The organism is Solibacillus sp. FSL W7-1436 (assembly GCF_038007305.1).
GTDB lineage: Bacteria > Bacillota > Bacilli > Bacillales_A > Planococcaceae > Solibacillus.
Genome location: NZ_JBBOWV010000001.1, coordinates 230685 through 288355, shown reverse-complemented (window position 1 = coordinate 288355; position 57671 = coordinate 230685). Strand labels below are relative to the sequence as shown.

The 57671-nt window shown below is 39.0% G+C and carries 49 protein-coding genes (2 of these 49 cut by a window edge); 38 read left to right on the top strand and 11 right to left on the bottom strand.

Annotation, left to right across the window (positions count from 1 at the left end; genetic code table 11):
- Positions 1–1650, top strand: the 3' portion of a protein-coding gene (locus tag MKX73_RS01365; RefSeq protein WP_340715993.1) for a diguanylate cyclase domain-containing protein. It extends 213 nt beyond the left edge of the window; the window shows 1650 of its 1863 coding nt (coding positions 214–1863); its start codon lies off the left edge, out of view; its stop codon occupies positions 1648–1650.
- Positions 1651–1695: 45 nt separating this feature from the next.
- Here MKX73_RS01365 and MKX73_RS01360 read toward each other — a convergent pair whose 3' ends face one another.
- Together MKX73_RS01360 and hisJ are read right to left on the bottom strand one after the other, a co-directional pair.
- Positions 1696–2175, bottom strand: coding sequence for a GAF domain-containing protein (locus MKX73_RS01360; protein WP_340715992.1), 480 nt, complete (start codon positions 2173–2175; stop codon positions 1696–1698).
- 12 nt (positions 2176–2187) lie between these two features.
- Entirely contained in the window at positions 2188–2991 is an 804-nt protein-coding gene (hisJ, locus tag MKX73_RS01355; protein ID WP_340715991.1) for a histidinol-phosphatase HisJ, read from the bottom strand.
- A gap of 141 nt (positions 2992–3132) precedes the next feature.
- Between hisJ and ezrA the strand changes: the two genes are divergently transcribed.
- The 9 genes from ezrA (at position 3133) to MKX73_RS01310 (ending at position 12960) form a co-directional block, all read left to right on the top strand.
- Positions 3133–4836, top strand: coding sequence for a septation ring formation regulator EzrA (ezrA, locus tag MKX73_RS01350; RefSeq protein WP_340715990.1), 1704 nt, complete (start codon positions 3133–3135; stop codon positions 4834–4836).
- Positions 4837–5022: 186 nt separating this feature from the next.
- On the top strand, positions 5023–6171 hold the full coding sequence (locus MKX73_RS01345; protein ID WP_340715989.1) for a cysteine desulfurase family protein: 1149 nt from the start codon (positions 5023–5025) through the stop codon (positions 6169–6171).
- Complete coding sequence (thiI, locus tag MKX73_RS01340; protein ID WP_340715988.1) at positions 6168–7379, top strand: tRNA uracil 4-sulfurtransferase ThiI; 1212 nt, start codon at positions 6168–6170, stop codon at positions 7377–7379. The genes MKX73_RS01345 and thiI overlap by 4 nt, the downstream gene beginning before the upstream one ends.
- A gap of 110 nt (positions 7380–7489) precedes the next feature.
- A complete protein-coding gene (locus MKX73_RS01335; protein WP_008407794.1) occupies positions 7490–7696 on the top strand; it encodes an alpha/beta-type small acid-soluble spore protein in 207 nt (68 codons plus the stop codon).
- A 168-nt stretch (positions 7697–7864) separates the two neighbouring features.
- Complete coding sequence (gene mbcS / locus MKX73_RS01330) at positions 7865–9427, top strand: acyl-CoA synthetase MbcS (RefSeq protein ID WP_340715987.1); 1563 nt, start codon at positions 7865–7867, stop codon at positions 9425–9427.
- Between the two features lie 245 nt (positions 9428–9672).
- Complete coding sequence (gene sppA, locus MKX73_RS01325) at positions 9673–10683, top strand: signal peptide peptidase SppA (protein WP_340715986.1); 1011 nt, start codon at positions 9673–9675, stop codon at positions 10681–10683.
- Between the two features lie 14 nt (positions 10684–10697).
- Positions 10698–11189 carry an RDD family protein gene (locus MKX73_RS01320; RefSeq protein WP_340715985.1) on the top strand — a complete coding sequence of 164 codons (492 nt, stop codon included), beginning with the start codon at positions 10698–10700 and terminating at the stop codon, positions 11187–11189.
- 180 nt (positions 11190–11369) lie between these two features.
- A complete protein-coding gene (gene tpx / locus MKX73_RS01315) occupies positions 11370–11876 on the top strand; it encodes a thiol peroxidase (RefSeq protein ID WP_340715984.1) in 507 nt (168 codons plus the stop codon).
- A 142-nt stretch (positions 11877–12018) separates the two neighbouring features.
- The gene (locus MKX73_RS01310; protein ID WP_340715983.1) at positions 12019–12960 is read left to right on the top strand and encodes a class I SAM-dependent methyltransferase; all 942 of its coding nucleotides are present in this window, start codon (positions 12019–12021) and stop codon (positions 12958–12960) included.
- 100 nt (positions 12961–13060) lie between these two features.
- Here the strand turns inward: MKX73_RS01310 and MKX73_RS01305 are convergent, their stop codons facing one another.
- On the bottom strand, positions 13061–13507 hold the full coding sequence (locus MKX73_RS01305) for a universal stress protein (protein WP_079528458.1): 447 nt from the start codon (positions 13505–13507) through the stop codon (positions 13061–13063).
- Positions 13508–13839: 332 nt separating this feature from the next.
- Between MKX73_RS01305 and ald the strand changes: the two genes are divergently transcribed.
- Positions 13840–14973 carry an alanine dehydrogenase gene (ald, locus tag MKX73_RS01300; RefSeq protein WP_340715982.1) on the top strand — a complete coding sequence of 378 codons (1134 nt, stop codon included), beginning with the start codon at positions 13840–13842 and terminating at the stop codon, positions 14971–14973.
- Positions 14974–15045: 72 nt separating this feature from the next.
- Here the strand turns inward: ald and MKX73_RS01295 are convergent, their stop codons facing one another.
- Positions 15046–15681 carry a 5,10-methylene tetrahydromethanopterin reductase gene (locus MKX73_RS01295; RefSeq protein ID WP_340715981.1) on the bottom strand — a complete coding sequence of 212 codons (636 nt, stop codon included), beginning with the start codon at positions 15679–15681 and terminating at the stop codon, positions 15046–15048.
- Positions 15682–15887: 206 nt separating this feature from the next.
- On the bottom strand, positions 15888–16976 hold the full coding sequence (locus tag MKX73_RS01290; RefSeq protein ID WP_340715980.1) for a M24 family metallopeptidase: 1089 nt from the start codon (positions 16974–16976) through the stop codon (positions 15888–15890).
- 117 nt (positions 16977–17093) lie between these two features.
- Between MKX73_RS01290 and MKX73_RS01285 the strand changes: the two genes are divergently transcribed.
- Entirely contained in the window at positions 17094–17774 is a 681-nt protein-coding gene (locus MKX73_RS01285) for a metal-dependent hydrolase (RefSeq protein WP_340715979.1), read from the top strand.
- 426 nt (positions 17775–18200) lie between these two features.
- Positions 18201–19508 carry a DRTGG domain-containing protein gene (locus tag MKX73_RS01280; RefSeq protein ID WP_340715978.1) on the top strand — a complete coding sequence of 436 codons (1308 nt, stop codon included), beginning with the start codon at positions 18201–18203 and terminating at the stop codon, positions 19506–19508.
- A gap of 48 nt (positions 19509–19556) precedes the next feature.
- Here the strand turns inward: MKX73_RS01280 and MKX73_RS01275 are convergent, their stop codons facing one another.
- Positions 19557–19868: a YtpI family protein gene (locus MKX73_RS01275; protein ID WP_340715977.1), complete on the bottom strand. Its 312-nt coding sequence runs from the start codon at positions 19866–19868 to the stop codon at positions 19557–19559.
- A gap of 92 nt (positions 19869–19960) precedes the next feature.
- Here MKX73_RS01275 and MKX73_RS01270 point away from each other — a divergent pair, with 92 nt between their 5' ends.
- From MKX73_RS01270 to MKX73_RS01235, 8 genes are all read left to right on the top strand, one after another.
- Positions 19961–20905 carry a DHH family phosphoesterase gene (locus MKX73_RS01270; protein WP_340715976.1) on the top strand — a complete coding sequence of 315 codons (945 nt, stop codon included), beginning with the start codon at positions 19961–19963 and terminating at the stop codon, positions 20903–20905.
- 19 nt (positions 20906–20924) lie between these two features.
- The gene (gene dnaE, locus MKX73_RS01265; RefSeq protein ID WP_340715975.1) at positions 20925–23999 is read left to right on the top strand and encodes a DNA polymerase III subunit alpha; all 3075 of its coding nucleotides are present in this window, start codon (positions 20925–20927) and stop codon (positions 23997–23999) included.
- A gap of 239 nt (positions 24000–24238) precedes the next feature.
- Positions 24239–24874: a FadR/GntR family transcriptional regulator gene (locus tag MKX73_RS01260; protein WP_340715974.1), complete on the top strand. Its 636-nt coding sequence runs from the start codon at positions 24239–24241 to the stop codon at positions 24872–24874.
- A gap of 26 nt (positions 24875–24900) precedes the next feature.
- A complete protein-coding gene (gene accD / locus MKX73_RS01255) occupies positions 24901–25773 on the top strand; it encodes an acetyl-CoA carboxylase, carboxyltransferase subunit beta (protein ID WP_340715973.1) in 873 nt (290 codons plus the stop codon).
- Positions 25766–26722, top strand: a complete 957-nt coding sequence (gene accA / locus MKX73_RS01250) for an acetyl-CoA carboxylase carboxyl transferase subunit alpha (protein WP_340715972.1) — start codon at positions 25766–25768, stop codon at positions 26720–26722. Before accD ends, accA begins: the two co-directional genes overlap by 8 nt.
- A 155-nt stretch (positions 26723–26877) precedes the next feature.
- On the top strand, positions 26878–27837 hold the full coding sequence (gene pfkA / locus MKX73_RS01245; protein ID WP_340715971.1) for a 6-phosphofructokinase: 960 nt from the start codon (positions 26878–26880) through the stop codon (positions 27835–27837).
- A 28-nt stretch (positions 27838–27865) separates the two neighbouring features.
- Positions 27866–29626 (top strand): pyruvate kinase, encoded by a 1761-nt coding sequence (gene pyk, locus MKX73_RS01240; RefSeq protein WP_340715970.1) that lies wholly within the window; start codon positions 27866–27868, stop codon positions 29624–29626.
- Between the two features lie 142 nt (positions 29627–29768).
- Positions 29769–30158 (top strand): FxsA family protein, encoded by a 390-nt coding sequence (locus MKX73_RS01235; RefSeq protein WP_340715969.1) that lies wholly within the window; start codon positions 29769–29771, stop codon positions 30156–30158.
- On the opposite strand, the gene MKX73_RS01230 is transcribed toward MKX73_RS01235, so the two are convergent.
- Positions 30142–31110 (bottom strand): AI-2E family transporter, encoded by a 969-nt coding sequence (locus MKX73_RS01230; protein WP_340715968.1) that lies wholly within the window; start codon positions 31108–31110, stop codon positions 30142–30144. The two genes, MKX73_RS01235 and MKX73_RS01230, sit on opposite strands and share 17 nt — an antisense overlap.
- Before the next feature lie 261 nt (positions 31111–31371).
- Here MKX73_RS01230 and citZ point away from each other — a divergent pair, with 261 nt between their 5' ends.
- The 3 genes from citZ to mdh all read left to right on the top strand — a co-directional run bounded on the left by citZ (position 31372) and on the right by mdh (position 34984).
- Entirely contained in the window at positions 31372–32487 is a 1116-nt protein-coding gene (citZ, locus tag MKX73_RS01225; RefSeq protein WP_340715967.1) for a citrate synthase, read from the top strand.
- 79 nt (positions 32488–32566) lie between these two features.
- Positions 32567–33829, top strand: coding sequence for an NADP-dependent isocitrate dehydrogenase (gene icd, locus MKX73_RS01220; RefSeq protein WP_079528412.1), 1263 nt, complete (start codon positions 32567–32569; stop codon positions 33827–33829).
- Positions 33830–34045: 216 nt separating this feature from the next.
- Positions 34046–34984, top strand: coding sequence for a malate dehydrogenase (gene mdh, locus MKX73_RS01215; protein ID WP_340715966.1), 939 nt, complete (start codon positions 34046–34048; stop codon positions 34982–34984).
- Between the two features lie 47 nt (positions 34985–35031).
- Here mdh and MKX73_RS01210 read toward each other — a convergent pair whose 3' ends face one another.
- From MKX73_RS01210 to MKX73_RS01200, 3 genes are read right to left on the bottom strand one after another with little or no spacing between them, the layout of a single operon-like run.
- Positions 35032–35799 carry an ABC transporter permease subunit gene (locus tag MKX73_RS01210; protein ID WP_340715965.1) on the bottom strand — a complete coding sequence of 256 codons (768 nt, stop codon included), beginning with the start codon at positions 35797–35799 and terminating at the stop codon, positions 35032–35034.
- An 11-nt stretch (positions 35800–35810) separates the two neighbouring features.
- The gene (locus MKX73_RS01205; protein ID WP_340715964.1) at positions 35811–36749 is read right to left on the bottom strand and encodes a sulfonate ABC transporter substrate-binding protein; all 939 of its coding nucleotides are present in this window, start codon (positions 36747–36749) and stop codon (positions 35811–35813) included.
- A gap of 13 nt (positions 36750–36762) precedes the next feature.
- Entirely contained in the window at positions 36763–37536 is a 774-nt protein-coding gene (locus MKX73_RS01200; protein ID WP_340715963.1) for an ATP-binding cassette domain-containing protein, read from the bottom strand.
- A 364-nt stretch (positions 37537–37900) separates the two neighbouring features.
- On the opposite strand from MKX73_RS01200, the gene MKX73_RS01195 reads away from it, so the two are divergent.
- The 5 genes from MKX73_RS01195 to MKX73_RS01175 all read left to right on the top strand — a co-directional run bounded on the left by MKX73_RS01195 (position 37901) and on the right by MKX73_RS01175 (position 44128).
- Entirely contained in the window at positions 37901–38611 is a 711-nt protein-coding gene (locus MKX73_RS01195; protein ID WP_340715962.1) for a response regulator transcription factor, read from the top strand.
- Positions 38611–40149, top strand: coding sequence for a two-component system histidine kinase PnpS (gene pnpS / locus MKX73_RS01190; RefSeq protein ID WP_340715961.1), 1539 nt, complete (start codon positions 38611–38613; stop codon positions 40147–40149). The genes MKX73_RS01195 and pnpS overlap by 1 nt, the downstream gene beginning before the upstream one ends.
- 267 nt (positions 40150–40416) lie before the next feature.
- Positions 40417–41388 (top strand): FtsH protease activity modulator HflK, encoded by a 972-nt coding sequence (hflK, locus tag MKX73_RS01185; RefSeq protein WP_340718825.1) that lies wholly within the window; start codon positions 40417–40419, stop codon positions 41386–41388.
- A complete protein-coding gene (gene hflC / locus MKX73_RS01180) occupies positions 41385–42458 on the top strand; it encodes a protease modulator HflC (protein ID WP_340715960.1) in 1074 nt (357 codons plus the stop codon). Before hflK ends, hflC begins: the two co-directional genes overlap by 4 nt.
- Positions 42459–42904: 446 nt before the next feature.
- Complete coding sequence (locus MKX73_RS01175) at positions 42905–44128, top strand: IS110 family transposase (protein ID WP_340715959.1); 1224 nt, start codon at positions 42905–42907, stop codon at positions 44126–44128.
- Positions 44129–44396: 268 nt separating this feature from the next.
- Here the strand turns inward: MKX73_RS01175 and MKX73_RS01170 are convergent, their stop codons facing one another.
- Positions 44397–45965 carry an IS1182 family transposase gene (locus MKX73_RS01170; RefSeq protein ID WP_340715958.1) on the bottom strand — a complete coding sequence of 523 codons (1569 nt, stop codon included), beginning with the start codon at positions 45963–45965 and terminating at the stop codon, positions 44397–44399.
- A gap of 465 nt (positions 45966–46430) precedes the next feature.
- On the opposite strand from MKX73_RS01170, the gene MKX73_RS01165 reads away from it, so the two are divergent.
- The 9 genes from MKX73_RS01165 to thrS all read left to right on the top strand — a co-directional run.
- On the top strand, positions 46431–46868 hold the full coding sequence (locus MKX73_RS01165; RefSeq protein ID WP_340715957.1) for a DNA polymerase I: 438 nt from the start codon (positions 46431–46433) through the stop codon (positions 46866–46868).
- 253 nt (positions 46869–47121) lie between these two features.
- Positions 47122–49752: a DNA polymerase I gene (polA, locus tag MKX73_RS01160; protein WP_340715956.1), complete on the top strand. Its 2631-nt coding sequence runs from the start codon at positions 47122–47124 to the stop codon at positions 49750–49752.
- Between the two features lie 12 nt (positions 49753–49764).
- Positions 49765–50637 (top strand): bifunctional DNA-formamidopyrimidine glycosylase/DNA-(apurinic or apyrimidinic site) lyase, encoded by an 873-nt coding sequence (gene mutM / locus MKX73_RS01155; RefSeq protein WP_340715955.1) that lies wholly within the window; start codon positions 49765–49767, stop codon positions 50635–50637.
- Positions 50638–50649: 12 nt separating this feature from the next.
- A complete protein-coding gene (gene coaE / locus MKX73_RS01150; protein WP_340715954.1) occupies positions 50650–51246 on the top strand; it encodes a dephospho-CoA kinase in 597 nt (198 codons plus the stop codon).
- Between the two features lie 183 nt (positions 51247–51429).
- Positions 51430–52449: a glyceraldehyde-3-phosphate dehydrogenase gene (locus tag MKX73_RS01145; RefSeq protein WP_340715953.1), complete on the top strand. Its 1020-nt coding sequence runs from the start codon at positions 51430–51432 to the stop codon at positions 52447–52449.
- Between the two features lie 248 nt (positions 52450–52697).
- Entirely contained in the window at positions 52698–53165 is a 468-nt protein-coding gene (gene nrdR / locus MKX73_RS01140; RefSeq protein WP_340715952.1) for a transcriptional regulator NrdR, read from the top strand.
- 22 nt (positions 53166–53187) lie between these two features.
- Positions 53188–55929: a DnaD domain protein gene (locus MKX73_RS01135; RefSeq protein WP_340715951.1), complete on the top strand. Its 2742-nt coding sequence runs from the start codon at positions 53188–53190 to the stop codon at positions 55927–55929.
- Positions 55922–56881 (top strand): primosomal protein DnaI, encoded by a 960-nt coding sequence (gene dnaI, locus MKX73_RS01130; RefSeq protein WP_340715950.1) that lies wholly within the window; start codon positions 55922–55924, stop codon positions 56879–56881. The genes MKX73_RS01135 and dnaI overlap by 8 nt, the downstream gene beginning before the upstream one ends.
- Before the next feature lie 535 nt (positions 56882–57416).
- Positions 57417–57671, top strand: partial view of a threonine--tRNA ligase gene (thrS, locus tag MKX73_RS01125; protein WP_340715949.1) — the 5' end (the start) only. It continues 1677 nt past the right edge of the window; 255 of the gene's 1932 nt are visible here — the first part of the coding sequence; the start codon lies at positions 57417–57419; the stop codon falls past the right edge of the window.

The following is a 57671-nucleotide window of genomic DNA, read 5'->3' as shown; positions in this document are numbered from 1 at the left end:
GTAACATTAGATTTAATAAAACCCTATTTTAATGGTAACAAAGTTGTGAAGTTACCCGGATTTTTAAGAGAGCAACCGGATTTTGCAAACTATACGGATGTTATGCCTCTAATTATAAATGATAAAATAGTTGCTGTTATTGTATTTAAGTATAATCCAGCAAATGCACCTATCGAAACAGTGCTGACAGAAGAAATTATAGGGACGATATCCGCTGCCTATTCATTTTTAATTTCTAAGTATGAAGTTTATTCGAATGAGCAAAAGTACCGTAAATTATACGGAATGACAGACCTTTTCCATTCGACGATGGATATAGATGTAATTTTGGAAAATGTGCTTATTACAATAGAAGAAAATTTTCCGGGTCTGGAAGTTGAGCTGATTTTATCCAATGACCAGGACCGCCAAACAAGAGTGAAGATAAAGCCTTTCGACTATTTGTCGGAGCGGCCGGCAACAATCGAATCTTTTGTATCGGGAGAATTGAACGAAGATATAGCCTTTGAACAAAACCGTCGATTATTAAATGTTCCTATAAAAGGGAGACAGGCAATATACGGGATTTTACAGGTGAAAGCACCTATCAATTACCCTTTTGCCAGTTCCGAAAAAGAATTTATCCGCATGCTTGCCCGAGCTTCAGGCAATGCTCTGGAAAACGCAAAACTTTATCATCAATCTCATCGACTCATCACGGATCTACAGTTGATCAATGAAACCTCCCATCGTTTAAATATGAAATTAACAATCGGTGAGATGCTTCTATTTTTACAAAAGCAAATGCTGAAATCTTTTCAGCCTATGGAAATCGGCTTCCTGTTTAAAGAAGATGAAAAGTATATCATGAATGAAGCGTGTACAGAGCTTTTCAATCAAACGGCATGTAACGTATATATCCAGCATGTGGAAAAACATTTTCAGACGACACAAGACCCTTTGTTTATTGCTGATTTCAGCCGAATTATTTCGGGGAAAATTGAGTATAAGTCGATAATGGCCATTCCAATGATTGTGGAAGAAGATATTATCGGGTTTAGCATTGTATTGCATAAAGAGCCGTATTTCTTCTCTTTTGACAGCTTCAAATTAATGCAATCACTTATTCACCATTCCTCATTAGCAATTTCCAATTCGGTATTGCGGGAACAGCTTCAGGAAATGGTGGATCGGGACCATTTGACAAAGCTCTACGCAAGAAGTTATTCCGATACATACGTGGAAGAGGCAATTCAAAAGGACGATTCAGGGATGTTCCTGTTAATTGATATTGATAACTTTAAAAAGGTTAATGACACATACGGACATCAAGTCGGAGATGAAGTAATCGTACAAATTGCCAAGCGACTCCAAAGTGAAATAGGGAAAAGGGGAATTTGCTCGCGCTGGGGCGGTGAAGAACTTGCCATTTATATTCCGAATATTTCGGACAGAGAAGCAATAGAAATTTCAGATGCGATTGTACAAATGGTGCCAAATGTAACAAATCCTTCAGTTACGGTTTCTGCGGGAATGATTACATGGCATAAGAGCAGCCGTCCGGATTTTAAGGATATGTTTCTGCAGGCTGATATTGCACTTTACCATGCAAAGCGAAACGGAAAAAACCGTCTTTGTGTATACGAAAAACCTATGGAACTACAATATTAAGAGGGAGTGCCCGAAATCATGTTTCGGGCACTCCCTTTTTAGCGGTTAAATATGTTTTAACAGTACATCTACAAATTTTTCCAAACCATCTTTGTCTTCAGAAGTAAAGCGTGCTTCAATCGGGCTATCGATATCTAAAACACCTAAAACAGCACCATTTTTGATTAAAGGAATCACGATTTCCGATTTTGATGCAGCGTCACAAGCGATATGGCCGGGGAACGCGTGAACATCGTCTACAACCATTGTCTGCTCTTTTGAAACAGTTGTGCCGCAAACACCGCGGCCGACAGGAATTCGTACGCAAGCAGGCAAGCCTTGGAATGGTCCAAGCACCAATTCGCCTTCATCCATTAGATAAAATCCGACCCAGTTAATTTCGTTTAAGAAAGTATTTAGCAAAGCTGAAGCGTTACTTAAGTTAGCGATTAAGTTATTTTCCCCTTCAAGCAGTGCATCGAGCTGTTTTGACAGCTGTTCGTACTGTTCTGTTAAATTTCCGTTATAAGTGATATTTCCAAACATAAAATCCTCCGATTAAAAAGTTATTTTGTTCTGTAATAATTCATAATGCTGATGTAAATCAGCTGCCGTATGGGCATCCGAGCCGAATATAACCGGAATTTGCAAATCAATTGCCTGTTTCACAAATGGATAGGGCGGGTATGGCTCCTTACAATACGGTTTACTTAGGCCGGCACTATTAAAATCCAGCTCATAATGACCGGTCTGCATCATCTTCAATAATTCATTGATGTAGTCCGCATCATCGATCTGTTCGCAGTGGGCATGCTGAAATTTATGAATTAAAGTAGGATGTCCTATACGCTTAGGTTTATATAAGCCTAAATCCGATATGATGGACTTTTTCACAGTTTCATAGTATAGCTTATACATAGGAAGGATACCGCCAACCTTATTGGCAAATTGTAAATATACTTCCTGTGAAAAGTCAATACATACATACTCGTCTTGGAATTTCAAAAAGTGTACGGATAATATTGCGTCATCCATTAATGGGCCGACTTCATTCAGAAATTGTTTCGTCTCCTGTTCAAAGCCGACAATATAATCGACCTCTAAGCCGATATTGATTTTAATTTCAGATTGATACTGTTCTTTTGCGCGTTGCAGCTGTTTAAAGTAATCCATCAAATAAGCGGGGTTCATTCCGCTATCCTTGTCAGGTGTCGGGTCGACAAAATTTTCAGGCAACGGGGCATGTTCCGTAAAGGTTATTTCTTTAAAACCGCTTGCTATCGCTTTTTCGACATATTCTTCTATCGTATCTGTAGAACCATGTGGACAAAAAGGTGTATGTATATGACCGTCTCGTTTCAATTGAATGACCTTCCTTCAAAAATATGGAATTTAAAAGTAAAAAAAGCTGGAAATAGTTAAACAAATATAAAAAAACATGTTATTATTAATAATACGTATATAGCTAAAATATTGATTTTATTTGGGATTAGGGGGCTTACAATGATAAAGTATATCATCATTGTTGTCGTCGTACTATTAGCATTATTAATGGCAGGCTTAGTAGTAAGACGCAAGCATAATGCAGAAATAGGACGATTAGATAAGGAAAAACTACAAATACAACATTACCCGATTTTTGAGGAGCTCGCAAAAGTAAAAGCCCTTAATATGAACGGTCAGACAGAAGAACTGTTTGAAAACTGGCGTAATCGCTGGTTGGATGTTGTCGATAAGCAAATTCCGAAAATTGACGAATTGTTGTTTGATGCGGAAGAATTTGTCGACCGATTTAAATTTAACAAAGCAACACATACAGAACGTGATATCGAGCAGGAGCTTGCAAAATGTGAGCAAGTTCGTGTGCAGATTATTACTGAGCTGGATGAATTGATTGGCAGTGAAGAGAAAAACCGCATTGAAATCGAGCAGCTGAAAGAATATTACCGTTCTGCACGCAAAACGATTCTGGCACACCAGCATTCATTTGGTCCCGCTTTGGAAGCGTTGGAAAAGAAACTGGAGCAATTCACGCCAAAGTTTGAAGAGTTCGACGAGTTAACGAAAGACGGCAACTATTTGCAGGCACGTGAAATTGTCCTACAGCTGAACAGTGAAGCACAAGAGATTTTCAGTTTATTAAACGATGTGCCGACACTGCTGACTGAAATTCAAACTAAAATCCCAACTGCAATTCATGAACTTCGTAATGGACAACGTGAAATGGAAGAACAAAAGTATTATTTACGCCATTTAGAACTGACGGAATATTTGAATGAGCTTGAGAATGAACTTGAAATGTTAAAAGCGGCAATTGCTGAACTGAACTTACCGGCTGTTTCACCGCGCATTCAAACAATTAATGATGAAATCGATCATTTCTATAATCTGCTTGAAAAAGAGGTTATGGCCAGAAAGTATGTTGAACGAAACTGTTCTGGTATGTACAGCGTGATCAATGATGTAATGCGTCTTACAAAGGACATTAATGATGAAGTCGCCTATGTACAGCATAGCTATCGATTGCAGGATAAAGAAGCGGAAATTCCGAAAGCGGGCTTAAAGCATTTGGAAGTTTTACAAAGACGATATGAATTGTTATCAACACGCGTTCAGGAAGAAAAGTCTGCTTACTCGAGTCTGCAGGAAGAGCTAAAAGAAATTACTGATGAGATCGAGCAAATTGCAGAAGAACAGGAAAAGTTCTCCAACAAACTGAAAAATCTCCGTATCGATGAAAATAAAGCAAGAGCTGAATTGGAAACTTTAAAGCGTTTATTGCAAGATACAGAGCGCCTGCTTGGACGTGCCAATATTCCGGGAATTCCGGAAGAAATGGATGCCAGATTGGAAGAAGCGGCCGAACAGATTTTTGTAGTTGTTCAAAGCTTACAGGAAGTACCGTTGAATATTATCCAAGTAAACCAGCATTTACTAAATGCAAAGCAATCGATTGAAGAAACACATGAAAAAGCACAGGAAATGATTGAAAATGTGCTAATTATTGAGCGTCTTATTCAGTTTGGAAACCGCTACCGTGCTACAAATCGACAAGTACATGAAAATCTGCTTGAAGCTGAAGACGCATTCAAGAAATTCCGCTACATAAAAGCACTGGAAGATGCAGCAAAAGCGGTTGAAATTATCGATCCTAATGCAATCAAACGTATTGAGGAGCTCGTACAGGAGCAGCTGCTTACAAAATAATAAGCATAACGGTTACATGTTGATCCATTTAGCGTTATAATAAATAAGCACATTTATGAGGTTGTGTTAATCGTCAATTTGACGATTAACACAACCTCTCTCTTTGGTAAGTGATGATAAAAGCAGCATACTGTAATGGCAATATGATGACGGGAAATTAGTTTTAAAAAAGAAGGTTGAGTATAAATGATATATTTAGATAATAGTGCGACAACAAAACCGCACAAAGATGTGTTGGCGACATTTATGTTAGTGAATGAACAATATTATGCCAATCCTGCATCGATTCACCGTGCAGGTGTCGAGTCAAATGCCTTACTGACAAAAGCTCGGGAGCAATTGGCGAACATTCTTCATACAGAGGAAAAGAATATTTTATTTACTTCGGGAGGTACTGAATCCAATAATGCGGCGCTTTTTGGTCTTGCAAAATCCAGTAATTTTAGAGGGAAGCATATTATTACGACAGAAATAGAACATCCTTCGATTTTGGAAGCGGTCAAGCGTCTGGAAGAAGAAGGATATGAAATTGACTATCTGAAAGTAAATAAATATGGGGTCATTTCTTTAGAGGAGTTACAGCAAAAGCTTCGCAAAGATACTGTTATTGTGAGTATTATGCATGTTAACAACGAAATCGGAGCTGTGCAGCCAATTAAGGAAGCGGCACAAATCATTCACCGAACATGCCAGGCGATGTTCCATGTTGATGCGATTCAAAGTTTCGGTAAGCTGCCGGTTATTTTTGACGGAGACAATGGTCCTGATGTCATTTCCATTTCCGGTCATAAAATTCAAGGCTTAAAAGGGAGCGGCTTGTTGGCATTCCGTAAAAAACCACAACTGAAGGCATTTATCGTTGGTGGCGGACAAGAGTTTGGATTAAGAAGTGGTACGGTTGCAGTGCCGCAAGCTGTTTCATTGGCAAAAGCGGCACGGTTAGCTGTTGAGGGCATGCCGGGGAATGTTGAGAACTATAAAAAATGGTCTGCAGATCTCCATCATTTTTTTGAGCAATTTGGTCAGGAAGTATACGTCCTTTCACCAAAAGACGGTGCACCGCATATTTTATCGTTTAGTGTTAGAGGACTAAAAGGTGAAATATTAATAAATGCATTACAAAAACGTGATATTATCGTTTCAACATCAAGCGCCTGTTCGTCAAAACAGACGAAAACAAGCCATGTTGTAGAAGCATTGAATATCGATAGCCGCTATAAAAACGGTGTTCTCCGTCTAAGCTTAGGCGCGAACAATACAGACGAAGATATTGCTTCATTCAAAAAGCAATTCACAATCGTAATGAAAGAATTAAAAGGAGATATTACGCAATGATTTTTAAAGAGATTTTAGTTCGCTATGGTGAATTATCAACAAAAGGTCGAAACAAAAAAGATTTTATCAGCCGTTTACGCGATAATGTACGTTATTCATTTAACGATATTGCACCACTGAAGATTCGTGCAGAACGTGACCGTATGTTTATTGAAGTTGAAAATAAAGAAAAGTTTGATGTGCTAATGGATCGTTTACCACATGTTTTCGGTATTCAATCAATCAGTCCTGTAGCATCTTGTGAAAAAGATCTGGACGTGATGAAAGCTTTGGCTTTTGAAATTTTAGAAGACTATCGTGACAAAGGCGATTTAACGTTTAAAGTTGAAGTACATCGTACAGATAAAACATTCCCGTTGAACACTCATGAACTACAGCGTGAAATGGGAGCAACGATTTTACCGAATTTCCCGAACTTTAAAGTACAGGTTAAAAAGCCGGATTTCGCACTACGAATTGAAGTTCGTGAAGATGCGATCTATATGATGGCGCAAGTAATCCAAGGTGCTGGAGGTATGCCGATTGGATCAAACGGGCGTTCGCTGCTAATGCTTTCAGGCGGTATTGATAGCCCTGTTGCCGGTTACTTAATGATGAAACGCGGAGTTCGATTGGATGCGATTCATTTCTTCAGTCCTCCATATACAAGTGATAATGCATTACAAAAAGTGAAAGAGCTTGCAAATGAATTAACAAAATTTGGTGCAAATATTCGCCTGCATGTCATTCCGTTCACAGAACTGCAAGTAGCAGTAAAAGACGCAGTGCCAGATAATATGTCAATGACTTCAACACGTCGTATGATGATGAAAGTGGCAGATAAAGTGCGTGAAGATATTGGCGCGTTAGGCATTGTAACGGGTGAAAGCTTAGGGCAAGTAGCTTCACAAACATTGGAAAGCTTAACGGCAATTAATGATGTGACAAATACACCTATATTACGTCCGTTAATTTCAGCAGATAAAAACGATATCATCAAAATCGCAAAAGATATTGGCACATACGAAACATCAATCCAGCCTTTTGAGGATTGCTGTACAATATTTACACCATCTAGTCCGAAAACTAAACCGAAACTAGAAAAAGTTCAGCGTTTTGAAAGCTTTACGGAATTCGATGATTTAATTGATCGTGCCGTTAAAAACCGCGAAGTATATCAGTTCCCGCAGAAGGAAGTAAAAGAAGATAAATTCGCTGATTTACTATAATTTTTAGGAACTGATAATGATTTCCTAATCGAGCTATAATTTACCTGTGTTTTTTATGTATTAATCTCTCCTCCCGGCGCATTCTAATGTCACAAGGAGGTGAGAGACAGATGGCAAACAACAACAGCTCAAACAAATTACGTGTACCTGGTGCACAACAAGCTTTAGATCAAATGAAATATGAAATTGCACAAGAATTTGGCGTACAATTAGGTCCTGACGCATCATCTCGTGCAAACGGTTCTGTAGGTGGCGAAATTACGAAACGCCTAGTACAGATGGCTGAACAGCAATTACGCGGCAACCAAAACCAATAATACGTTTTAAAAAGAGCGCTACTTTTTAAAGTAGCGTTTCTTTTTATTTTGTAAATAAATAATTTTTGTTATGCAATAATAAGTGGCGGAATATTTTGATATTAACGGAAAGGATTATTATACTAAATATGTAAGGTTCATTTTTTCAAACAAAGGGGAGTATCACAAATGAATAAAAATCAATTAGTTGCACCGGAAATTTATAATATTGTAAATGAATTTGAAAAGCATGAAAATAAAAGTTCAAAAACGGCATTAGTATTTCAGGAAGAAAACGGACATCAGGAGCGTTATACATACGAAGAGTTACTACAAAGAGCAAACCAGGCTGCAAATGCTTTTTATGCACAAGGACTGAAAAAAGGTGATGTAATTTTAATTATGCTGCCGCGCTGTTTAGAAGCATATATTTCTTATATTGGCGCATTAAAAGCAGGATTGGTCATTATTCCAAGTTCTGAGCTGCTGCGAGCGAAAGACATTGATTATCGTCTAAACCATTCAGAGGCCAAGGCAATTATCGTGATGGAACAATTCGTAAATGAATTCGAACATGTGGAAAATTTAGCAAATGTAGAATGTTTTATCGTCGGGAATGAAAAAGAAGGATGGACTTCATTAATGGGACTTGCAGATCAGCAGTCAAAAGAGTTCGATTCTGTTGAGACAACTGCCAATGATCTGGCGTTTTTAGCCTATACTTCAGGTACGACAGGAAATCCAAAAGCCGTAATGCACTCACATGGCTGGGGATATGCACATTTACGCACAACAGCAGCTGAGTGGCTTGGTGTGCGTGATGGAGATACGGTATGGGCAACCGCAGCTCCAGGTTGGCAAAAATGGATCTGGAGTCCGTTTCTTGCTGTATTAGGTAGTGGTGCAACAGGATTTGTGTATAAAGGGAAGTTTGATCCAACACAGTTTTTAAATTTAATCGAACAGCAACAAATCAATGTACTATGCTGTACGCCGACAGAATATCGGATGATGGCAAAATTAGATCAGTTAAATTCATTTAATCTGTCTTCATTACGCAGCGCTGTTTCAGCTGGTGAGCCTTTAAATCGCGAAGTAATCGAAACATTTGAACGTGAGCACCGTTTAACTGTGCGTGATGGCTATGGTCAGACAGAAAATACATTGTTGATTGGATCATTATTGAACATGGAATTGCGTCCTGGTTCGATGGGGAAACCGACTCCGGGAAATATCGTTGATTTGATCAATGAGGATGGTGACCTTGTTCCGGCCGGTGAAGTCGGGGATATTGCCGTACACAAATCGACTCCTGCATTATTTAAAGGGTATTATAAGGATCCTGAACGTACGGCGATTCAATATCGAGGGGATTGGTATGTAACAGGCGACCGTGCGACAAAGGATGAAGACGGCTATTTCTGGTTTGAAGGTCGTAATGATGACATAATTATTTCATCAGGTTATACAATCGGGCCATTTGAAGTTGAAGATGCGTTGACGAAGCATCCAGCGGTACAGGAATGTGCTGTTGTTGCAAGTCCGGACGAAATTCGGGGAAATGTTGTAAAAGCTTTTGTTGTTCTTAAAGATGTCTCGTTAAAAGATAGCCCTACAATTGTAGGAGAACTGCAAAATCATGTGAAACAGCTGACTGCACCATACAAATACCCTCGAATTATCGAGTTTTTAGATGAATTACCTAAAACAATTTCAGGGAAAATCCGTCGAGTTGAACTGCGTGTAAAGTAGGGGAAATAACATTGCTCGACAATTATTTCCCGGGTAATTAAAAAAGGTGGCGAAATTTGCCGCCTTTTTTTAACTTCTTCCTGCACATATTTGAACAAAGACAAATTTATAGAAACTAGGCTTCCCCATTTGAAAATAGCTAAAGTTGATCGTTAAAACGGTGAAAGGTGAATACCGCTGCAGAAAGTATTTTCGATGAAACTTTTTGTGAAATAGTTTCGTACATATATTGAGGAGGCGTGAAAATGAATACAAAACGAGTTGTGGCACTCATTATTGCTGCCGTATTATTATTTTTCTCTATTGGGATCAATACGATTATTTCGATTTTTAAAACCGATTTCTTTACGAGTTTCGACAATCTGATGGGAACGGAATCCCTCACATATGAAAGTGTCGTGGAAACAGGTGACTTAACGAGTCGAATTGCACACTTAACGGTAGACGGGGTAATCCAGGATGTAGGGGAACCGAGTATTTGGGAAACGGTCGATTATAACCACCAGCTGTTTATGGAACAATTGGATGCTGTGCTGGAAGACGATACAGTTAAAGGTGTTGTTTTATCTGTAAACACTCCAGGTGGCGGTGTCATTGAATCAGAAGAAATTTACCAAAAATTATTGGAAATTAAAGAAGAAAAACAAATTCCGATCTATGTTTCAATGGGATCAATGGCTGCTTCCGGCGGTTATTATATTTCAGCACCGGCAGATAAGATTTTTGCTCAACGCGAGACAATTACCGGTTCGATCGGTGTTATTATGCAATCAATTAATTATGGTAAATTAGCCGAAAATTTCGGAATTGAGTTTGAAACAATCAAATCAGGTGAACATAAAGATATGTTTGGCGGTGTACGACCATCCACAAAAGAGGAGTTGGCGATGCTGCAGGAAATGATTGATGAATCATATGAGCATTTCGTTGATATTATCGAAGCTGGACGTAATATGTCCGAAGCGCAAGTGAAGAAAGTAGCGGATGGCCGTGTATTAGGCGGTACTCAGGCATTGCGTGCAGGGTTAGTTGATGAAATTGGAAATGAAGAAGCAACTATTAATGCATTACGCGCGGATTATGGATTGGAAGATGCAGCGCTGTTTGAATATACAATGGATACATCAAGCTGGGGTTCATTACTAGGTGTAAAGCTGGGATCTATGCTGCGACCATCTGCAGAGTCTGAAGTATTGTCCAAAATTATTTCAACGACAAATTCACCTCGTATGATGTATTTATATGGTGACTACTAATAGGAGGGATTACGATGACTGACATAATCGAAGTAGTGGATGAAGCATCTGTCGTAAAGCCGCCTTCTATTAAACAAAAAACAGCCGGCTTCTGGATGCGTTTCTGGGCTTTCCTGTTGGATTCAATTGTCATTAGTGCTATTATCGGTGTCTCCATCAGGCCGGTATTTGCATTGATGGATTGGAGTGTTGCCAGCGATGTGTGGTATGCGCCGATGACAATTCTTTCGGGCATTATTTTCTACGCTTATTTTGTACTCATGACAAAATTTTTCAAGCAGACATTAGGGAAAATGACGTTTGGACTAAAGGTTGAAAAAGATGACGGGGAAGCGCTGGATTGGATGACTGTGCTGTTTCGTGAAGGGGTAGGCCGATTCATTAACGGTACATTGTTATACTTGCCGTATTTAGTCGTAGCCTTTTCACCAAATAATAAAAGCATTGCCGATTATTTTGCGGATACGGTCGTTGTCCATGAAAATATTTATACAAAAGATGTTTAAAAAAGAATAGAAGGGGAAATAAATTACTATCGACACCTTCTAAGCAAGGAAAGAGCTGTTTTGTAAGATTTAATCTTATAAAAACAGCTCTTTTCTTTTTGTTGCTGAATATGAGCTCAGTTAGTTGCAATTGTTAAATCTTTTTTAGTAATATTAGGGAATATAAAGGAGGCGTTTAATATGGTACAAGTAACATTTAAAAACAGTCCAGTAACACTAATCGGTAATGAGGTAAAAGTTGGTGATCAAGCACCGGATTTTACAGTACTTGCTAATGATTTATCAGAAGTAACATTAAAAGATTCTGAAGGTAAAATTCGTTTATTCTCTGTTGTTCCTTCATTGGAAACAGGTGTTTGCGATAAGCAAACTCGTACATTTAACGAAGCAGCGGCAAACTTAGGTGACAATGTTGTAATTTACACAGTGTCAATGGATTTACCATTTGCTCAAAAACGTTGGTGTGGGGCTGCGGGTATCGATAATGTTGTAACAGTATCAGACCACCGCGACGCATCATTCGCTGAAGCATATGGCGTACATATGAAAGAATTACGCCTTTTAGCTCGTTCAATTTTCGTTGTTGATGAAGCAGGCAAAGTCGCATATGTGGAATATGTACCAGAAGGCACAGACCACCCGAACTATGATGCGGCAATCGAAGCTGTAAAAGCTCTTGCAAAATAATTTCGTTTTGAACGATTTTGTTGTAAAGTAATTACATGTATAATTAACACCCACTCAATGAACATTGAGTGGGTTGTTCATTTAGTGGATATGTCGCAATTTGGCGGGAAATCCAAATGAATGGAATGAGGGAGTTAGTTGAATGGAAAAGTTTGAACAAATTTTTAAATATATTAATGACAACGCTGAAAATATTGCAGCGCAGCAAGAGCAGGATTATTTGGAAGCGTTACTGCAAACATTGGAAGATACGCTGGACGGGAAATTTGAGTGGCAAGTAGAAGGTGCAACGAAGGAAGATATGCGTAAAGCAATCCAAATTGCAATTTTAAAAGGGATGCGTAAAAGCGCACAGCCGAACCACCAAATGACACCTGATACACTTGGGCTAATTGTAAGCCATTTTGTAGAGCAATGTTTTGACCAGGAATTAACGGAACGGTCAATCTCTATTGTGGACCCGGCACTCGGTACAGGGAATTTACTATTTACAGTCATGAATGCACTGGAAGGGAAAGTAGTTGCTTCAGGCGTGGAGGTTGATGATTTATTAATTCGACTGGCTGCAGCGACAGGAGACCTTATCGAACAACCTGTTACACTTTTCCGTCAGGATGCATTGGAAAAACTGTTGTTGGATCCGGTTGATGCGGTAGTTTGCGACTTGCCTGTAGGATATTACCCGAATGAAGAAGTAGCACTTGACTACGAATTATGTGCGGCAGAGGGAATGAGCTACTCACATCATTTGTTTATCGAACAATCTTTAAATTATACAAAAGAAGGCGGCTTTGGACTTTTCCTGATTCCGGCAAACCTATTCGAATCAGATCAGGCAAAACAGCTTCACCAGTATATTAAAGGACATGCATGGATTCAGGCGGTTATCCAATTGCCGGAAAACCTGTTCTCATCTAAAGCGCATGAGAAAAGTATTTTAATTTTGCAAAAGCAAAGCGAACAGTTAAAAGCACCGCGTGAGGTTTTATTGGCAAAAGTACCGAATATGTCAAACCGTGATGCTCTGGCAATGTTCTTCGAAAAAGTACGTATGTGGAAAGAAAGCAATAATCAGAAACGATAAAATTTAGTGGCGAGGGTTTTCGCTACTTTACTGCAGGATAAATAATAAATGCCATCGACTCAATTTGAGAAGATGGCATTTTGTATTTTATTTATTTAAATCACTCTGGTGTACGGATAACTAATACGTCACATGTAGCTGAACGTACGATTGCTTCTGATACAGAACCGATCAGGAATCGTTCAACAGCATTTAAACCAGTTGCACCACAAATTATTAAATCTGCTTCTACAACATTTGAAAGTTCTTTTGTAATAATATTTTTAGGAGAGCCATATTCAATAATCAGGTTAACGTTTTCAACGCCTTCTGCTTCAGCTTGCTGTTTGTAGCCGTTTAACAATTCCTCAGAATGTTGTTGAGCGCGTTCGGCAATTGAACGGTCATAAGCTTCTATAGCTGCGAAAGAACGTGTGTCGATAACGTTTACTAGGTTGATTGTTGCACCTTCATTGCGTTTTGCAACATCGATTGATTTACGGAATGCATATTCTGCTTCTTTCGAGCCGTCTACTGCTACTACAATGCTTTTATAATGGTTTGCCATTTTCCATACCTCCTAATTATCTATAACTATATTATACCAAATAATTTTCCAAAGGGCATAATACCTGCGCTGAAATATAGACGAAATACAATAAATTTCATGAAATAGTCACAAATTTATCGTGTTGGAAATAATAGTTTTTACTATTATAAAATATTTTTATCAGCAAAATAATAGCAGTTTCCCAACAATAGCAAGATATGATTGACGATTCACTTTTCAGAATAGAATTTACATTCAAAATCCTCTACTAATTTGCTGGTAAAATTGGTAAAATGGATTTGATTTATGTTAAACATATTTCTAAGTGATTGTTAAAGGGAGGAATTACGTTGAAAATAGGGGTACCGAAAGAAATAAAAAACAACGAAAATCGAGTTGCGATGACACCGGCAGGGGTATTGTCATTAATCGCAAATGGTCATGAAGTATATATTGAGACAGGTGCAGGATCAGGTTCTGCATTTACGGATCAGGACTATATTGAAGCTGGTGCCCATATTGTACAAACAGCAGCTGAAGCATGGGCTGGAGAAATGGTTTTAAAAGTAAAAGAACCTGTGCAAAGTGAATACAAGTATTTCCGTGAGGGATTGATATTATTTACGTATTTACATTTAGCACCAGAGCCTGAATTGACTAAAGCTTTACTTGAAAATCGAGTAATCGGTATCGCCTATGAAACAGTACAATTACCAAACGGTTCTTTACCATTATTAACACCGATGAGTGAAGTTGCAGGTAAAATGGCAACACAAATCGGTGCACATTATTTAGAAAAACTTCCGGGCGGTAAGGGGATCTTGCTTGGTGGGGTATCCGGTGTTCCTCGCAGTAAAGTAACGGTAATCGGCGGGGGTATTGCAGGTACAAATGCAGCCAAAGTAGCAGTCGGTATGGGAGCCGATGTTACGATCATCGATTTGAACCCTGAAAGATTACGTCAGCTAGATGATTTATTCGGCCGTGATGTTCAAACATTGATTTCAAATCCGTACAATATTGCGGATGCTGTTCGTTCTGCTGATTTAGTAATTGGCTCGGTACTTATTCCGGGAGCGAAGGCGCCAAAATTAGTGACTGAAGAGATGATCCAATCGATGTCACCTGGGTCTGTTGTTGTTGATATTGCGATTGACCAGGGCGGCTGTTTTGCCACATCTGAAAAAGTAACTACACATGACAATCCTACATTTGTTAAATATGGTGTTGTACACTATACGGTGGCAAATATGCCGGGTGCAGTTCCACGTACATCGACGATCGCCTTAACAAACAATACGGTTCCTTATGCATTACAAATTGCGAATAAAGGCTTTTTACGTGCATGCCTGGACAATCTTGCATTAAAGCGCGGGGTTAATACATTGGACGGTAAGGTTGTATACCGTGCAGTAGCAGACGCACAAGGGCTTGAATTTACAGAAGTAGAAGATGTATTGGGTGCACTGACAGGATTAAATTAATCAATATTTTAAAGTGAAAAATCCGCTGCGTTTGGCAAAGTCTAACGCAGCGGATTTTTTTATCGGGTTATTTTATTTAACCGAAATTAATTCAGTTGTAATAGTACCTTCATAATCGGTAATACGAATAATACCGTAATCTTTTGCAAGGTAGATTTTTGAACCGTTTGGATATTTCAATACAACTACATTACGGAATGTTCCTGCTTTCGTTTGAACTGTTGCACTTGTGCTTTCAACGTAAACGGGTGTTGTTTCCGTCGTGCCATCATATAAATAATCCGTATCGGTAATAGTTGTCTTTTCTTTCATCGGGTAGCCTAATGAGAAGAAAAATATATCTGAATAGGCAACACCTAATGCTAGCTGCTGCTCATCTTCAATATACGTATAGCCGATATAGTCATCTTCCAGCAATTCTACCGAGTTTTCGATTGATTTATTTTCATAAGCGGTATAAGTTTTTTTTTCGGCATCTTCGAATGATGGTTTATAAGTATAACTGCGATTTACTTTTGGCATAAAGCCTGTAGTCGACACAGAGGCTTTTTCCTTTACCGCTTTTTTCGGTGATGCACTATTTGAAATGACTTCGTTACTTACCTTGCTTGTTTGACTTGCTTCGGCTTCCGTATTCCATTCAATTTGACTCATTGGCAATAGTGTAAGCACAATTATAAGTAGCGTTGTAAATGACCATCTTTTCAAAATGCACCACTTCCTTTCGGTTATTTTCAAGTAATTAAATAGTCTATTCCACATTTTTGCTTTTAGAAAACAAGTTAAAAATTGTAAAGTAGCCAATTTGATAAAAAGTCTATAGAAAATGAAAAGCGAGCAATCCTCTTAAAAGGGACTGCCCGCTTAGTTTATGCAAATTTAATAGTTTCTATACAATCAAATGAACTAATATATTATAAAATTACAAGTTCTTTTGTGAATGATGTAAGTACTTCCACACCATCTTTTGTAACGACTACATCGTCCTCGATACGAACACCTGCTGCATCCGTTTTATAAATGCCGGGTTCGATTGTAAATACGGTTCCTTCATTCAGAACAAATTCGTTGGCACCGTTAATCGAAGGGAATTCGTGAACAGAAATACCAAGACCGTGCCCTAAACGGTGTGTAAAGTATTGGCCATAGCCTGCGTCTGTAATGACATCACGGGCAACTTTATCCAAGTCCATTGCGCGGACACCCGGTTTAACTGCTTCAATTGCAGCTTCGTTTGCGCGGCGAACAGCATTATAAATTTCAATTTGTTCGTCATTCGGCTGGCCGAATGCTACAGTTCGTGTAATATCCGAACAATAACCTTCGTAAATAACACCTAAGTCAAATAAAATCAGGTCACCTTTTTTAATTTTGCGGTTACCAGGTGTTCCATGAGGAGAAGCCGCTTTTTCCCCAGCCAATACCATCGTATCAAAACTCATCGCATAGCCTTTTGCCTTAATAGCTGATTCGATCGTATTCAAAATTTCCATTTCAGTTACGCCTTCTGCAATTGCATCACAGCCAACTTGAATTGCATAGTCCGCTAATTCGGCAGCTTTACGTAATTTTACAAGTTCCGCTTCGTCTTTTGAAATACGCAGCGCATTAATTTTGTCATCGATCCCTGCAAATTTCAATTCCTCATAACGTTCTTGGATCGCTTCCAAACGCTCAACTGTTAAATGTGATTTCTCAATAGCCAATGTGTCGAATGCAACGTTGCGAGCAGCTACATATTTTGCAACTACATCCCAGGCATTTTCAGTGTCTTCATGGCCGACAACCTCGAAAGCCCATCCTGCAGCTACTGCATCAGGCATTTCCATTTTAGGGCAAATCAAAAACGGTTCCGCATCCTTAAATACCATAACTCCAAGTAAGCGTTCATGCGGCTCACTTCTAAAACCGGAAAAGTAAAAAACATTGTCAGGTGTTGTAATAAAAGCAGCATCCCAACCATTTTCAAGTAAATGATTTTGTAATTGTTTTAATTTCGACATTGTATAAACTCCTTTGTTATTCAATTAATGAATTCGCGGTATAAGCATATCAAAAAAAGGAGAATTATGCATAAATATCGAATGATACAGGGAAGGTTATTTTAGGAGGTATGTTATATGCAAATTTCATTTCACGGACATTCCGTTGTAAAAATTGTGACAAATGGGACTACAATTTTAATTGACCCTTTCATTAATGGAAATGGACAAACAGATTTAAATGTTGAAAATGAAAAACCGGATGTCATTTTATTGACGCATGGACATAATGATCATGTCGGAGATACTGTGGAGCTTGCAAAAAAACATGATGCACTCGTTGTTGCACCAAATGAGCTTGCAGACTATTTAGGCTGGCAAGGATGCAAAGTCCACAATATGCATATTGGTGGTGCACACCAATTTGAATTTGGGAAAGTGAAATTTACTCAGGCGTTCCACGGCTCTTCATATGTAACGGAAAATAACGAAATAATCTATATGGGAATGCCGGCTGGAATTTTATTTACGGCAGAAGGCAAAACTATTTATCATGCTGGCGATACGGCATTATTTGGGGATATGGAGTTGATCGGAAAACGTCATCCGATTGACATTGCCTTTTTACCGATTGGCGATAATTTTACAATGGGACCAGAAGATGCCGCTTATGCGGTATCGTTATTGAAGCCGAAAATTGTTGTACCGGTCCACTACAACACATTCCCGCCGATTAAGCAAGATCCGGCTGACTTTGAGAAACTTGTCGAAGGCGCTGATGTACAAGTATTACAGCCAGGGGAATTTGTGAAATTCTGATTTACTGCTCCTTCCCTACAAGAATAGTTTCCTTCAGGGACAGCGAGACTTATTTTGCGACGAAAGCGGAGCGGCCGGAGCACTGAGAGCACTGACGCCTGAGACTTAGGAGCAAAAGCTAAGAGCCCTTTCCTGTGGCAACGCTTTTATGATTCTCATAATGGTGGGTGGCCCCACGGCGTGGCCGCGGAAAGCATCCTCAAATGGAAATCAATATTACCTGCAGCAAAAAAATACCATTTTTCTCAAAAGAGAAAAATGGTATTTTTGGTTATGAAGAGACTGACATTTTCTTGTTTATTACTTGAGATTTTTCTGACATTTATAAGCAATTATACGGGTATATGTATTGAAAATAGTATAATTGCACCGTTTAAATATGGTACACTAAAGACATAAATGAATGATGAGAAATAGGTGATGTAATTGTCAACGAAACACGAGAAGATTTTACAATACATTGAATCACTACCAGTTGGCGATAAAATTTCGGTTCGTCAAATTGCAAAGGAAATGCAAGTGAGTGAAGGGACAGCTTACCGTGCGATTAAAGAAGCTGAAAACCGACGTCTTGTAAGCTCGATCGAACGTGTAGGTACGATTCGAATTGAAAAGAAAAAGAAGGAAAACATTGAACGCTTAACATTTGCCGAAATTGTAAATATTATAGATGGACAAGTTTTAGGAGGAAAGACAGGTCTCCATAAAACTTTGACGAAATTTGTAATTGGTGCAATGAAGCTTGATGATATGATGCGCTATACAGATGCAGGGAGCCTGCTCATTGTCGGTAACCGTACACAGGCACATGAATACGCATTGAAAACAGGGGCTGCTGTATTAATTACAGGCGGTTTTGATACAAATGAATCCAATAAAGAGCTCGCAGATGAATTGGATCTGCCGATTATTTCTACAACGTATGATACGTTTACAGTGGCGACAATGATCAACCGTGCCATCTATGACCAGCTGATTAAAAAAGATATATTACTGATTGAAGATATATATGTTCCAATAGAAGATACGGCTGTATTAAAAAATAATGATACGATTGCAGATTTTCATAGACAGAACCGTCGCACGACACATGGAGCCTTTCCTGTAGTGACAGGTCAAAACAGGCTTGTCGGAATGATTACGAGCAAGGACGTGATTGGGAAAGAAGAGTCGGAGCCGGTTGATAAAGTGATGACAAAGAACCCGATCGCTGCTTCGATGAAAACGAGTGTCGCTTCGGCTGGACACCGAATGATCTGGGAAGGAATCGATTTGCTTCCTGTCATCGATGAAGAAGGTTTACTAAAAGGGGTTATCAGCCGTCAGGACGTACTAAAGGCAATTCAATTAGCGCAGCGTCAGCCACAGCATGGCGAGACGATCGATGATTTAGTGAAAAATGAAATGCGTGTCATGGGTGAAGAAGATATTGAAGTGGAATTTACTGTTACACCGCAAATGACAAACCAGTTTGGTGCGATTTCATATGGTGCTTTTACAATCCTGTTATCGGAAGTCGGTGCATTTGCACTGAAGCGTCGTAAACGCGGAGAAGCGGTTGTTGAAAATATGAATATTTATTTTATCAAACCAGTTCAGATGGAAAGTGTATTGACTGTGCGTCCTAGAATTTTGGACATGTCCCGTAAATTCGTGAAAATGGATTTTGAAGTATATAGTGCAGCAAATCTTGTAGGAAAAGCGATGATGACATTCCAGCTATTAGAACGATAAAAAAAGGGTCATGCTGAAAGTAGAATGCTTTCAGCCGACCCCGTTCTTTTACCTGTTCAGTTCGTATTCTTCTTTTATGTATCGGCCTTCATGCTGCATGCGTTTATAGTTATTAACACCTAAACCCGCACCAATGATAAAGAAAATAGCTGCAACGGCAAACCCGAGAATATCCGGGTACAGAATCGTTGCATTCAGACCGAAGAAGATAAGAAATGCGGCAAGCGCAACTCCGGCTTTCGCAGTATACCATTTACGACGAATAGGCAGTGTCGAACGGAACTGCTTAGTTTTGAAATAAAAATAAAATACTAGTGATGCTATAATACAGGCAACAAACAGAAAATTTAAATAGACCATATTGAACCTCCTAATAGCCAAACTACTAAATATTGTAACGATTTTTAATGGAAAATGATATAGGTATTCATTATGGACGAGGAGGAAATGTATTGAAACGTCAAATTATTGACAAAATTAAACAATATGAAACAATTGTACTGCATCGCCATGTACGACCGGACCCAGATGCTTACGGTTCACAAATAGGACTTGCTGAGTTGATTCGGGCAAATTATCCGGAGAAAGCGGTCTACACGGTCGGTGAGCATGACGACTCATTATCTTTCATGGCATCTCCTCAACAGATTGAAGATGCAAAGTTTAAAAATGCACTGGTTATTGTGACAGACACAGCGAATACCGAGCGTATAGATGATCAGCGCTATGTAAACGGCGATTTGCTTATTAAAATCGACCACCATCCGAATGATGATGCCTATGGTGATTTATTATGGGTGGATACGGATGCCAGTTCTTGCAGTGAGATGATTTATGAGCTTTATGAACAAGGCAAAACATATGCAAATTGGGATATGTCCGATGAAGCGGCACGCCTGTTATTTGCGGGAATAGTCGGCGATACTGGACGTTTCTTATATCCAAGCGCCAGTCCGAAAACATTTGAAACAGCAGGACAGCTAGTACAATATAATTTCAACCGAAATGAAGTATTTGATGGTATGTACGAAATGGAACGCAAACTATTAAACCTTCAAGGTTATATATACCAGAATTTTGAAATGGATGAAAACGGTGCTGCTTCTATTAAATTGCCGGCAGCTATTTTACAGCAATATGATGCGACCCCTTCTGAAACATCCCTATTGGTTAGTTCATTGGGCAATGTAAAGAATATCCGTGCATGGGTAATGTTCATTGAAGACAATGATACAATTCGTGTTCGCATCCGTTCGAAAGGTCCGGTTATCAACGGCCTGGCGAAAAAGTATAATGGCGGCGGGCATCCGCTTGCATCCGGAGCTACAGCATATTCTTGGGAAGAGGCAGATCAGGTAATTGAAGATTTGAAAGTCATTTGCAGTGAATATAAATAATATGATGGAGGGATGATGGGTGACTGTATATCCGCAAGTACGGACAAGTGCCGATTTATTGAAAAGTACAATTCGTATCGAAGAGCTCATCCCTTTTTTACATCAGCAAAAGGCAAAAAGCTGTGCAATTGTTAATACGAAATTGTACGGTCTTTTGCCTTTTTGGTTTGAAATGAAAAGGTCCGGTATTCATCCGGTAGCAGGCTTGACGATTCAGCTCGAATTGTCGGAAGAGCAATCATTGCCGCTTGTTTTATATGCAAAAACAAACGAAGGGTATCGTAATTTGTTGAAAATTTCCAGCAGTATTTCCATTCGGCCGGAGCAGACGATTCCGTTGAGATGGCTGTTAGCATATGGAAAGGGGATTGCTTTTATGATTCCCGCGCTTGAGCAGCAGGGGTTATGGCTGAAGCAGGAAGCGGAGCCAATATTGAAAGAAGTTATTCAGGCTTACCCGGATGAAATATATATCGGTATTTCCCGTTTAGCCGACACAGCAGATTTGGAAAGTTCGGCAGTGCTGCTCGCTGAAAAAAATGCTCTTCCTATTGTTGCAACTCATGAAAGTCTGTTTTTTAATGACGAGGATTTTTTTGCCTATGAAGTGGCACAAGCTATCCATACCGGTGTCAAACTGAGTGATGCAGTAGAAAGCAATAAACAGGGGAATCATTTACTGACGGCTGAACAGTGGCAGCAGAAGTTTCATGATCAGCAACAATGGCTCGTGCAAATGGAAAATTTATTACTGAGCTGTCAAATTGAAATCAATACAAATAATGTTTATATGCCGAAGTTTCCTGTTGGCGAAGGGGAGACGGCGGAAAACTTGCTGCAGCAGCAAGTAGTGGCTGGTTTACAGCGACGTTTAAATATGCACACATTGCCAACTCAGTATGTTGAACGGATGAATTATGAGCTTCATGTTATTCAGTCGATGGGCTATTCGGATTATTTTCTCATTGTAGCCGACTTTATGCGGTTTGCACGTGAAGCGCAAATTTTAACAGGTCCTGGCCGTGGTTCTTCCGCGTCTTCTCTTGTCGCATTTGCACTCGAGATTACCCAGGTGGACCCATTGCAATACGATTTGCTGTTTGAACGGTTCTTAAATCCGGAGCGTATTACACTGCCGGATATCGATATCGATTTTTTAGATACGAGACGGCATGAAGTCATTCAGTATGTTGCGAAAAAATACGGCAAACAATATGTCGCACAAATTATTACGTTCGGAACACTATCTGCCAAGGCGGTTGCCCGTGATGTTGCCCGTATGTTCAATTTTGAAAATGAAGCACTGGACATGATATCTAAGCTGATACCGAATAAGCACGGCATTACATTGAAGGAAGCATATGCAATGTCGGAAAACTTGAGAGCATGGGTTACAGCAGAGCCTATACGCCAAAAGTGGTTTCAAACATCTCTTCGATTGGAAGGACTTCCAAGGAATGCGTCGACACACGCAGCAGGGGTCGTATTGAGTCCTGTTCCATTAGTCGATGTCGTACCAATCGAAGAAGGACATGACGGAATATTTTTAACGCAGTGGCCGATGCAGGAAGTGGAGCAAAACGGATTATTGAAAATTGATTTTTTAGGGCTCCGTAATTTAACGATTTTAGAGCAAATACGGAAGTCGATTCAGTTTACCCATAATACGCAAATCAATTTTAATCAAATTCCGCTCCATGATGGAAAGACATTTGAGCTTTTACAAAATGGCGACACGAATGGTATTTTCCAGCTGGAGTCGGATGGCATGAAAAATGCACTACGTGAAATTCAACCGACCCACTTTTTAGATATTGTTGCGGTCAATGCACTGTATCGACCGGGCCCGATGGAATTTATTCCGATGTATGCAAGAAGAAAACATAAAAAAGAGCAGGTCATCATGCCACACCCGCATTTAACGCCGATTTTGGAAGAGACTTACGGTGTTATTATTTATCAGGAGCAAATCATGCGCATTGCAAATGTGATGGCAGGATTTTCTTTTGGACAGGCTGATTTACTCCGCCGTGCTGTGAGTAAAAAGAAGCGGGATGTACTGGAACAGCAGCGGGCCACTTTCGTAAAAGGCGCTTTAACAAAAGGCTATACCGAGCAGGTGGCGGAAGAAGTGTATGCATTGATTGTCAGGTTTGCCGATTATGGCTTCCCGAAAAGTCATGCCGTTGCCTATAGTGTCATCTCCTACCAGATGGCATATTTGAAAGCCAATTATCCGGTCAATTTTTATGCTGCTCTCCTGACAAATGCAACTGGTAATACGGAAAAGCTTGCCCAAACTATAATGGAGGCAAAAGCAAGAGGAATCGAAATTTTGCCGCCGTCGATTAATCGGAGTATGCGTCACTTTAAAGTGGAAAGCGGGAAAATCCGATTTAGTCTGTCTGCGATTAAAGGTGTACCGCAGCCATTTATGCAAAAACTGCTAATTGCTCGTGAAGAAAGGCAAAAGCCGTTTGATTCTATATTTGATTTGGCTGTAACGTTGACGACAAAGAATTTCAACAGAAAAGTTATCGAACCGCTCATTAAAGCAGGGGCACTAGATGAGTTCGGCAAAGATCGTGCCACATTGCTCGCTACAATCGAAGGTGCACAAAAACAGGCCGATTTTGTACGGCCGGGCGGGGATGATTTGTTCGAAGGAGCATTGCTTGCATTCGGTAAACCGAAATATAGTGAAACATCCCCAATGCCGGAAAAAATAAAACTCCAGTACGAAAAGGATGTACTCGGTTTTTATCTATCCGATCATCCAATCGTTAAATTACGCAGCCGTTTTCCGGAAGTTACGGCAACTGTTCAAACTTTGGCGCAGCTTAAGGACAACGCATTCGTAAAAATGATCGGTCAAGTTCGGGAAATGCGGCAACTCCGTACAAAGCGCGGTGAGCTGATGGCATTTGTTCAAATGGAAGATGAGTTTGGAATTGTATCTTTAACATTGTTTCCGAAAGAATATGAGCAAGTAGTCGGGAAAATCCGGGAAGAGGGATTGCTTTATATCGAAGGTTTTTACGAGCATCGATTTAATAAACAACAAATTAAAGTTAAACAGATTATTATAAAATAAATAGTTTTAAAGAGCGCCTTCTACTAGCTTTAGAGGCGCTCTTTTTATATGGATTCATCTAAATTTATCGAAAAAACATAAATCTGGTTATATATTCGCAAATTTTATTATATATAAAATATAAGTTTTATATTTTCTCTTTACAATATGAAAAACTTTTTGTATCCTTACTTTAGTAACTGGTCTGACCACTTTTGTTAATAATAATGGAAAGCGGCAGTCACGGTGAGGTGAAAAATGTGGAAGATAAGCCCGCAAAAAAGATGTTTATTCAAATTGTTAAGCAACTGCATGATTTAATTGCGGAACAAAATATACAGGAAGGGCAAAAACTTCCTTCAGAAAGAATGTTAAGCGAGCAGCTGCAAGTGGGAAGGTCTTCGGTACGGGAGGCTTTACGCAGCCTGGAGCTGCTGGGCTTAATCGAAACAAGGCATGGCGGTGGTACGTATTTGGCGAGTATGCAGCACCATCAGTTTGTTGAAATTGTCGGATCGTTTATTTTGCAGGACGAAAAATCGATTGCGGATGTACATGCAACGAGAGAAATGCATGAAAAAGAAGCGATTCGAATTATTTGCAAGTCTGACAATTTGAGCGCACTGCCGATTTGGCAGAGCTTTTTTGTAAAGGTAGAGCTTGGGCAGGAGTTAAAAAGAGAAGACATACTTCGTGAGTGTATGATCGTTTCAGGTAACCGACTTGCCTTAAAAATTTGGCTCCAGCTTCTTTCTTTCAGTAACAATCTATTGGCAAATGAAATTACAGAAGAAGAGAAAATGGAATTAAAAATACTGCTTGCTTCATTGCAAATGGGCTATTTGGATGAAGCAATTGATTCATATGAAAAATGGATGGTCATTATTAAAGAATGATTATGTGAATATAAAGGGGGATTACGATGGCGATTCGTGATTTATTTACAATTAGTCGTAAAAAAAATACAGATAATATTACTAAAAAAGAAGATGAAAAATCTTTTCCGGAAGGCATCGTGACAAAATGTCCTAAATGCAAAACGATACATGTCACAAAAGAACTCGAAAAAAACTTGAAAGTATGCGCAAATTGCCAGCATCACTTTAGTTTAAATGCCAATGAAAGAATTGCCTGTTTTTTAGATGAGGGTTCATTTGTTTCAATGGATGATCATCTTCAAACTACAAATCCGTTAAACTTCCCTGCCTATGTGGAAAAAGTGCAGGCAGATATTAAGAAAACAGGATTGAACGAAGCTGTATTAACAGGTGTAGGTGCACTAAAAGGGATGCAGGTCGTTGTTGCTGTAATGGATTCGCACTTCCGTATGGGATCGATGGGATCGGTTGTTGGCGAGAAAATTACACGTGCTGTAGAAAAGGCTACAGAGCTGAAGGTGCCGTTCATTATCTTTACGGCAAGTGGCGGTGCGCGTATGCAAGAAGGGGTATTGTCATTAATGCAAATGGCAAAAACGAGTGTTGCTTTAAAACGCCATAGCGAGAATGGCTTACTATATATTTCAATTTTGACGCATCCGACTACTGGTGGTGTATCGGCTAGTTTTGCATCGATAGGCGATTATAATATTGCAGAGCCTCAAAGTCTGATTGGATTTGCGGGACGTCGTGTAATAGAACAGACGGTACGTGAAAAGTTACCGGATGATTTCCAGACAGCAGAATTTTTATTAGATCATGGACAGCTTGATGCAATTTTTAACCGGACAGAAATGCGCGACAAAATTGCAACAATTGTTAAGCTGCATGTACAGGGAGGCGTATCGCATGTCTAAATTAATGGCATTTGAAGAACCGGTTGTAAAACTTCGTGAAAAAATTGTAGAGTTAAAAACAATTGCCACGGAAGCGGATGTGGATATGAGCGGGGAAATTGACAAGCTGGAAACACGCTTGCAGGAACTTGAAAAAAACGTCTATGCAAATATGGAGCCTTGGCACCGTGTGCAAGTAGCCCGACATGCTGACCGTCCGACGACACTTGAATATATTGAACGTATTTTTGAAGATTTTATCGAAGTGCATGGCGATCGTACATTTAAAGATGATGCAGCGATTGTTGGCGGGATTGCTTCATTCAATGGTCAGCCAATTACGATTATTGGTCACCAGCGCGGAAAAACGACAAAGGAAAATATTCGCCGCAATTTTGGTATGCCCCATCCTGAAGGCTACCGAAAGGCATTACGTTTAATGAAACAGGCAGAAAAATTCAAACGCCCAATTATTTGCTTTATCGATACGAAAGGTGCGTATCCTGGTAAAGCAGCTGAGGAACGCGGTCAAAGTGAAGCAATTGCGCGTAATTTGTTTGAAATGGCCGGTATTCGGGTACCAATCATTAGTATTGTAATTGGTGAAGGCGGTAGTGGCGGCGCACTTGCACTTGGAGTTGCAAATAAGATTTTGATGCTTGAAAATTCAACGTATTCGGTTATTTCTCCTGAAGGCGCTGCATCAATTTTATGGAAAGATGCAAGCTATGCTAAAGAGGCGGCTGAAGCGATGAAAATAACAGCCCTTGATTTAAAGCAGCTAAAAGTTATTGATGGGATTATACCGGAAGTTGCCGGTGGTGCCCATAAGGATATTGAACAGCAGGCAATTTTTATGAAACAATATCTTACAAGTGTACTAAATGACTTAAATAAAGAGAGCGCCGATGAATTAGTTGAAAATCGTTATATGAAATTTAAAAATATTGGACAGTATATAGAACAATAAGGTTGTTTTATAACAGTAGTATACTTTGAAGAATGCGTGAGAACGCATTCTTCATTTTTTTCAAAAGCTTTACAATTTGTTTTCTAGAATAGTTACATATGAGCGTATTTTCTGTTAATGTGGTTAGTAACAGCGTAATAGGAGGAAAAGGTCGTATGAAGAAGATTGCGGTATTAACGAGTGGTGGAGATGCACCGGGAATGAATGCTGTTATTCGTGCAGTCGTTCGTAAAGCGAGTTTTCATAATGTTAATGTTGTCGGGGTATATCATGGTTATGAAGGTCTCTATAATGGGAACTTCGAACTTTTGGATATTGGTTCTGTTGGCGATATTATTCAACGAGGCGGAACGAAACTGTATTCAGCACGTTTCCCTGAATTTAAGCAGGATGATATTCAATATAGAGCAATCGAACGCATGAAGGAAGAGGGAATCGAAGGGTTAGTTGTCGTAGGCGGAGATGGTACTTACCGTGGAGCCATGCAATTATCAGATAAAGGATTCCCATGTGTAGGCATTCCCGGTACAATTGACAATGACGTTCCTGGTACAGAATATACGATTGGCTTCGATACGGCCCTTAATACCGTCGTTGAATCAATCGATAAAATCCGGGACACGGCAACAAGTCATGAAAATACGTTTGTTATTGAAGTAATGGGCCGCGACGCAGGAGATATTGCTCTTTGGTCAGGTTTGGCCGCTGGTGCGGAATCGATTTTGATACCTGAAGAATCGTATGAGCTGGATGATATTGTAGCACGTCTTGAGCGCGGGGCAGCTCGTGGAAAGCGTCACAGTATTATTATTGTAGCTGAAGGTGTAATGAATGGTCATAAACTTGCACAGCTTTTGGAAGAGCGCACAGGAATTAAAATTCGTACATCTGTATTAGGTCATATACAACGAGGAGGATCTCCATCTGCTCGGGACCGCGTTTTAGCAGGGAGATTCGGTGCAAGGGCGGTAGAGCTATTGTTGGAAAACAAAGGTGGAAGAGCAGTTGGCGTGAAAAATCACGCTATAATCGATTATGATTTAAGAGAAGCATTTGAAACTAAGCACCAAGCAGATTTAAGTTTGTATACATTATCAAAAGAGCTTTCAATTTAAAGTGCATAAAAACGGAGATGACAAAACTATGAGAAAAACTAAAATTGTTTGTACTATTGGACCAGCTAGTGAATCACCAGAAATGTTAGAAAAGTTAATTGATGCAGGGATGAATGTTGCCCGTTTAAACTTCTCACACGGAAACCACGAAGAACATGCGAACCGTATCGCCGCAATTCGTGATGCAGCAGAACGCATGAAAAAACCAGTTGGAATTTTATTGGACACAAAAGGACCTGAAATCAGAACACACTCAATGGAAAACGGTGAGTTGCATTTAGTAACAGGACAAGTAATCGATATTTCGATGACAGAAGTTTTAGGAAATGAATCACGTTTCTCCATCACATATGATCAGCTGATTGAAGACGTAGACCAAAACGATATTATCCTATTGGATGACGGTTTAATCGAATTACGAGTACTTGCGAAAGATACAGAGCAAGGGTTAATCCATACAATCGTTGAAAATGCCGGTATTTTAAAGAATAAAAAAGGTGTAAATGTACCGGGCGTTTCTGTGAAATTACCTGGTATTACAGATAAAGATGCAGCAGATATTTTATTTGGAATTGAGCAAGGCATCGATTTCATCGCAGCTTCATTTGTCCGTACTGCAAAGGATGTACTCGAAATTCGCGAGCTACTGGAGCAAAATAACGGCAGCCACATTCAAATCATCCCTAAAATCGAAAACCAGGAAGGCGTTGACAACATCGATGAAATTATCGAGGTTTCAGACGGTTTAATGGTGGCGCGCGGGGACTTAGGTGTAGAGATTCCTGCAGAAGAAGTACCTTTAGTACAAAAATCATTAATCAAAAAATGTAACCAAGTCGGCAAACCTGTCATTACAGCTACACAAATGCTGGACTCAATGCAGCGCAATCCACGTCCGACTCGTGCGGAAGCTTCAGACGTTGCAAACGCAATTATGGATGGTACAGATGCCATCATGCTTTCCGGTGAAACAGCAGCAGGTCTTTATCCGGTAGAGTCTGTAGCGACAATGAACAAAATCGCGATTCGTACAGAAGATGCTTTGGATTACCGTGCAATTGTATCGACAAGAAGCCGTGAAAAAGAAGCGAATATGACGGAAGCTATTTCTCAGGCAGTTGCCTATACTTCGATTAACCTTGGTGTTAAAGCAGTATTAGCTCCGACTGAAAGCGGAAATACTGCACGAATGATTGCAAAATACCGTCCGGGTGTTTCGATCATCGCAGTTACAAGTCAGCCAAATGTTGCACAGAAATTAACATTGGTATGGGGCGTTAAACCAATTTTAACGCAGCGTGTTTCTACAACAGATGAGATTTTAGAGTTATCAGTTGATGAAGCGCTAAAACATGAGTTTGTCAGCCATGGGGATGTAGTTGTTATTACTGCTGGTCTTCCGGTTGGTGAAGCAGGTACAACGAACTTAATGAAAGTTCATGTAATTGGCGACTTATTGGCACGTGGTCAAGGTATCGGTAAATTGTCGGTTGTTGGTAATGCAATTATCGCCAACAATGCAGCAGAAGCGTTAGCTTACGACACAGAAGGTGCCATTATTGTAACAGTAGGGTCTGACCGTGAAATGATGCCGGCAATTGAAAACTGTGCGGGTATTATTACGGAAGAAGGCGGATTGACATCCCACGCTGCTGTAGTCGGCTTAAGCTTAGGCATTCCTGTAATTGTCGGTGTAAAAGAAGCGACTACTCTAATCCAGCATGGACAGGAAATAACAATGGACGCTGAAACTGGTGTCATTTATAAAGGACACGCGAGCGTTCTTTAAGGTTAATAACGGTTAAATCTAATTTAATATAACAAAACCACCGTTTCTTACAATGAAATGGTGGTTTTGTTTATTGTAAAACCTCTTTTTGAAACTTTTTCTTTGCTGTTTCGTATAAAATAGAAGAAGAGGGGGTTCATAAATGAAAAAGATTCTATTTGGATTACTCGCACTCGTATTTGCTGAAATTGCGGTGATTATCGTAATTGGAAACGCAATCGGTGTTTTTTATACATTATTATTAATCATGTTCACATCTATAGCAGGACTGTTGATCGCAAAAAAACGTGGTACAAAATCTATCCAGGATATTCAAAAAAGTATGCAGCAAGGCCAGCCACCAGCAGTACCGGTCATTGAAACATTTATGATTTTTGTTGGCGGTATTCTTCTGGCATTACCGGGCTTCATTACGGATATTCTCGGGTTATTATTTATCTCGGGAATTACACGAAACCTGTTTAAGCCGGTTATTTTTTACTTTTTACGTAAAAAAATGAAAAAAGGACAAGTCGTTATTTTTCAAAAATAGCATGCTGTTTCACTTTAATGGCAATCATCAATAGTATCGGACTAAGGATGATTCCGTAAAAACCGAATAATAAAACTGAGGCAGCGCTGATCAGAAATGTATGAATCATACGTAAGTGCAACGTATGGGACCAGAGCATTGATTCAGTTAGCTGCCTTATCATTTGTACAATAAAGTACAGAACCAGAATGGCAATGCCCATTATCGGTTCGTTTACAATAAAGTAATAAATAGAAACTGGAATAAGGAAAATTCCGATTCCCAAGAAAGGCAGACAGTCTGCAAAAGCGATCAAAAAGGCCTTAATAACAAATGCTTCAAACTTCAAAAAGTAAAACCCTATACATAAGAGTATGAATGTCAGCGTAAACAATTGCATCTCAACTACGATAAAGCGGCCAATAAGCTCCATTCCTTTTTGGAAGTAGCGAGCCCAAGTAGTGCGGTATGCTTTCGGAATATAAGCGAAAAACCATAACCGGTTCTTATAGCTTTCCATCAACGCGAAGTAGAATGTCACAATGAAAATGAAAAATTCAAATATAGATTGAAAACTGTTTTTTATAAAATTGATTGTATAGAACAGCAAGTCCCTTATTAAACTTTGAAGTTTTTCTACAATAAACGGAAGAAGCGGATGTTTCATATAGGTGCTGTCCAAAGATAAGAGTGTTGACTGCAGCTGAGGAAGAATGGTGATAAAGCTGTGAATGATGAGCATAATAACCGAGACGATAACAGAAAATAGAAATACAGAAAGGATAATGACGACTAGAAAAAATGGCAGTCTGAACTGCTGCTTGAAGAAAAGGAATACTGGAAAGAGTAAGTAAGCGAAAAACAGACCGAAAATAATAGGCGGAATGAAATAGAAAAGGATGATATAAAGTAAAAGAACAATAAAGTTCCTACTTTTTACTAGCCATTGGTTTGTTTTATTTGTATAATCCATTTATCTCACTCCTAATTATTACCTAGTTATCTCACTGCAAATTATAAATTCTCTTTTTTGCATGAATTCTATCACATATGTGATTTTTTCCTAAAATCCCACTAATTCATTCACAAAGCCGTCAAAATTGATTATAATGAAAATTGTAAGCGATTTACTTATAGGTTCAATTGAGCAGAACGATATGAGTGTGCGACTTTTTAATAGAGTAAAAAGAAAGCACTTACAAAATTAATTTACTAAGTGAAGGAGCGATTTTTTATGTCAGCAACAAAAGGTTTAGAAGGTATCGTAGCAGCAGAATCGAAAATTTCTTCAATTATCGATGATACACTTACATATGTAGGGTATGGCATCGATGACCTAACTAACAATGCGACTTTTGAAGAAGTAGTATTCTTGTTATGGAACACGCGTTTACCAAACGCTGAAGAATTAGCTAACTTAAAAGAAGAACTAGCTAAAAATATGGAAATTCCAGCGGCAATCACAGATTTATTCAAATCTATGCCTTTAAACACAGTGCACCCAATGGCAGCACTTCGTACAGCGGTATCAATGTTAGGAACGTTTGATGAAGAAGCTGATGTAATGGAAGCTGAAGCAAACTACCGTAAAGCAATCCGTTTACAAGCGAAAATTGGTACAGTAGTAACTACTTTTGCACGTGTACGTCAAGGTAAAGAACCAGTTGCTCCAAAACCAGAATTAGGTTATGCAGCAAACTTCTTATATATGCTGAAAGGTGAAGAACCAGCAGCAATCGAAATTGAAGCATTCGATAAAGCGTTAATTTTACACGCTGACCACGAATTAAACGCTTCTACATTTACTGCACGTGTATGTGTTGCGACATTATCAGATGTATACTCTGGTGTAACTGCTGCAATCGGCGCATTAAAAGGCCCATTACACGGTGGTGCTAACGAGCAAGTTATGAAAATGTTAACTGAAATCGGTTCAATCGATAAAGTTGAATCTTGGGTTCAGAACAAATTAGATAACAAAGAAAAAATCATGGGCTTCGGTCACCGCGTATACCGTAAAGGCGACCCGCGTGCACCTCACTTACGTGTAATGTCTGAAAAGCTTACTAAATTAACAGGCAAACCGGAATTATACGATATGTCAGTGAAAATCCATGACATGATCGTTGAACAAAAGAAATTACCTGCAAACGTAGATTTCTTCTCAGCATCAGTATATGATTCTTTAGGTATCGAGCATGACTTATTCACACCAATCTTCGCAGTATCTCGTACTTCAGGTTGGGTAGCGCACATTTTAGAGCAGTATGCAAACAACCGTCTAATCCGTCCTCGTGCGGAGTATGTTGGTCCGGATATGCAAAAATACGTTCCAATTAACGAGCGCTAATTAAAAAAGTATGTTAAAATATCTGGGACTGTGATTTGACACAGTCCTAGATTTATGATTATTAGGAGGCAAATTTCCAATGACTAACAAAATCGTAGTAGAGAATGGTAAATTAAACGTTCCAAACAATCCTGTTATTCCTTTCATCGAGGGTGACGGTATCGGTCCAGATATCTGGGCTGCAGCATCTCGCGTAATTGACGCAGCTGTAGAAAAAGCTTATAACGGTGAAAAGAAAATCGAATGGTTAGAAGTATTAGCAGGCGAAAAAGCATTCAACCAAACTGGCGAATGGTTACCAGCTGAAACTTTAGAAAAAATTAACGAGTATTTAATCGCTATTAAAGGTCCTTTAACAACTCCAATCGGTGGCGGTATCCGCTCTCTAAACGTAGCATTACGTCAAGAATTGGATTTATATGTTTGTTTACGTCCAGTACGTCACTTTGACGGTGTTCCTTCACCAGTTAAACGTCCAGAAGATGTTGACATGGTTATCTTCCGTGAAAACACTGAAGATATCTACGCTGGTATCGAGTACAAAGCTGGTTCTGACGAGCAAAAGAAATTATTAAACTTCTTACAAAACGAATTAGGCGTTAACAAAATTCGCTTCCCAGAAACTTCTGGTTTAGGTATTAAACCTGTATCTAAAGAAGGTACTGAACGTTTAGTACGCTCTGCAATCGAGTACGCTATTTCACACAACCGTCCATCAGTAACTTTAGTACACAAAGGTAACATCATGAAATTCACTGAAGGTGGATTCAAACAATGGGGTTACGATGTAGCTGAAGCTGAATTCGGCGATAAAGTATTCACTTGGAACCAATACGATGCAATCAAAGCTGAGCAAGGCGAAGCTGCTGCAAACGAAGCACAATCTAAAGCTGTTGCAGAAGGCAAAATCATCGTAAAAGATTCTATTGCTGATATCTTCTTACAACAAATCTTAACTCGCCCTAACGAGTTCGACGTAGTAGCTACAATGAACTTAAACGGTGACTACATCTCTGACGCATTAGCTGCTCAAGTTGGTGGTATCGGTATCGCTCCAGGTGCTAACATTAACTACTTAACTGGTCATGCTATTTTCGAAGCAACTCACGGTACTGCACCTAAGTATGCTGGTCAAGATAAAGTAAACCCATCTTCAGTATTATTATCAGGCGTATTAATGCTTGAGCACTTAGGATGGCAAGAAGCTGCGGACTTAATTACAAATTCAGTAGAGAAAACAATCTCTTCTAAATATGTAACTTATGACTTCGCACGTTTAATGGATGGCGCTACAGAAGTTAAATGTTCTGAATTCGCTACAAAATTAATCGAAAACTTCTAATTAAAAGTTTTACTCATTTACCTGTATATGTGAAATTACGAACAAATTGTTTAGCAATAAATAATATAGTTATATAATTTTACATTTAGGGAATTTGTTTATCTTTTAATTTTAAAATCAATATTGTTAAAAAAGGGAGAGAACATTATGTTTTCTCCCTTTTTTTGTATATAATTTTAATGACACAAAATAACTACGATGAAGGAGTGGTTTCAGGTGACATTAAAACGAAAAAAAATCTCAGTTATTGGTAGTGGATTTACAGGTGCAACAGCAGCATTTTTAGCAGCACAGAAAGAATTAGGCGATGTAGTAATAATTGATCTTCCATCAGCAGAAAATCCTACGAAAGGAAAAGCATTGGATATGTGGGAAGCAGCGCCGGTACAAGGTTTTGATTCTTATGTGAAAGGCTCTTCCGATTACGAGGATACAGCAAACTCGGATGTCGTATTAGTAACTGCGGGTGTTGCCCGTAAGCCAGGAATGAGTCGTGATGATTTAGTTCAGATTAATCAGGGTGTCATGAAAGCCGTTGCATCGGAAATTGCCCGTACGTCACCAAATGCAACGATTATTGTTCTTACAAATCCTGTTGATGCGATGACATATACAGTATTTAAAGAATCAGGCTTCCCGAAACATCGAGTTATCGGTCAATCCGGTGTGTTGGATACTGCCCGTTTCCGTGCATTTATTGCCGAAGAACTGGATGTATCGGTAAAAGATATATCTGCACTTGTATTAGGCGGTCACGGAGACACAATGGTGCCTTTAGTCCGGTACGCTTCGGTAGGTGGGGTTCCTTTACAAAGCCTAATACCCGCACAACGTTTAGAAGAAATTGTACAGCGTACCCGTGTTGGTGGCGGTGAAATCGTAAATCTGTTAGGTAATGGTTCAGCTTATTATGCACCGGCTGCAGCAATGGTGGAAATGGCAGAGGCAATTATAAAGGATCAAAAACGAGTATTGCCGGCAATTGCCTATTTAGAAGGCGAGTATGGATATGAAGGGATATACTTAGGTGTTCCGACATTATTAGGCGCCGGGGGTATCGAGAAAATATTCGAACTTGAGCTGACAGAAGATGAAAAAACAGCACTTGATCAATCTGCAGATGCCGTTAAAGATGTAATGAAAGCACTGAAATAACTAACTAAAAAAGGCATTTCGGCTGATACACCGAAATGCCCTTTTATTTACTGATAAACCGGATTCCATTTCAATAACTTTTTCTCTAATAGTTTTGCGATGGAATCCGCAATTTTTCCTAAAATAGCATATAAAATAATAGCCAATACAACGATATCAAGCTGCATATACTCACGAGCATTCATTGACATATAGCCGATTCCCGAACTTGCCGCAACCGTTTCTGCAACAATTAAAGTAAGCCACATAATTCCTAATGAGTAGCGAATACCTACTAAAATAGATGGCATTGCACCTAATATGATTACTTTAAAAAATAATTTGTATTTCGAAAGGTTATAAATTTTTCCCATTTCGATTAACCGAGGATCAACATTGCGGATGCCATGGTATGTATTGACATAGATCGGGAAAAATACGCTGATTGCCACTAAGAAAATCTTTCCTTCCTCACCTACACCAAACCATATAATAACTAAAGGAATAAGTGCCAAATTCGGAATATTACGCAGCATTTGAATCGTTGTATCCAAATAGCGTTGTGCAAAAGGGACAATTCCGTTTAAAATACCTACTACTAAAGCGATACTCCCACCAATCAGAAACCCGATTAAAGCACGCGTTGTACTAATTTGCAGATGGTCAAACAAAACACCGGAAATGGCTTGTTCATAGCCGGCCTTTACTACATCGGAAGGGGCAGGCAATATTGTATTGGCAAGAATACCTGTTTTATTCGATACTTCCCATATAACAATAATTAAAATAGGAATGATCCACGGCTCAATCAAATGAATCCATTTTTTCTTCTTCATTTTCTCACCTCTTATGGTTTCCAAATATAGTTTTCAAGGTTTTCTACAAGGTCAGTCGTTAAACCAATGTCATAAAGGTCTTCATTTAATCTTTGTAGATCAGCCTGTGCAGCTTCATCCAGATAAGTAGCGACAGATGAACGGCGGGCTAAGCTTTTTACCCAAACATCTGCGGCGATCCCTGTATTCTCTTCAAGAATTTTGGCTGCATCGCTTGAATCTGTATCGATGGCTTCACCAACTTTAGATAATTCTTCTACATAGGCAACGACTGCATCTTTATTCGATTCTATAAATTTGTCGGATGAATAGTAGAAGCCGCGGTGTTCCACAATTCCTTCTCCGGTAGCCAAAATTTTATTTCCTTTACTTTCTGAAACCGTCATATACGGATCCCAAGTAACCCAGGCATCAACCTCGCCTTTTTGAAATGCAATAGTCGCATCTGCCGGACTTAAAATAACGGATTCCACATCATCCAGTGTCAGGCCCACTGTTTCCAAAGCAGTAACTAATAAATATTCGGAGATGGAAGCTTTATTGTATGCAATCTTTTTTCCTTTCAATTGTTCGATTGATTGGATAGAGCCATCATTTTTCACTAAAATTCCTTCTGTTTGAGGAGAAGATTCTTCACCTGCAATATATTTGAAATCCATTCCCTTTGATAATGCCATCATAGATGGGGCATCACTTGCATTGGCAAAATCAATGGCTCCTGAGTTCAATGCCTCCATAATGGAACTACCTGTATTGAATTCAGACCATTCCACTGAATAGCCTAATTCTTTTAAACGTGATTCAAGTTCGCCATTCGCCTTTAATAGCAATGTTGTACCGTTTTTCTGGTAGCCGATTCGAACCTTTTTATTTTCGGCATTGGATGATGAGCACCCGACTAACAGTATTGATAAAGTTAAGAGTAAAAAGACAGATAATAGTTTTTTCATTTGTAATACCTCCTTAAATAATGGCTTGTAGCTCTTTTTGTTTAGTTGGTGTTTCTGTTTTTGTTTGTTGCCCTAATAAATGCTGAAGCAGAATATCTTCAAGCTCTGCAAATTGCGGATTTGAACGCGTTCTTGGACGAGGGAGTTTTACAGGCAAATCTAAAGCTACGTTCCCGTCTTCGATTAAAATAATTCGATCTGCCAATGCAATCGCCTCTGCGACATCATGAGTTACGAGCAACGATGTATATTTTTGTTTTAACCATAATTGTTCAATTAGATTTTGCATTTCCAGTCGTGTCAGTGCATCCAAAGCACCAAGTGGTTCATCCAACAACAAAAGTCTTGGTTGTGCACTAAGCGCACGGGCTAATGCAACCCTCTGTTTTTGACCTCCTGACAATACATGCGGCCACTCCTTAGCACGGTCTTTTAATCCTACGTGTTCAAGTGATTTTAATGCGAGCGGTTGCCAATCTTTTTTCAGCTCTGTGCCAACCCCTACATTTTCTAAAACAGACAGCCAAGGGAGTAAACGATCTTCCTGAAACATGACGCGAACACCTGAAAAGTCTTCTTGCTGAATGCCGTCCTTTAGAGATTCACCGGCAGTTTTCTGTTCTAAATTAGCAATAATACGAAGAAGTGTACTTTTTCCACATCCGCTTTTTCCGACGATTGCAACGAATTGTCCAGCGGGGATTGTTAGGTTAATATCCTTCAATACTTGTTTTTCACCGAAACTTTTTGTTAAATTAACTAACTCAATATTGATTCCATTTGTCATGGAAGCACCTACTTTCTGTTAAAATACTTAACATATTGAATTACTCGGAATTATTACAAAAAAATTTTCATTGCGTTTTATTCAGCAATGCACAAGCAATTTTTTCTAAATGTTAACACAATAATAAATATTCAGTCAATAGTAAAAATTATTTTTCATATAGAATTAGTCTAATTTAAAGATTCCGGTAATTATGGATGGGCAAATAAGTGTCTGAACAGAGGAATAATTGTACTTTTCAGTAAAAGTTGTTACTATGAAGTTAGTGCTCTAATCAGTACATATTTACAAAATAGTTGATAGCCAACCACTGGAAGATTGATTTTGAGATGGGGGTTTCAAATCGATTTTGGAGGAAAGTATAATGGTTAAAACAGTTTTAGTAGTAGAAGATGAAATGCCAATTGCAACATTATTAAAATATAATTTGGAACAAGCAGGTTTTGACGTTCTATTGGCCCATGATGGTCAGGCGGGTCTTGATACAGCGGTAGAACAGACACCGGATCTGATATTATTGGATTTAATGCTGCCAAAACTTGATGGTGTTGAAGTTTGTAAAGAATTACGACGATTGCGCATCAATATACCGATTATTATGCTGACTGCGAGAGACGATGAATTTGATAAGGTATTAGGTTTAGAGCTCGGTGCGGACGATTATATGACTAAGCCATTCAGCCCGCGTGAAGTAATTGCCCGTGTAAAGGCTGTTCTGCGACGTTTCTCCGGGCCGGTTGTGGAAGAAACAGTTGAATCGGGTGAAGTTGTCTTTTCATTCGGTAATCTAAAAGTTTTCCCTGAGCGATTTGAAGCATTTATCGATGAAGAGTCCTTGGAGTTCACGCCAAAAGAATTTGAATTACTCGTTTATTTACTTGAAAATAAAAACCGCGTATTAACGCGTGATCAGCTGCTTAGTGCTGTATGGAACTATGATTTTGCCGGTGACACTCGAATCGTAGACGTACATATTAGTCATCTGAGGGATAAAATCGAAGAAAATAGTCGTAAACCAGTGTTTATTAAAACAATCCGTGGTTTAGGTTATAAATTTGAGGAGCCAAAAAAATAATGAACGCAATGAAAAATCGTTTGTTTTATTCGTTTATTTTAGTAATTGGGTCAAGTTTAGCTGTTCTAGGGCTGTTCATAGGGCAGCTTTTTCCATTTTTCGCAGATGAGTTTGTTCATGAAGTGACAAAGGATTCCGAGCAGCAATTGGAGCAAGTAATCGTTCAGGAGCAGATTGAACTTACTGAAACCCAGAAAGAAGCCATTATAAGCACGTACGAAATCAATCGACATACAGAAGGGTTGCAAAGTACAAAACAAAAAATCTATTTAATTATCGCCGCTTTATTGCTGGGTGGTCTAGTTATTATGAGTTTTATGGCGTACAGGGTTGTGAGCAATTTCATTACGCCTATTATCAATATTACAAAAACCGCCAGAGAGCTTTCAAAAGGTAATTATCGTGCACGTGCTTTTGCGAATGGACCGAATACGATTGTGGAGTTAAGAAATTCGGTTAATATTCTGGCACGAAATTTACAGGATATTACGAAAACAAGAGCAATTGAAGAAGAGCGTCTGAAAACGTTAATTGAAAATATGGGCAGTGCATTAATGATGATTGACCGTGAAGGCAATATTTCGATTGTGAACAGGAAATTCCAAACATTGTTTGAGCTGCCAAAAGAGAAGCTCATTGGCAAGAATTTCATGATGCTCGGATTGCCGAAGGAGCTTGAAAAGTTTATCGATCATGTGTTTTTAACGGAATTGCCATATCGTCAGCAGCTTGAGATGGAAATCGCAAATGAAGAATATTATGAGCAAGTATACGGTGCCCCGGTTGTTGGTGAACATGGACGCTGGCTGGGTGTCGTAATTGTTATGCATGATATAAGTGAACTTGTACGGCTGGAACAGATTCGTAAAGATTTCGTAGCAAATGTTTCGCATGAACTCCGTACACCGATTACATCGATTAAAGGATTTTCCGAGACTCTTCTGGACGGGGCGTTTAAAGATGAGCAGATGCTGCTGTCCTTTTTGACAATCATACATGATGAAAGCAACCGGATTCAGGTGCTAGTCAATGATTTGCTTGAGCTATCCAAAATTGAGCGCCATGGTTTTACACTTGATGTGGTGCCGACAAAGCTGCAGGATATTTTAGTCCGGGTAGTTGATTTGACAAGTGCACAACTGGAAAATAAAAATATGCAGTTTGATGTGGAGATAGAGCAGGATGCCGTTATTTTAGGTGATGTAAATCGTCTGATGCAAATTTTTACGAATTTAATTAATAATGCTATCGCCTATTCCAAAGAAGAAACAACCGTTACACTTCGTATTAGTGCCAATGATCAATACGGGATATTTGAAGTGAAAGACGAAGGAATCGGTATCGAAAAAGCGGAGATTTCACGTATTTTTGAGCGCTTTTACAGGGTGGATCGGGCCCGAAGCCGAAATTCCGGCGGGACAGGTCTTGGTTTGTCCATAGTGAAACATTTGATTGAAGCGCATAACGGTAAAATTATGGTAGAAAGCGAAGTCGGAAAAGGGACAAGCATTAAAGTACTTCTGCCGTTGAAAGATTAAAATTTAACAGTATATTTACAAAACGTTCAATTGAACTTTATATTGCGGTGTTATAGTTCTTAATAGAAACCCCCGTTTCTAAAAGAAGGTAACGCTTAGCATGGATTAAAGTATTATAATGAAGAAACTGTGCAAAAAGTAGAAGCCTTTCTGCGCAGTTTTTTCGTGTTTGAAATTTTTGCATGCTCATTTTGAAAAAATATGAAACTTTTACAATTCATTACCCGTAGAATAAGAGGAAATTGAAAAGTAAGGAGGCTTTATATGATGAGTGTAAAAAGAACCTTAATGTGGGTAGCGCTTATTCTCATGGCTGTCGTAGCGATTATTGTTGTGACGACGTCCTGGTATACAGTAGATGAATCGGAACAGGCAGTAGTGATTACATTTGGTCAAGCAGATGAAACAATACAAGATTCAGGACTTCATTTTAAATTACCATGGCCAATACAGTCTGTAGAGATTTTATCTAAAGAAACGTACAGTTTACAGTTCGGTTATAAGCAAAACCCGGACGGAACGGTGGAAGCATTCGATAAAGAAACAAAAATGATTACAGGTGATGAAAATATTGTTTTAACAGATCTTGTAGTTCAATGGCGTATTGTTGAGCCGAAAAAATATTTATTTAGTTCACAGGAGCCGCGAACAATTTTACATAATGCGACATCCAGTGCAATCCGTTCAATTATTGGCAGCTCGACAATCGATGAGGCGTTAACGGATGGTAAAGCGGATATTGAAGCGGAGACACGTGAATTACTCGTATCGTTAATCGATAAGTACGATATCGGAATTGGAGTTTTAGGAGTAAAGCTGCAGGATGTAGAAGTTCCGAATGAGGAAGTACGTGCAGCATTTACGGATGTTACCGATGCACGGGAGACAAAAAATACAAAGATAAACGAAGCGGAAAAGTATGAAAACCAGCGTGTAAGTGAAGCGGTCGGTGAAGCAGCGGCGATTCTTTCAAGAGCGGAAGGTGAAAAGGCTTCACGTATCGAGCAAGCGACAGGTGAAGTAGCGCTCTTTAACCAGCTTTATGATGAATACCGCCTGAATAAGGATATTACACGTCAACGATTAGTGCTTGAAACATTGGAGGCAGTTTTGCCGAATGCCCAAATTTATATTATGAATGACGACGGCAGCGGTACAATGAAGTACTTGCCAATTCAGCCAATGCAAACGACACCTCCTTCTACAGAAGAGAAAAAAGAAGGGAGCAAAAGTGAATGAGTAACAACAAAAATAATTTTGACGGCGATTTAGATGAGTTTGTGAAAAAACTGTTCGGCAGCAAAAAAGGATCGAAAGAAGTAAAGGAAGTACCAAAAGCAAACGATCCTGATCAACAGATAAATAACGGTGATTCAAATGCAAAAAAAGCACCTAAGCCATTAAAGAAAGATAAAAAGCCGATAAATGTAAAACAATGGGTATCTTCTGCGATTGCATTAACGGTTGTATTTGCCGCATTGATTATCGTATTTGCGAATCTGTATATTGTAAAAGAAAACGAATATAAAGTCGTCCGACAGTTCGGGGAAGTAGTGAAGTACGAAAGTGAACCGGGACTTCATATGAAAATTCCGTTCATTCAAAGTGTGACAACTCTTCCAAGCAATTTAATGACACATGATATGACAGAAGAAGAGATCAGTACAAAAGATAAAAAGCGAATTATTATTGATAACTATACGGTTTGGCGTGTAACGGATCCAAAGGCGTTAATTTCAAATGCCGGGCAGTTGCTGAATGCGGAAAGTCGTATGGAGGAGTTCATTTATTCGGCACTTCGTACAGAGTTCGGTCAGACTGAATACGGCGATATTATTAATGAAAAAGACTCAAAACGCGGGAATATTAACGACCGTGTAACACAACGTGTCAATGAGTTAATCGATTCTGCCAATTTCGGTATTGAAGTAATTGATGTACGTATTCGCCGTACAGATTTACCGGAAGAAAACGAGCAGTCTGTTTATACAAGAATGGTTTCGGAACGTCAATCGATTGCACAAAAGTATCTTTCTGAAGGGGATGCGGAAAAGCGCAGTAAAGAGGCAAAAACAGATCAGGAAGTACAGGTAACACTTGCGAAAGCTAATAAAGAAGCCTCTGTCATCCGTGCTGAAGGTGAGGCGCAGGCTGCACAGATCTATAATGCCGCTTACTCGAAAGACCCGGAATTCTACAGTCTATTCAGAACGTTAGAATCATACAAGAAAACAATCGGCAATGAGACGATGATTATTATCCCGTCAGACTCGCCATATGCTAAACTATTATCCGGTCAAGTGGATTAAAAAATGTGAAGGAGGCTGGGACATAAGTAGAATAACCGTTAAATAAGAGGAAAGACATTATTAAAAAACGGATATTTGAAAAATTGATTGGAATGCAGGGCGACTCCTGCGGGAATAGCGTGACGCCTGAGACTACAGGCTCAGGCCACGCCCGCGGAAAGCGTCCCGGAATGGAAATCAATTTTAACGTTCAGCAAAAAAACATACTAACATTAGTAGTACAAACCAAGGCCATGGTTTGTGCTACTATTTTTTTATAGTAGAAGTGAAGAAAAGCCGACCAGCCCCTGGGACCATTTGTGAGCCCGTTTAAAAAAACCGGCTAACTTCACGCCCTTATATGAATCAGTTTAGTATGTTGGGTCCAAAGAGATCGTGTATAAGAAAGTGGAATCGATAAGGTATTGTGAAGGCTTCTATGACTGGCTAAAAAGGAGAATGAAATCATGAAACATGTCATTGCGTTAGATGTTAGTAAAGGCAAAAGTTCGGTCGTTATTTATGATCGGTATCGAAAATGTGAGTTTGAAGGCGAATTAAATCACACACGAATTGACTTTGAGCGATTACACGAGCGTATCGAAGAAATGAAGAAACTAGATGGACAAGCTCCTGAAATTGTATTTGAAGCAACAGGCGTCTATTCCAAATCAGTAGAAGCGTTTTTCAAAAATCATGGCTATACATATAGTCGGATGAATCCACTTGAAGCGAATTTACAGATGGCGAAAATGCGACGCCATAAAACGGATGTAAGTGACGCACATGAACTAGCCAAAACGCATTTTAGATTGGAACGTGAAGCGACTTACGTTCAAGATGATTATTATGAACAGATGCGTGCACTTACACGCTATTATGATGAAATCGATGAGGAAATGATTTTACTAAAGAGTCGGATGCATGCGATTTTACAGATGAGTTTTCCAGAGCTTGAAAAACTCATTACGCCAAGTTCCGCATTATTTTTAAATATCGTACAGCTTTACCCACACCCTACCTTTGTTTTGTCTCATTCAAAAACCGTCATAAAAAATCGGTTGAAGGCGAATACGAAAAAGAACCTTTCCCTTACTCGTGCAGAGAAAAAAGCCGTTGAACTGATGGAAGCAGCTCAAAATAGTTATCCGGCCATTAAGCCGACAGATGTAAGGTGTGATCAAGTAAAGGATTACGCAACTCGTATTGCAGAACTGAAGGAAAAGAAAGAGGCGCTTGTCCAACAGATGACGGAGCTATCAAAAGAACGTCAAGAATATCTTGTATTACGCTCCATCCCTGGTGTGGGTGAATCAACAGCTTGTCGCTTGATTGGTGAAATCGGTGATATTCGCCGCTTCCGAAATGCAAAACAATTAAACGCCTACGCAGGGATCGATATCATGCGCTATCAATCCGGGAACACACAATATCGGGATCGTATCAATAAGCGTGGGAATAAACATTTGCGGAAAATTTTATATTTCATGATGCAAGGGATGCTTATGTTAAAAGAGAAACCAAATCATTTTGCGGATTACTATTATAAATTAAAAACGCAACCTCAGAGAAAGCCTCATAAGGTTGCGATCATCGCCTGTGTTAATAAGTTTCTGAAAGTGACATTTCAGTTATTAACACGAGGCATCCTTTACGATTATGAGTCCGCACTACCAGCTCAGAAATCGTAATAAAACGTAACTCCACTATATCATACAGACCTCTCGAAAAAAATAAAAATCGTTAGGTCTTTTTGGCATATAAAAATATACGTGTAAAATAAAGAGAGAAACTATGCCCCTACACTCAAATCTAAAATAGCTACTAAAGTTGTAGAATAAACTTGACTAATCGTAAGAAGGGGTTGGGACAGAATTAGTTCCAGTTTACGCAAAAAGAGAAATTGCACAATGCAATTTCTCTTTTTTGCGTTTTATAAAGAAAATATTGGAAGAGGTGTTATCCTCTTACCGCATACTTCCTTAAATTTGTGGCCATTAATGCCAAACCTATTTCGTTAGTAACTTTCGATTTTCCACGAACAGAAAATCGACGGAAACACAAATTAGCCTTCAAGAATCCAAAAACTGGTTCCACGTCGATTTTACGTCGACGATAAATGGCAGCCGTTTTTTCTTCTGAAAGCTTCACTCTTACTTCTTCTTTTTGTTTTTCCCATTTCTCATTAATCATGAGTCTACGATTTTTACCTTCTGCAGCTTTTGTACATTTTGTACGGAAAGGACACCCTGTACATTCCTCACATTCATAGATTTTAAATTCTCGTTGGAAACCCGATTTATCTGTACGAACAGAGTTATATTGGAATCGTAATCTCTTTTCATTTGGGCAAATGTAGACATCGTTTTCTTTCTCATACACCCAATTACTTGTCTTAAAAGGATCATTTTTATATTTTCGCTTCTGTTCGTTCAAGTATTGATTAAATGTAATGAGTGGAGTTCGTTTGCGTTTGTTAAGAATATCATGGTAATTCTGTTCACTGCCGTATCCGGCATCCGCTACAATATGTTTTGGTAACTCGAAATAATTTTCTTCAATTTGACTAAGAAATGGAATAAGTGTTTTCGTGTCTGTTGGATTTGGAAATACATCGTACGCGAGTGTATATTGACCTTCTGTAGCGATTTGTACATTATACCCTGGCTTCAATTGGCCGTTTTGCATATAGTCATCTTTCATCCGCATAAATGTTGCTTCATGATCCGTCTTTGAATAACTGTTACGTGTGCCAAACACTTCAAAATCTTTTTGGTATTTCTGCTTTCTTATGATCCAATCATGTACTTGTTTGAGGATTTGCTTCGGTGTTTTTCGTTCGCTACGTAATCTTTTTCGCTCAATGACATCTTCAGAATGTTCTATTTTGCTTGTATAGTCGTCGACTACTTCTTCTAGGTGATGTGCTACTTGAGTTAACTCTTCTATCGATAACTGCTCATCACTTTCACGTTTGATTTCAGGAATAATTTGATGTTCCAATAACTCATCGTAAAGTTTATTTGATTTTTCTACGAGGTTGGTATGATGTTTTTCCACTGATTTTTTCCAAACAAATGTGAACTTATTGGCATTTGCCTCAATCTTTGTGCCATCGATAAAAATCGCTTCTTGATCGATGAGTTTTTCTTCAACTAGCTGACAGCGGAATTGTACAAAACATTGGCGAATGAGTTCCTTCATATTGGGATGTACACGAAAACGGTTAATAGTGCGATAACTTGGTTCATATCCTTGGGCAAGCCACATCATACGGATACTGTCTCTTGTCAGATCCTCTATTTTTCTTCCTGAAAAAGTGGATTGTGTGTAACCGCATAAAATCAGCTTTAGCATCATACGTGGATGATATGATGGACAACCAGTATGGTGAATAAAAGGAGCGAAAGCTTCGTTCGGAATGCTTTCGACCAAATGATGGATAGAAAAGGCAATATCATTTTTATGTAACTTTACTTCTAAATCTAGCGGTAATATAATTTGATTCATGTTATAATCTTTAAACATAGGGACACTTCTTTCGTTTGAAATTTGGTTGTAGGATACTTAAATTTTAACAGAGAATGTCCTTTTTTCATGCCTGAAATTATGCAGAGATTTACTTGATATAGAAGAAAAATTAGTTGTTCGGAGTGAAGGCGGCGACTCCCAGGGGACAAGCACGTGGGAGAGACTACAGGCTCGAGCCGTGCCCCCAGGAAAGCGTCCGCCGTAACGGAGAACAACGACTACATAGTAGACACATAATAATAAAGCCGTTCAAACTTTACTCATCGTAAAATTTGAACGGCTTTTGATTTTGAGGCGGGTTTTGTCCCACCCCCTTTTGGGTTATGTCCCGGCCTCTTTTTCTTTTTGTATGAAATTACATAATTTAACTTCATTAAATTTTCAAATTATATTATTGGAAACTATTATTTTACTGTTATAATATAGTATAGTTAATTCATTCATTTAGGGGAGTGGCGAAGTTTGAGTAAAGTTATACAGAATAGTTTAATTGCTTTTATTATGGCAACATCTGTAACAGCGCTTTTTTATCAGTCTAATATAAATTTCGTGAAGGTGGAAATTTTTCATATACCAATTTTGTTTATTGCTATTTTAGTATTAAGTTTATTTATTGCAGAAGATGTACGGGACTCGTTCAAGAAAGTATTGTGGTTCGAAAAACGTGAAGATAAGCGTCCGATCTGGCAAGTTGGTATCGGTATGATCTTTTATTTCACACAAATTGGATTCGTAGAAGTATTTGCGCGCGGGTTAATGCCATACGATTTAGGCGGCATGCCGATGTATGTGATTATTCCATTTTTAAATGCCTTTTTATTAACGGTTATTTTTGAAGAAATATTCTATGAAGAAAAACGCGAAGTCGTGAAAAGCTATAAATTTAAAAAGTTAAAGTAAAGATTCCAGGCTCCTAGAAATAGGGGTCTTTTTGTTTGCTTAAAAAATCTCGCAAACGCCACATTAAATATTGGCAATTCATGTGAACAATCGCTAAAGTAGAAAGAGAACATATAATCGTACCGAACCTCATTCAGGGAGTGTTTTTTTATTTGCTAAATGAAGTAGGTGCCTCAGGCGGATGTCACGGATTCGTTTTATGAATACCTTAACCCCCAAGGCGAAATTGATCTATATAAATGGAGGAACTTGCATGACAAAACAAAAATTGCTTTTATTAGATGGAAACTCTTTAGCATATCGTGCCTTTTTTGCATTACCGCTGCTGACGAATGACAGTGGGATTCATACAAATGCAACTTATGGGTTTACGACGATGTTGCAAAAAATTATCGGTGAGGAAAATCCGACACAAATGCTTGTTGCGTTCGATGCCGGCAAAACGACTTTCCGTCATGAATCATTCGGTGAATACAAAGGGGGCCGTCAAAAAACGCCACCAGAGCTTTCCGAACAGTTTCCCTATATTCGTAAACTGATCGATGCATATAAGATTAAACGCTATGAGCTGGAAATGTATGAAGCGGATGACATTATCGGAACGCTGGCGAAACAGGCTGCCGGACAAGGGATAGAAGTTATCGTTGTTTCAGGAGATAAAGATTTAACGCAGCTTGCAACAGAGGATGTTACTGTATATATTACCCGAAAAGGGATTACCGATATTGAAAAATATACACCGGCCCATATTGAAGAAAAATATGGACTGACACCAGAGCAGATTATCGATATGAAAGGGCTTATGGGCGATCAATCGGATAATATTCCTGGAGTTCCAGGCGTTGGTGAAAAAACAGCGATTAAATTATTGAAGGAACACGGTACCATTGAAAACCTATATGAAGCGATCGATACATTGAAAGCATCGAAAATGAAAGAAAAGCTGGTAGATAATGAAGAAATGGCGCACTTATCTAAAAAGCTGGCGACAATCCATACCGATGCACCGCTTACAATTACACTTGATGATTTGGCATATTCCGGCCCGGATGAGGAAGCGCTTCTTGATGTATGGCAGGAGCTTGGATTTAAATCTTTAATCGAAAAGAGCGATTTTGAAGCAGTAGAGACAGAACAAGCGGAATTAGTATTCGAGAATGTACAGCATATTACAGCTGCCATGCTCAAAGATACGATGGCTATTCACCTGGAGCTGGAGAATGAACATTACCATAGTTGTAATGCCCTTGGTCTAGCATTGTCGGATGGGGAACGTACTGTTTATACGGCGATTGAAAATGTTGTTGATAATGCAGAGTTAAAAGCATGGCTGCAGGATGAAACAAAGAAAAAATTTGTTGCCGACAGTAAAGCGACACAGGCAATGCTTCATCGTTTAGGGATTGAACTAAAAGGGGTGGAGTTCGATTTATTGTTAGCTTCGTACATTGTAAAGCCGTCGATTTCAGGTGATGATGTTGCTACACTTGCAAAAGAATTCGGTTATCAGGATGTACAATCCAATGAAGCGGTTTACGGAAAAGGGGCAAAATGGATTGTTCCCGGTGCTGATCATGTGGCAGAACATGTAAGCCGTAAAGCTGTAGCGGTTTGGAAGCTGCAGCCAGTATTAGAGCAAACACTGAAAGAAAATGAACAGTTTGAATTATATAAAGAGCTGGAGCTGCCGCTTGCCCATATTTTAGGGAAGATGGAAAGCGAAGGGATAACAGTCAATATCGATACATTGCGTCAAATGGGCGATGAACTGAAGGTAAAGCTCGAAGTAATGGAAGCGACAATATATGAACTGGCAGGAGAGAAATTCAATATTAATTCACCGAAACAGCTTGGTGTCATTTTGTTTGATAAACTTGGCCTACCTGTCATTAAAAAGACGAAAACAGGATATTCAACAGCAGCCGATGTGCTGGAAAAGCTGCAGTCCGAGCATGATATTGTGAAGCATATTCTGGAGTACCGAACACTCGCGAAACTGAAATCAACTTATATTGAAGGGTTGGTTAAAGAGATACATGAGGCGGATTCCAAAGTGCATACCCGTTTCCAACAGGCATTAACTTCAACAGGGCGTTTAAGCTCAACAAATCCGAATTTACAAAACATCCCGATTCGCTTGGAAGAAGGACGAAAAATTCGAAAAGCATTTGTTCCATCGAAGAAAGACTGGATTCTTTTTGCAGCAGACTATTCTCAAATCGAGCTGCGCGTATTGGCTCATATGTGCGGTGATGATGCGCTTGTTGAGGCATTCCAGCAAGGAATGGACATCCATACACGTACGGCAATGGATGTATTTAATCTTGAAAACCCGGCTGATGTGACAAGCTTAATGCGTCGCACTGCAAAAGCTGTAAACTTTGGGATCGTTTATGGGATTAGTGACTATGGCTTATCGCAAAGTCTTGATATTACACGTAAAGAAGCGGGTATTTTTATCGAAAACTACTTGCAAAGCTTCCCGGGTGTAAAAAACTATATGGATACAAGTATTGAAGAGGCCAAGAAAGCCGGCTTCGTTACAACGATTTTAAATCGCCGCCGCTACTTACCTGACATCACAAGCTCAAACTTCAATTTAAGAAGTTTTGCGGAGCGTACCGCGATGAACACACCGATCCAGGGAAGTGCCGCGGATATTATTAAAAAAGCAATGATCGATATGAATGCCCGCCTTGAACAAGTAGGATTACAGACGAAGCTATTATTACAAGTACACGATGAGCTTATTTTTGAAGCACCAAAAGAAGAAGTTGAAATTTTAGAACGTATCGTACCTGAAGTTATGGAAAATGCAATTAAGTTAAGCGTGCCGTTAAAGGTTGAGTTTTCATATGGTCCTACATGGTACGATGCGAAATAAGGAGTACCATTTATGCCGGAATTACCAGAAGTAGAAGGGGTCGTACGTGATTTACGGCCAATCGTAGAAGGAAAGACGATCGAATCTGTTTCATTATCGGACGTCGTTTATACATCGCATGAAGCAGGAAAACAGGCGATTGTAAAAAATGCAAAGCCTTCTCAATTTGAACTGCTAGTACGCGATATGACAATCGATATGTTAGAGCGCAGATCGAAATATATATTCTTCCATCTCAAGAAAAATGATGAACGTTTCATTTTAGTCAATCATTTAGGGATGAGTGGAGCATGGTTTGTTGTAAATGATGTGCTGGAAATTACCGAGGAAAAGTTCCGGAAGCATATTCATGCGATATTCACATTGGCAAGCGGAGAATTGCTTGTCTATGCTGATATCCGGCGTTTTGGCGAACTGCGCTTTATTAAGGAAATTGCTGATCACCCGCCATTGTTAAAAATGGCGCCGGAGCCTTTTGATGAAATCGCCTGTGATTTTTTCCTTATGCAAAGTGAAAAACCGAAATTCGCAAAAAAACCGATTAAAGAAGTCATCATGGATGGACAGGTGATTTCCGGTTGCGGCAATATTTATGCAACCGAAGCATTGTTCAAAATGCTTATACATCCGGGGAGAATGACAAGTGAGTTAAGTCGTGAGCAAAAGACAAAGCTCTTTCACGTAATTTGTGATGTATTGCAGGAAAGTATCGATTCGGGCGGATCGACAATTTCAGATTACCGCAGTATTAATGGCGGTGCAGGAACGATGCAGCATCGACTGAAAATGTATGGGAAAAAGCAATGTGTTGTATGTGAAACAAATACAGAGTCGCTCGTCATCGCGGGCAGAACATCAACATATTGTCCGCAATGTCAAAAATAAAGGGGAATTGCTGTGATTATTGGGTTAACAGGCAGTATTGCCAGCGGAAAGAGCACAGTTGCAAAAATGATTGTGTCATACGGATTGCCGATCGTTGATGCAGATGTAGTAGCGCGACAAGTAGTCGAGCCTGGCACACCGACATTAAAAAAGATTGCAGAAGCATTCGGGCCGGAAGTTATTGCACAGGATGGTTCAATGGACCGTGCAAAAGTGGGAAGCATTATATTTCATGATGAAGAAATGCGAAAAACTTTAAACAGCATTATACATCCGGCTATCCGTGAAGAAATGCTGCGTCAGCGTGATGAATTTATATCGTATGGCGAAAAAAATATTTTCATGGATATCCCGCTGTTATTCGAAAGCAAGCTGGAGCATTTCGTTGAAAAAATTATTGTCGTTTCTGTAAACAAAGAAGTGCAGCTTCAACGCTTAATGAAACGAAACGGCTTTACGGAAGAAGAAGCAAATGCCCGTATTGCGACACAGATTCCGGTCAAAGAAAAAGAACAGTTAGCTGATGCGGTTATTCATAACAATGGCACGCTGGAAGATACAGCAATTCAGCTTCAAAATATTCTGTATGAGTGGAACGTGCTGAAGTAAAATAATACCTCAACCAATTTTATTGAAATATGGTTGAGGTTTTTATTTTGAGGGTAAGTATTATCTGAAAATAACAAATTTAATTTAGTGGATTAAATATGTTCAACTTTTTGGAATATGTGTTATACTAATCAACGAATAAATAAAACGAATGAATCGTACTTTTAGGAGGATTTAAATAATATGACAGTTTCTATTGCAATTAATGGTTTTGGCCGCATTGGTCGTATGGTGTTCCGACAAGCAATGATGCGCGGTGACGTGAATATCGTAGCAGTGAACGCAAGCTATCCATCTGAAACGTTAGCACATTTAATTAAGTATGACACAAATCATGGTGTTTTCCCTGGAACTGTTGAAGCAGTCGAAGGTGCTTTAATTGTAAATGGCAAACGTGTTGAATTAGTTAGTGAACGTGATCCATTAAAATTACCATGGGCTCAAATGGGTGTAGATATCGTAATTGAAGCGACTGGTAAATTTAATGACCGTGAAAAAGCAGCAAAACATATTGAAGCTGGCGCGAAAAAAGTTATTTTAACTGCTCCTGGTAAAAATGAAGATATTACGGTTGTTTTAGGTGTAAATGATGATAAATTGGATTTATCAAAGCATGACGTTATTTCAAATGCATCTTGTACAACAAACTGCTTAGCCCCTGTAGCAAAAGTATTGAACGATGAATTCGGTATTGTAAACGGTTTAATGACAACAGTTCATGCTTATACAAACGATCAAAATAATATCGATAATCCTCATAAAGATTTACGTCGTGCACGTAACTGTGGATCATCGATTATTCCAACTTCAACTGGTGCAGCAAAAGCATTACGTCTTGTATTACCGGAATTGGACGGGAAAATCCATGGGATGGCATTACGTGTACCTACACCAAACGTTTCTTTAGTTGACTTAGTTGTAGATGTAGAAAAAGACGTAACGGTAGAAGAAGTAAACGCAGCATTCAAAGCGGCGGCTGAAGGTAAAATGAACGGTATTTTAAACTTCTCTATGGAACCATTAGTATCTTCTGACTACAATACAACAACATACTCATCTACTGTAGACGGGTTAACTACGATCGTATTAGGCGACCGTAAAGTAAAAGTAATCGCTTGGTATGACAATGAGTGGGGTTACTCTGCCCGCGTAGTAGATTTGACAAAGAAAATTGCAAATGAATTAGCAGCTGTGAATGCATAATTTATTGCTTACTTAAGTATGATGGATCACTTTAAAAAGGTATGAACGCATGCCTTAAAGACACAGAGAAAACCTTTTGCAGAAAGGAAATCATTTTTGCAAAAGGCTTTTTCTATTGTGTGAAGCAACAATGCACTATATAATTGAATGACTTTCCATTGGAAAATTTCAACGCGCGTGAAGCACTATTTCAAGCGCGTTGTTTTTGTTATAATAGAATTAAACTAACTTTTAGGAGAAAATATTATATGAGATGTCCAGCTTGTCAATACAACGGGACACGCGTTGTAGACTCAAGACCTGTTGATGATAATAAAGAAATTCGCAGACGTCGTGAATGTGAATCATGTGCCTTTCGATTTACGACATTTGAAAAAATTGAAGAAACCCCATTAATCGTAGTGAAAAAAGATAGTTCACGCGAGGAGTTCAGCCGTGAAAAAGTATTGCGCGGTTTAATACGCGCATGTGAAAAACGGCCGGTTGCATTAGAACAATTAGAAGAGATTGTTTTATCGATTGAAAAAGAATTGCGCCGATTAGGCAATGCGGAAGTACGCTCGGAAGATGTCGGGGAGATGGTAATGGACCGCCTTGCGAAAATCGATGAAGTAGCCTATGTCCGCTTCGCATCTGTTTACCGCCAATTTAAAGATATTACTGTATTTATCGAGGAACTGAAAGAAATCATGACCCGTCAGTCAAATGACAAATAAGTGTTAGGAGGGATAAATGGTAATGATGAATCAGCTAAATCCATATGACCATTGTGAAATTCATTGCCCTCAAACTATCACTAGTGAGCATCAGCTTGCATTGCAATTATGCTATCAGCCGATTATCGGTGTTGAAGCGACCGCACTATATTTAAAGTTATGGGTTGAAACACAACAACACGAAAAAGCAACTTGTTTTCATAGCAACCTGCTCGATTCCTTAAGTTTTAAACCGAAGCAATTACTGCAAGCAAGAATTGTATTAGAAGCAATTGGTTTATTGAAATCATTTGAAAAGATGATGGATTCATATAAATCGATGAAGTATATTTTATATCCGCCATTGACTGGCCATGACTTCTTTGACGATTCGATACTTTCTGTAGCACTTTTACGGAAAATCGGCCGCGAACAGTATGAATCATTACGAAATAAACTATCAAAACATGACATTGCCTTACATGGATACAAAGATGTAACAAGCAGCTTTAATGATGCATTTGTTGCAATAACAGAAACTGAGCTAATGCAGGTAATGCAGGAAAGTCCAGGTTCGGCAAATGAACGTTCGAAAATGTCTTACCCGTTTGAGTATGACTTATTTGATTTTAAAAGCTTCATGATGGGCATGAGCCAAAACTTAATTCCGAGTAGATTATTTACATTGGATATTAAGATTGCCATTGCCAAATTAGCATTTATGTACAACTTCTCTGTTACGGATATGCAAAGAATCGTGTTACTCGCTTGGGATACAGATGAAGGATTAACGAAAAAAGAGCTTGAAAAACGCTGTGAAGAATACTACCAGCTGAACGTAGGTGTCGCAAAGCCTAAACTGATCAAAAAACAGGACATTTTCCGTTCGGTAGAAGTAAACAGCACCGCTCCTGCAAAAACACAGCAAAATATTAATGATAAAGAAGGCTTAATCGAGTACTTGGAAAAAACCTCACCGATTGAAGTTTTCCAGAAATTTAATGGTTATTTGCCTCCAGAATCCGTTGTAATGGAATTTAATAATTTCATCAGAAAAGGAGTTTCTTACGGCACATTGAATGTTTTGATACATTATATTTCAATGAATGACGAATTAAATTACAATAAAAACTTTATGATGGTTGTCATGAATAACTGGCTGAAAAAAGGTGCAAAAACAGCCGAAAATACTATGGAAATTGCCAAAGCAGAACATAGTTACCGTGATCGTAAATCAAAAAACCTATCGAAAATCACAGTTACGAAAAACGATTTAAATAAAGTGGAAGAAAATAATAACTCGAAAAACGATTCTCCTGATCCAGCGCTCGTTGATTTTAAAAATTCTACACCTTATCAGTATTTGCTGATTTTGACTCATGGTGAAGAACCATTTTCAGGGCATGTAAAAATAGCAGAATCGCTTTACAGTTCTTATGATATCCCGATTGAAGTGGCAAATGTCATCATTCGTCATGTGTGGGATTCGACAAAAGGCAACTTGCCGGAATCGTTTGTAGAAGCGTTGGCATCTGAAATCCGGTACAATCAAATTAAAACAGCAGAGCAAGCATTGGACTATATTGAAAAGCGAAATGAACGCAATCTTATTAAAGTGACAGAAGATTATTTAACGGTAGATGACCAATCGATTCATTATGATAAAACGGTGCCTTACTATTTCCTGAAATCACTGTATAAAGGGAAAAAGCCGGTGAAATTCATTGTCGACTTAGCCGAGGAACTCGTATTGCAGCAAGGCCTTTCGGTAGGTGCTGTCAATGTTCTGATGGAATATGCCTATAATGAGAGCAATGGGAAACTAACGAAAAACTTTGTACAGTCTATTGCCGGTAACTGGATGTTAAATCCTCCGGCAAATGCTTTAGAAGCTCTTCGCATTGTAGAAGAAAGCGATGGAACTCAATTGAAGGCATCCAAAATTACGATGGATACACCGCTTGCATTTAAAGTTACCGTCAAAGATATGTCGAAATGGATTCCGGCTTTCGATGAAACATTGCCATATGATTTCATGAAAAATCTGCTTAACGGGAAAGAACCGGTAGAAATGCTGGTGAAGCAAGTGGATGATCTCGTATTAAAACACGGCATTAAAGTTGGTGTAGTCAATGCCATACTTGAATTTATATTAACGAATAAAACGAGCCGTTTTGGACGTAATCAAATTCAGACGCTTGCACTCAATATGCAGCTGAAAAACATCCTATTGGCGAAAGATGCACTGGCCTACATTGAATCGAACTATAAAGAAAATAAAGTAGACGTGAAAATTACCGAGCACGATTTACCGAAATATTACCCGCAAGATTATGTGTTTACACCGGAATTGGCCCGCTATGAAAAAGCGACGCCGTATGAATTTACAAAAGAGTTAAACGATGGTCATGAGCCGTTTGCGTATGTTGTCGCAACAGCGGAAAAATTAATCCTGCATTACAAGATGATCCCGGCTGTCGTCAACTACATGCTCGAGTATGTAATGGAAAAAACAGAAGGTGCATTGCCTGAAAAATACATTAACAGTGTCGCAAATACTTGGCGAAACAATAAAATTCAGACGATTAATCAAGCGAAGATTTATACTGAAATGCAAGATAAGAAAAACAAACAGCGCGGGGCAAGGAAAGTTGGCGTAGTTCCGGATTGGTTCAAAGAAAAAGATCAGGAACCTGTACAACAAGCTAGTTCCAGTAACGCTCAAAACCAGATTGATTTTGAAGAGCAGCGCAAAAAATTATTAGAGCAATTAAATAGTGATTAAAAAGCAGGTGAGTACGATCGAACCAATAAAAGATTCGCTCAATAAAATAAATATCCCGTCATTTGAGCAGAAATATAATGAATTAAAAAACCGGGTCCTTTCACATCCGAGTGTAAAACAGTTTATGGATGACCATGATATGACGGAAAACTCGGCTGTTATTCAATATGGGATGACAACTCTTTTTGAATTTGTAGAGCAAAAGCACACTTGCTGTGGAGCCGGTTCTACATCGCAGTGTCAAAATTTCTATAAAGGTCATGTTCCGCAATTGATGCTTTCGAATGGTCAGATTAATATTATTTACCGCAAGTGCGAACAAATGCTTAAAGAAGATGACCAGCGTGAACTTGCTTCAATGATGAAGACGATGTATATGCCGAAAGACGTCCTGAAGGCAGACTTTAATGAAATGGATATGAATGATAGTTCACGCATGGCTGCGACACAGTTTATGGTTGAATTCAGGAAACAATACCGTGAAACGAAAGAGCTTCCTGCAAAAGGGCTTTATTTATACGGCACATTCGGTGTTGGAAAAACCTATATTTTAGGCGCCATCGCAAATGCTTTGTCGAAAGAACGTATTCAAACTTTATTAGTATATATGCCGGAATTCATCCGCGAATTAAAGTCGTCGGTCACAGAAGGATCGATTGAACAGAAAATCGATTTTGTAAAAAAAGTGCCGGTACTAATGCTCGATGATGTTGGCTCAGAACCGATTTCTACATGGACAAGAGATGAAATTATCGGGTCAATTCTGCATTACCGTATGGCGGAAAAATTGCCGACATTTATTTCTTCAAACTTCAATTACAAACAGCTGGAAGAACAATGGTCCGTAACTGAACATGGGGCAATTGATGAAATGAAATCAGGCCGTATTTTACAGCGTGTACAAGCATTAACGACACCGCTTGAAATTACAGGAACAAACCGCAGAAAATAAAATATCGAAAGTTTTAATGTTCAATATTGCTTTTCTATAAAATCGGGCGTATACTTTGTACGTAAATAAACAATAAATGCATTGAAAAGGACAATAAGTTTAACGAACTGGCTTTTAGAGAGGGAAGACACGGCTGCAAGCTTCCTAGCACAAGCGTTATACTTTACTACCTTGGAGCAGTGACGGGGCCAATCCGTCATCGTTTCTCAGTACGTTAACTGACCGAGAGCTTCTGATTCGTTTTAACGAAGAAGGAAGAAGGGTGGCACCACGAGCATACAGCATCGTCCCTTTGTTGGGACGGTGCTTTTTATTTTGCCTAAAAGTGCTGAACAAATTTTATAAAAGAGTAGTGAAATGATATTTGCAGGGAAAACTAGTTGATTGGAGTGGAGGTTCGACTCCAGCGGGAAAAGCACGAGTGAGAGACTACAGGCTCGAGCCGTGCCCGCGGAAAGCGTAACCGAAACGGAAATCAACGGCATTTAAAGACGGCATTTTATCACTTTCAAATATTTAAAAGGAGGACAACAACATGTCAGAAATGATCAAATTAACATTCCCGGATGGCGCAGTAAAGGAATTCGCCAAGGGAACATCTACATTGGACGTTGCAGGTTCAATTAGCCCAGGACTTAAAAAATCAACATTAGCAGGTAAAATCAACGGCACATTAATCGATGCAAAAACAGGAATCGAACAAGATGGTGCAATCGAAATCATTACAAATAAATCAGACGAAGCGTTAGAAATTCTTCGTCACTCTACTGCCCACTTAACAGCACAGGCA

Excerpts from the sequence above, each read along its gene's own strand:
- MKX73_RS01360 (WP_340715992.1), bottom strand. The coding sequence starts at position 2,175 with ATGTTTGGAAATATCACTTATAACGGAAATTTAACAGAACAGTACGAA.
- ezrA (WP_340715990.1), top strand. The coding sequence starts at position 3,133 with ATGATAAAGTATATCATCATTGTTGTCGTCGTACTATTAGCATTATTA.
- MKX73_RS01345 (WP_340715989.1), top strand. The coding sequence starts at position 5,023 with ATGATATATTTAGATAATAGTGCGACAACAAAACCGCACAAAGATGTG.
- thiI (WP_340715988.1), top strand. The coding sequence starts at position 6,168 with ATGATTTTTAAAGAGATTTTAGTTCGCTATGGTGAATTATCAACAAAA.
- MKX73_RS01335 (WP_008407794.1), top strand. The coding sequence starts at position 7,490 with ATGGCAAACAACAACAGCTCAAACAAATTACGTGTACCTGGTGCACAA.
- mbcS (WP_340715987.1), top strand. The coding sequence starts at position 7,865 with ATGAATAAAAATCAATTAGTTGCACCGGAAATTTATAATATTGTAAAT.
- sppA (WP_340715986.1), top strand. The coding sequence starts at position 9,673 with ATGAATACAAAACGAGTTGTGGCACTCATTATTGCTGCCGTATTATTA.
- MKX73_RS01320 (WP_340715985.1), top strand. The coding sequence starts at position 10,698 with ATGACTGACATAATCGAAGTAGTGGATGAAGCATCTGTCGTAAAGCCG.
- tpx (WP_340715984.1), top strand. The coding sequence starts at position 11,370 with ATGGTACAAGTAACATTTAAAAACAGTCCAGTAACACTAATCGGTAAT.
- MKX73_RS01310 (WP_340715983.1), top strand. The coding sequence starts at position 12,019 with ATGGAAAAGTTTGAACAAATTTTTAAATATATTAATGACAACGCTGAA.
- MKX73_RS01305 (WP_079528458.1), bottom strand. The coding sequence starts at position 13,507 with ATGGCAAACCATTATAAAAGCATTGTAGTAGCAGTAGACGGCTCGAAA.
- MKX73_RS01290 (WP_340715980.1), bottom strand. The coding sequence starts at position 16,976 with ATGTCGAAATTAAAACAATTACAAAATCATTTACTTGAAAATGGTTGG.
- MKX73_RS01285 (WP_340715979.1), top strand. The coding sequence starts at position 17,094 with ATGCAAATTTCATTTCACGGACATTCCGTTGTAAAAATTGTGACAAAT.
- MKX73_RS01275 (WP_340715977.1), bottom strand. The coding sequence starts at position 19,868 with ATGGTCTATTTAAATTTTCTGTTTGTTGCCTGTATTATAGCATCACTA.
- accD (WP_340715973.1), top strand. The coding sequence starts at position 24,901 with ATGGCGATTCGTGATTTATTTACAATTAGTCGTAAAAAAAATACAGAT.
- accA (WP_340715972.1), top strand. The coding sequence starts at position 25,766 with ATGTCTAAATTAATGGCATTTGAAGAACCGGTTGTAAAACTTCGTGAA.
- pfkA (WP_340715971.1), top strand. The coding sequence starts at position 26,878 with ATGAAGAAGATTGCGGTATTAACGAGTGGTGGAGATGCACCGGGAATG.
- pyk (WP_340715970.1), top strand. The coding sequence starts at position 27,866 with ATGAGAAAAACTAAAATTGTTTGTACTATTGGACCAGCTAGTGAATCA.
- MKX73_RS01235 (WP_340715969.1), top strand. The coding sequence starts at position 29,769 with ATGAAAAAGATTCTATTTGGATTACTCGCACTCGTATTTGCTGAAATT.
- MKX73_RS01230 (WP_340715968.1), bottom strand. The coding sequence starts at position 31,110 with ATGGATTATACAAATAAAACAAACCAATGGCTAGTAAAAAGTAGGAAC.
- citZ (WP_340715967.1), top strand. The coding sequence starts at position 31,372 with ATGTCAGCAACAAAAGGTTTAGAAGGTATCGTAGCAGCAGAATCGAAA.
- icd (WP_079528412.1), top strand. The coding sequence starts at position 32,567 with ATGACTAACAAAATCGTAGTAGAGAATGGTAAATTAAACGTTCCAAAC.
- MKX73_RS01210 (WP_340715965.1), bottom strand. The coding sequence starts at position 35,799 with ATGAAGAAGAAAAAATGGATTCATTTGATTGAGCCGTGGATCATTCCT.
- MKX73_RS01205 (WP_340715964.1), bottom strand. The coding sequence starts at position 36,749 with ATGAAAAAACTATTATCTGTCTTTTTACTCTTAACTTTATCAATACTG.
- MKX73_RS01200 (WP_340715963.1), bottom strand. The coding sequence starts at position 37,536 with ATGACAAATGGAATCAATATTGAGTTAGTTAATTTAACAAAAAGTTTC.
- MKX73_RS01195 (WP_340715962.1), top strand. The coding sequence starts at position 37,901 with ATGGTTAAAACAGTTTTAGTAGTAGAAGATGAAATGCCAATTGCAACA.
- pnpS (WP_340715961.1), top strand. The coding sequence starts at position 38,611 with ATGAACGCAATGAAAAATCGTTTGTTTTATTCGTTTATTTTAGTAATT.
- hflK (WP_340718825.1), top strand. The coding sequence starts at position 40,417 with ATGAGTGTAAAAAGAACCTTAATGTGGGTAGCGCTTATTCTCATGGCT.
- hflC (WP_340715960.1), top strand. The coding sequence starts at position 41,385 with ATGAGTAACAACAAAAATAATTTTGACGGCGATTTAGATGAGTTTGTG.
- MKX73_RS01175 (WP_340715959.1), top strand. The coding sequence starts at position 42,905 with ATGAAACATGTCATTGCGTTAGATGTTAGTAAAGGCAAAAGTTCGGTC.
- MKX73_RS01170 (WP_340715958.1), bottom strand. The coding sequence starts at position 45,965 with ATGTTTAAAGATTATAACATGAATCAAATTATATTACCGCTAGATTTA.
- polA (WP_340715956.1), top strand. The coding sequence starts at position 47,122 with ATGACAAAACAAAAATTGCTTTTATTAGATGGAAACTCTTTAGCATAT.
- mutM (WP_340715955.1), top strand. The coding sequence starts at position 49,765 with ATGCCGGAATTACCAGAAGTAGAAGGGGTCGTACGTGATTTACGGCCA.
- MKX73_RS01145 (WP_340715953.1), top strand. The coding sequence starts at position 51,430 with ATGACAGTTTCTATTGCAATTAATGGTTTTGGCCGCATTGGTCGTATG.
- nrdR (WP_340715952.1), top strand. The coding sequence starts at position 52,698 with ATGAGATGTCCAGCTTGTCAATACAACGGGACACGCGTTGTAGACTCA.
- MKX73_RS01135 (WP_340715951.1), top strand. The coding sequence starts at position 53,188 with ATGATGAATCAGCTAAATCCATATGACCATTGTGAAATTCATTGCCCT.